We start from the raw sequence: 49,528 nt of genomic DNA on the forward strand, positions 1-49,528 counted from the left end.
TAGCATCTGTTTCCAGGTGTTATCCCAGTCTCTTGGGCAGGTTACCCACGTGTTACTCACCCGTCCGCCGCTCGCTTGTTTCTGGTTTCATTTGGTGCAAGCACCAAAATCATCCAGGCAAGCTCGCTCGACTTGCATGTATTAGGCACGCCGCCAGCGTTCGTCCTGAGCCAGGATCAAACTCTCATTTCCCATAAGAAATGAGCTTGAAATAGCTCATGATATTTTTTAATTTGTTATCACAAATTTATTGCTTGCGAATTGACTTCGCTTATTGATTGGGGTTAAAAACCCCGCACACTTTTCAGCGAAACTTTGTTCAGTTTTCAAGGTACTACCAGCTGACTAAGTCAGCTCAATAATTATAACACATATATTTTCATTATGCAAGAACTTTTTTGAATTATTTTTCAAAAGAAGTTTAAAACTTGCAGTTGAATTAGTGCTTTATAATTGTAACAAAAATGTAATACTTTTGTCAAGAACTTTTTTCATTTCTTTTTTTAAAACATTTTTGTTTGCTTCTTAAAAATGAAGCTTAATAAATATATCATCATTTTTAATGTTTGGCAAGAACTTTTTTGAATTATTTTTAGTTCAAATTGCTTACCTCTTGTTGAAGCATTTAATACTTTACATGCATCTGGAATAAATGTCAACATTTTTTTAGCATTTTTTTGCTTAGAGTGCTAAAAATATGATCAAAACCTTACTACAGCTAGATTTTAAGCATTAAAAAAAGAGAGATTTAATCTCTCTTAATTTTTATTTTGCAATTTAGAATGTCTAATTCCATAAATTAAATAAATTAATAAGCCTAATAACATCCAAATACTTACCATTATTTTTGTTGTTTTGGGAAGCATTACTACAAAATAGACACTTAATAATCCCGCAATAATTGGCAATACTGGATAACCCGGCATTTTAAACCCTGAATTTTTAATATCTTCTCTTCTTCTTAAAGGAATAATTCCAAAAGAAATGAAGGCAAAAGCGATTAATGTTCCGGCATTGATTAATGAGGCTAATTGAACTAAAGGAACTAGGCCTGCAAAAATCGCCCCAATTATAGTAGAAATAATAATTGCGTTATTGGGAATCATTTTTTGGTTATGGACTTTTCCCATACTTTTAGGTAATAATCCATCCCTACCTAGAGCATAAAGTAATCTTGATCCTCCTAATAGCATTGCAATCATTGCTGTAAAGATCCCTACTAGCGCCCCGACAGTGATTAACTTGTTCCATGCGTTTAATCCTACCACCTTTAATGCATATGCCGCTGGATCATCAACATTAAGATGTTTATAATTTACCATTCCAGTTAAGACTAAGGAAAAGCTTACATATAAGATTACAGCAATCAAAACTGTTCCTAAAATTCCTTTGACAACATTTTTTTCTGGATGAACAGTTTCAGCTGAGTTAGCTGCTAAGGCATCAAATCCGATAAAAGCAAAGAAAACTGTGGCAGCAGCTGTCGATATTCCTCCAATTCCCCATGGTTCAGTTCTAAATTCTTTAGGATAAAAAGGAACATAATTTTGTGCCTTAGTATAAAAAATACCTACTACAATGAATAAGATAATAATTGCCACTTTCAAAATCACAGCGAAGTTTTCTATTTTTTTGGACATATTGCCGCCTTGATACAAGATGATGGCGATCAATAGGATAATGACTACCGCCGAAATATTTATAATTCCACCTTCCATCGGCCCTGCTTGAAGAGACTTAGGTAAATTGATACCAATTGCTTCTAAAATATTATTATTAAAATATGATGCAAAACCTGTCGCTTCTGCTGAAACTGCTAAGAAATATTCTAATAACAAGCCCCAACCGATAAGCCAACCTACAATTTCTCCATATACTACTGAGCCAAATGAATAGGCAGATCCTGCAACTGGCATAGCCGAAGAAAATTCCGCATAAGCCATCCCTACCATTCCCGAAACAATAGCTGCCAGTAAAAATGCGATCGCTACTGCCGGACCAGCATGTTGAGCTGCTTCGTGCCCAGGTAAAATAAAAATTCCCGTTCCGATTACTGCGCCAATACCTAAGGCAACTAAATCTTTTGCATTAAGTGAACGTGTTAAGCGTGCATCAGCTTTTAAAAAGGTATCGACAGATACTTTCTTAAAAATATTCTTCATTCTGCGTCTCCGTTTTAATTTATTTTTCCTTATTTTATCCTATAATTACCATTTTTTCATTATTTTTCAGCAAAAAAAAGACCTTTCCAATTGGAAAGGTCTTTCAGTGTCTTAAGTAATTCTATTAAATTACTTATCTATTATATTACTTTTCTGCTTTTTTATCAGATTTATTTTCTTTAGCTTCTTTTTCAGCTTCTTTAATGTCTTTTCTTTCTTGATCACGAGTTTCACGATCGAATAAGACATTATCAATTGGCTTGTCATTTAAGTACAAGTGCTTGTCATCAATAGTGAATTTAACTTCTTTAGTATCTGGTTGATCCACAATTAATTTAGCTGCTGGAGTTTCAAGATCTTGTTCAACAACTCTTCTTAATGGACGAGCACCAAATTCTTTGTCATAGCCCTTCTTAGCTAAGTACTTCTTAGCATCAGTAGTTACGTGAAGTTTTACATCTCTCTTAGCAAGTGAAGCTTCCATCTTCTTCAAGTAAAGATCTAAGATCTTAAGCATATCTTCACTAGTTAATGAGTTAAATGGAACAATAGCATCAAGACGGTTTAAGAATTCAGGTCTGAAGTAAACTTCAAGAGCCTTACGTAAAGCAGCTTGATCATCGCCTTCTAATAACTTGTCTGAGTAACCAGCATTTGAAGTCATGATGATAATTGTATCTTTGAATGAAATAGTTCTACCTTGAGCATCAGTCAAGCGACCATCATCCATGATTTGAAGCAAAGCGTTGAAGACTTGTGGGTTAGCTTTTTCAATTTCATCAAGCAAAATTAATGAGTATGGTTGGTGACGAATCTTTTCAGTTAATTGTCCACCTTCACCATAACCAACATAACCTGGAGCTGAACCAATTAATTTGTTAACAGCCATTTGGTCTTGATATTCAGACATATCCAAACGAACTAAAGCGTTTGAACTACCAAATAACTTAACAGCTAATTGCTTAGCCAATTCAGTCTTACCAACACCAGTAGGTCCAGTTAATAAGAATGAACCTGTTGGACGGTTAGAATCTTTGAAGACTTGCTTACGTGCAATAGCATCAGTAATGATATCAATTGCCTTATCTTGGTCAATAACAACCTTCTTCAAGTCAGCAGCCAAGTTAGCATTCTTTTGAGCTTCATTTGCATTAATTTCACTCATTGGAATACCAGTCTTAGTTTGGATTAACTTGTACAAGTCATCTGCAGTAACTTTGGCTTCACTAGCTTTACCTGCAGTCTTAAGATCCTTCTTTAAGCCTTCGATATCTTTCTTAATCTTAGCTGCTTCATCATATTTTTCATCTTTAGCAGCTTCATCTTTCTTAGCTTCTAAGGCCTTGATCTTATTCTTAATTGAAGTTTCGTCTTTTTGGTCCATATTCAAGGACTTCTTAGCACCAGCTTCATCCATTAAGTCAATAGCCTTGTCAGGTAAGTGACGGTCATTAATGTAACGATCTGAAAGTTCTGCAGCAAGTTTCAATGCATCTGGATCATATTTAACATTGTGATACTTTTCATATCTTGGAGCTAAACCTTCCAAGATCTTAATTGCATCCTCAATTGTTGGTTCAGGAACTTGAACTGGTTGGAATCTACGAGCTAATGCAGGATCCTTTTCGATTTGTTGGTATTCACTAGTAGTAGTAGCACCAATTACACGAAGATCACCATTTGCCAAAGCAGGTTTCAAAATGTTAGCTGCATCCCCAGAATTATTTTCTGAATCAGTTGAACCAGCACCAACAATATTGTGTAATTCATCGATAAAGAGAATAGTCTTACGATCACCCTTAGCTTTATCAATAATTTGCTTCAATTTTTCTTCAAAACTACCACGTAATGAAGTACCAGCAACTAATTCGTTAATGTTTAATTCAATAATGTGTGCATCCTTTAATTTTTCAGGAACATCACCATCAGCAATTCTTTGAGCTAAACCTTCAACAACTGAAGTTTTACCAACACCAGCAGGTCCAGTTAAAACAGGGTTGTTCTTCTTACGTCTACTCAAAATTTCAATAACTTGGTCAATAACTTCAGTACGGCCGATAACAGGATCATATTTTCCTTCTTTGGCTTGCTTAGTTAAATCCACACCAATAGGCTTTTCTTGTTGTTGTTGACCATTTTGACCTTGTTGAGGCATTTGACCTCTTGTAGGTTGACCTGACATTCTTCGACTACTGTCGTCAAAGAAACCACTGTTTAATTCGTTGAATAGATCATCAAAATTATAGTTTCCACTATCAAAGTATGGCATACTCCACACACTCCTCTATTAATATTTAGCACTCACTTTTTCTATGTGCTATTCATCTCACGCTTTTATTATCGTCCCCAAATTGAAGAAATGCAATAAATTTGATTTGCTTTTTTTGTTAGTCAGTCCCTTGTGAAATAACTTATTATATTTAGTTCTTTATTCAATAAGCAAAGTAAAAAGGTTTGTGAAATTAATTTCACAAACCTTTTTACTTTTTCTTTTTCTTACTATTCAATTCGAAACGTTTAATATTGTTTGCCGGTTGTTGATTTTCTCGTTCTTTTTGCGTATTTAAGAGGTATTGTTCAATTACTTGAACCACTTCTTTATTTTGCGGTAGTGATGAATGTTGTGCATCAGCACCCGTGACCGTCATTGCCGTATAGTGTTTAACCTGATTTTGAAAAATATATTTTCCGGCCTCAGCACTACTTTCTGGTACTAACCCATCAGAATCATAACTTTCTCCCCCATAAATTGAATATACAATTAAGGAAGAAGGAATTTTTTTCTTATTTTTGATGAATTCATTTAACATCAAGGTTCGATTTTTACTATTAGTTTCATCAAAATTATAAGGTGTTCCCAAAGTCATTAACTTTTTGATTGAAATTTCATCTTCATATTGATCATAATAGTGCTCTAGCCAATACGTCCAAATTAGGCCTCCATTTGAATGACCAAAAGCCTTAAAATTATTAAATTTATATTGTTCAGTCAGAGCATTAAAAGCAATATCAAACCAACGAGCTTGTTTTTTAATATTGCTATAACCATCACGGTTATTCTCAAATCCCACCACAATAAATGGCTCATTATCATTACGGTCGATTTTGCCACTATACTTTATACTTCCATCTGTTTGGACTTCAATTTTGAGCAAAGAGTGATTACGATGAGTATCTTTATTAAGTAAAGTAACTAGTTCATTAAAACGATTAGTCGTCGCACTTGAACCTGGAATCATAATAACGGGAGACATCATTGACTTACGCCGTTCTGCCATAATTTTATTGGTATTTTTCATCCAAAAGAAGGTTGGGATTGCCAAAATAACCAAAAAGGCTAGCGTCACAATAATAATAAATTTATTTTTTCTTTTACTATTCAAAGGCAACTTCTCTCCCCTCTCTTTCATTTATTCTAGTAATCTCATCCTCAACTTTAGCGGCGATTTTAACCACTGGAAGATAGAGTAAAATATCCATCACGAACAATAATAGTGAGAGTATTAACGCATTCCAGTTACCATTTGTTCCAATAAAAGCAACTAATGGCCCAGGTGTTCCTGTTAAAATTGGATAAGCAGACGTCGGCACCCAGCCCAAGGCAATTGCACTAGCTGCAATCAATATATTTAAAACAGGCAAAAATACGTATGGCACTAAATAAAGTGGATTTAAAATAATTGGAATCCCTACTAATGCACCTTGATTTGAACTAAATAAGGTCGGAATAAAGGACCAGCGTGCCACTCTAACAGTATTTTGATATTTATAAATTAGTAAAATTGCAATCAAAAGAGCTAAGGTTAACCCGCTACCACCAAAACGTCCATAAGATTGATAGATGCTATTTCCTAAAAATTTATTAGGTACATTCCAACTCGAACCATGGCGCAACGCATAATTTAAATTAGCGACCGTCGTTGCACTCGAACTATTAGAGGTCAATTGTAAGATGGGCTGCGTCATTCCCATCCAATTCAAGACCAAGGCTAAAATAAGTAATGGTACATATTCCCAAATATTAAGGTTATTCTGACCTTCATTTTGGAAAAACTGGTAAATATTGCTAGCTACTACTTCAAATTGAACTATTGTTGCTAATGCACCTACAATCAAACCCAATGTAAGAGAAAGAACTAAAGGTTTAAAAGCCGCAAAAGCTCTTTTTTCAATTCTTTTTGAATCTTCATGACTTACATGACGAAAGTCTGCTCCTAAAAACCTAAAGATCAAACCAACAATATAACCTACTACCAGGGCAAATATTAAGCTCTGCACGCCCAACGAACGCCAATTAAAATTCATTTGAAGATTTGAGCTATCTGGTTGTTTGAAACGATAAGTACACAATAATAAACTAAGCATCCCTGTTAAACCGGCCATTTGGGCATCTTTATGATAAGTTTTTGCAGTAAAATGGGCCGCAAAATATACGACAAAAAGTCCCATTGTATTAAAAATCACATTAGATAAGCCTTGGCAAGCATACCAAGCCGCATTATAAACTGAATCTGGCATCCAATTATCAAAATAACAAATATTAGAAATCAAACTATCATCTGAAAAAACACTACGCCATAAAAATTGAAAAAAACTACCAATTATTGCTAATGGCATAACCATTTTCAAAGTTTGGTCAGTTATTCTAAAGAAAATCTTTTTTCTAAACCAGAGAGTTGCTCTTAATACAATATTTTCCATCTATTACACTCAATCTTTGTAAAACTATTCTCATTCATTATAAAGGAGTCTCATTAAAATAAATAATTTTTCACAATTTCTAAATACTTTATGCTTCATGTTATAATGATGCTATATATAAAGGAGAAAATGATGGGAAAAAATAATTGGACTTTTGATGAAGAGACTGAACGATTAATTCGATATTATCTAAACCATTCCGAAGATACACGTGAAACCTTAATGCTTGCAGCCGTTAAATCTTATATCAGTGATCATTTAACTGCCAAGCAATTAAAACATGCACGTCAGCATACCGGTAAAGATGCATTTGATACTCAAGATGTTATGCGAAGTTTTAGTGATAGCTGGTTAGAAGATTAATAAAAAAGCTGTTCTAAGAGCGGCTTTTTTATTTTAAATTAAAGTATCTAATTTGTTTTCATAAGGAGACTTTTATGTCACACAAAAAACGAGTAGATCCAATTCGATTACTTTGGCTTTTTGCAGGCTCATTAATTATTAATACTGGGATTAGCTTTATTTGGCCCTTAACCACAATTTATATTCATAATTACCTTCATGAAACTCTGACAGTGGCCGGAATCGTACTTTTTATTAATTCAGCCTTTACTATGTTAGGGAACGCCATTGGTGGCTGGTTATTTGATAATTGGCATCCTTATCAAACCATTTTATTAGGAGTGACTACCGCTACAATCTCTACTTTTGCTTTAGTAATCTTTCATGGCTGGCCTGCATATCCGATTCTTTTAGTAACTTTAGGAATTGGCAATGGGATTGTCGTTACAGGACTGAATTCAACTGCCACTTTAATTAAAAGCCGTTCTACTTCATATGTCTTTAATGCTTTGTACTTTACTCAAAATCTTGGGCTCGTTTTTGGTTCTTTAATGGTAGGTTATATTTTACCTTTTGGGATTACTTATATTTTTCTACTCGCCTTCATTATGTTTTTTATTTTTAATATTGTGGTAGCAGTAGAATATCGTAATTTGAACCAAGCACCACGACAAACATTTCAAACTACCACTGGTACAAAGAAAAAGCCAAAACTTTCTCACAATTCTTTATTAACAATTAGTTCTATCTTAATTTGTGTCTTTGTTTCATGGGTAGCATATGAACAGTGGAACTCTAATATTTCATCTTATATGCTATCGCTACATATGAGTGTCAAAGATTACAGTCTCCTATGGACCTTAAATGCCATCTTAATTGTTTTTGTTCAACCTTTACTCACATATTTTGACACCTGGTTAAGTAGTCATTTACATGGTCGACTTTACTTAGGTTTTAGTTTGTTTGGTCTAGCATTTTTACTATTAGTCGGTGCTCAACATTATTTAATCTTTGCTTTATCGATGGGATTACTTACAATCGGAGAAATATTTGCCTTTCCAGCAGTTTCTACTTTTGTTAATGATCATGCCCCGGTAACTGAAAAAGGAAAGTTTCAAGGTATAGTTCAAGCTATTACTTCTGCCGGCCGCGCCTTTGGTCCTTTAATTGGGGCTTTAATTATCGACTATAGTTCTTTTCAAATTCTTTTTATCTTCTGTACAGGAATTATTTTAGTTTCTGTTTTAGGCTTTGGGATAGTAAATAAAATTACTAAAAAAGATGATTAAATCAGTTTAATTTAATCATCTTTATTTTTTTGCATAGAAAAAGCCTAATTCCACCAACATCGGAATCAGGCTCACACAGTGTTTGTACCGCCACTCTGACCACATATATAAAAGATAACACATTTTCGCTACCGGAGAAAATGACTACCTACATGACGGTACGTGAAAATATTAGCATAATAATTAAAAATTAACAATCTTTTTTGCTTTATTATATTAACTTGTTAATAAATTTTCCATCAACTGATTTATTTCATCTCGCATCTTAAAGTAACTTTTAATTGGATAATTAGCTTGAACAATAATGGCAGTTTTGCCATCATTAGAAATCCTTAAGAAGCTGATATAACCATTTCCAGCCCCATTGGCACCATGATAAGTCGCAAAATTATAGAATCCACCACCATAGTTACCACCTTGTACTTCTTCACTAGAGCCAACAAATAGGCGATCACGATCTTTTTTACTCAACAGTGTGCCATTAAGCATTGCCTTGGTCACTTTATATAAATCGGAATTTGACATAACTAAACTACCAGTACCAAATTCTCCATGTAATTCATTTATATCAAGATCTACTGGTTGTAATTCCTTAGTTTGCTTGTCTTTTTGATAACTCTTGGCAAAATTAATCCTATTTACCCTTTTACTCCAAACAAATGCTGTATGCTTAAGACCCAGTTTTTTTCCAATACGTTCGTTAAAATTCTCTTCATAAGATTTGTGAGTAACTTTTTCAATAATTCCAGCTAAAAGCACATAGTTAATTGGCTGATATGAACGTTTACCATAATTTTGGGTCACAAATTTGGTTTTTTTAAGATCATACTTAATACCTGTTTGATCAGAGCTATATTTGGGACTACCATAATCATTTTCTGCATAAGTTAATCCGGAGGTCATTTGCAACAATTGTTCCATTGTAATCTTGGATGCATTTGGAGCTTGTGGATAGAATTTAACTAATTTATCAGTTAATTTAACTTTTCCCGACTTAACAAGTTGCATAAACATAGTAGCTGTCATAGCTTTTTGAATAGAGTTAATTAAATAAGCTGAATTCGTAGTATTAGGCTGATGTTTAGCTTTATTTGCCATCCCCGTTGCATAGTTTAAATATCGCTTATTATCTTTAATCACTAAAACACTGCCGACAAAACCTTGATTTTTCAAAGTTGTCTTAATTTTCTGTTTTATTGAAATTTTCTTTTGAGATTTAGTTGCTTTTACTCGCAGAAACCTTCGTTGGACCTACATTAGTCTTATTAGCCCATGCCTTACTGAAATAGTAATTATCCATATGATAAGTAATCGGTTGATTCTTTTGCTTCATAAAAGGTTGGACATACTGATCAACTGTTAACCAACCATTCCAGCCCAAGTGAATTGTATCTTCCATGAAGTATTTCTTATTGCCATCTTTAGTCAAGTTCACAATGTTATCGAAGCCTTGACTACTTAACTGCTTAACAATCTTATTGGTTGCCTCTTGATACATCTTTTCTGACAAACCAGTGTACTTGGCCCATTTTGAGTTTACTGGTGGAATGATGAACAACACATTAGTATGTTGACTAGCAAATTGATCTAAAACTAATTCTAAATCTCCATATTCTGGGGATTTTGTATAATCAAAGTTCTTTTGTGACCCCTTTAATCTTGCTACTTCTTTCTCCCCTAAGCGATGAGTATAAAAAGAATTAGAAATATCAAAAGGATTATTTGTAGTATGCTCTGCACCTTGATCAAGTGCTATTTGACGTAAGTTATCATAGGCATAAGTACCTGGTAGCTTATGTGCTCCACTTTGAATTTGGGGTACATTATTAGGCATATTTAAAGATGAAAAAAGATCATCTTCGTTTTCCAAAATTCTTTGGCGAGTTTCTAACAATAATCGAGTTTGACCAGAAATTTGTTTTCCCGCTGCTAATGTCTGAAGTGCTGATTTGGTTGATTCATCAGCTGTACCAGCTGGCATAGTTAATAAACGCTTAGCCGCATAACGCGTAGCTTCACTATTTTTTGCACTCAAAATCCAATCAACAGCTTGTAATTGTGAAAAATACATACTAAAAGCGGCTGAATTCTGCCCTTCTTTAGTAAACCATTGAGGAGAAATAATCATAACCGCTTTTTTATCAGTCAATTCTTGACTAGTTCCCTGCATACCAAAAAAGTGTGTTAGTGATTGACTTCCCGGGCCACCTAAAAGGAATGGCTTATAGTCACGCTTATATTTGTAAGCTAACACACTTGGGTGCATGGGATCCATTCTTGAAAGTTCACTTGAACCATAAAAGGGTACATATTCTTTTGCAAAAGCAGCCTTTTTTATTTCTTGTCCTTTAAATATATTATTTGAACGAGAAACTGAAGCCTTAAACAAAGCAGAATCTGATTTACCACTAAAATGCCAAGGGACTAAAAAAAGAATTCCTAATAAAACAAAAGCACAGATAACTGGACCAAAAATTTGCCACAGTTTGCGTTTATTACTCATTTCTTAGACTTTCAACCTTTTCAATAATCTTGTTTGGAGTAGCCCATTCATCGCGATTAAATTCTGAAACTGGTGCAGTAATACCAGTTTTTTCTTGTAATTCTAATAGCATTTGTACAGTAGCCATTGAATCTAGTAAACCATTATCAAATAGATTTTCATCCATTTGTTCGCTTAAATCTTCACCAGTTAATTCATTTAAAATATCTAAAACTGCTTCTTTAGTATCCATTTTTATACCTCATAATCTTATCAATTTAATTTTTAATATCATTATACTTATTATCTCACTTAGTGGAACCATAATGTATCAAGAAATCCTGAGAAGATCAGAAAACTGAAACATACCACATTGAAAGTTAAGAAAATTGCCAATGCTTGCGTAAATTTATTATGCGGGATTTGCTTTTGATGTTTTTTCTTAAATCGCAACCAAATGTCATTAATAATAATGGCCAACGCATGATAAATACCGTAAACAATATAGAACCAAGTTAAGCCATGCCAAAAGCCCATAATTAAGAAATCAACTAAATATGCGACTTGTGAGATTCTAATTCTGTTCTTGATTAATTTTTTCTTCATTGCAAAAAATGTAAAGCGCATAAAGATAAAATCACGGAACCAGAATGAAAGGGTCATATGCCAGCGATTCCAGAAATCTTTAATATTTTTGGAAATAAAGGGCTTATTAAAGTTCATTGGAGTTTTAATCCCCATGAAGTAAGAAGTACCGACTGCAAATAGCGAATATCCTGCAAAGTCAAAGAACAAATACATACTGTAGCAATACATATAAGCTACTAAGGCCCAAGAAATTTTAAGACCCCCATTTGCATTACCTAGTACTTGAGCTGCATGAGCAACTTGTGGCAACCATATCGTACCAAAAACATAACCAATTATAAATTTGTAAAGAAAGCCCTGAAAAATATACCGTGTTCCTAATCGTAACTGATCAAGATATTCTTCTCGTTCAGGAGCTTTGTCACAATCAGCTTTAAAACGACGATAGCGATCAATTGGGCCTGAAGATAGAGTTGGATAAAAAAGTAAAAAGCGAGCATAAGTTATAGGATCAACTTTTTTAATTGTGCCATCCCTTAACTCCATAATTACTTCAACCGTCTTAAAAGTTAAATATGAGACTCCCATAAAGCCGATTAAGCTAGCAACTTGAGTCGGTACTACAGCGGCAATTTTTACTGTAGTTAAAGGCAAAATTGCTAATATTACCGCTAAACAGAAAACCCAGGTTTTATTTTTTCCGGCTTGACGATATCTTTGATAAGCAAACGTAATTATAAATTGGAAAATTACATAAGCAATTAACTGCCATCCTTGAATAGTATCTTTCCCATCAAACATTAAGAAAAGAAAAACTAAAGAAAAGATAGCTTCATAAATTTTAAATCTTTTACCAAAATAAAGGCCAATTATTAATGGCAATAAAGCTACTAAGATAATTAAAAAGTAACGCGGATTGGTATAAGGCTGTAAGTTAATCACGCATTAACCTCCTTAATAACTTGCTTGATATCCACTTTTCCATTTTGTGAAATAGGCATCTCATCTTGGAAAATAAATCGTTGTGGCAACATGTAAGGCATAATGTCCTTACTTAAATCTTCACGTAATTTTTTGACTAATTCTTCGTCAGAATATTTATCTCGGACACCATCTGCTAATTCAACCACTGCAACTAATTGTTGTACTTTATGTTGTGCATTATATTTTGGTGCAACTACCCCATATCTTACCAAAGGATTTTTTGCCAAATAAAAATTAATTTCTTCAAGTTCAATTCGATAACCATTAAATTTTACTTGGAAATCAATTCGTCCACGGTAAAACAGCATATCACCATCTAAAAAGCCTAAATCCCCAGCACGATAACTTGGATAGTCATTTTGGTCATCTTGATAAAAGGCAGCCGCTGTTTTTTCTGGATTATTCAAATATCCTTTAGAAACACTCGGACCTGAGATTACGACCTCACCTTGATCAGCTTTTTCACCCTTTGAGGTATCAATTGTAACGTGAGTATCGTCCTTAGCTACCCCAATTGGCAAACGATCATATTTATTAAGAATGTCATCGGTAATTTCAACTTGGGTAACAGCAACTGTAGTTTCAGTTGGACCATAAGTATTATAAATATGAGCATCAGGGAATTTTTTCTTAAGCATTTGTGCAGTTTTATGACTCAATTCTTCACCACAGAATAAGAAAGTTGTTAATTCTGGATGATGTGCCTGATCAAAAGTTGGATCTAAAAAGCACATTTCTGCAAATGAAGGGGTAGAAACCCACACATTAAACTGTAATTTTGGTAAGGTTTGGAATAATTTACCGATGTTTTCTGTAACTTCATGTGGTAAAACAACTAACTTACCACCTGCTGTAAGCGCAGGATAAAGACTCATAACAGAAAGATCAAAAGAATAAGGTGCTTGTGCCAAAAAACTAGGATGTTCTGGTAACTTAAAATCAGTTAATTCCCAATTTACAAAACTTAAAAGATTATCATGACTGATTTGTACACCCTTTGGCTTACCAGTAGTACCAGAAGTAAAAATGATATAGAAATTGTCATTGCCGTCAACAAATTCTTTTTCATTAATAGTGTAATTGCCGTCGACTACTTCATCAGGAGTTAAAACTTGAATCTGATCCATCTTAATTGGTAGAGGATCTATTGCAATAACCATTGGAGCTTCTGAAACCTCTTGGATCATAGTTAAGCGTTCACTATTTGAATAGGAAGCGATTGGAATATAAGCATGACCAGCTTTTACAGCACCCAAAAAACTAGCTACCATTTCAAAAGTTTGGCCACCCCAAATCATAATTGGAGCTTTTGCAGGTAAATTCATTTCTTGAATTTTAGCTGCATATGCATCAGAACGTTTTTTTAAATCACCATAAGTATTTAATTCACCTAAATAATCATAAGCTACTCTGTCAGGCTCTGCTGTGGCGATTTGATCAATCTGTTTGATTACATCTTTAATCATTAGTGACTAACTCCTCAATTAAAAATCTTTATAAATAAATTTAGCTCCACCAACACCAGTGTAAGAATATAAGTACACCAATACTACTAGGATGGCAAAATAAAATAAAGTTTTCCCTATAAATAGACCAATATTTTTAGCGCGTGAATTTTTAGTTGCCGGTGATTCTGTTTTTGATTTATCAGTCATTATGGCACCCCTACTTCTACTTTTGCTTAAATTTTACCTCATCATTATAAGTCTGATTAGGATTTTTTAAATTTTTAACTAATATTATCAAATTTAACAATCTATAATTATATCAAAAACTAACTCTTTATTTAATCATTGCCTACTGGTTTGCATTTTTTCTGCCATAATAATAGGCAATTGCCATAAAAAGTCCTTGAATCAAAGAAACAAAGATAAAAGCAAAAATACAAGTTGATAATAACTTTCGTGGATTCAGCCACATTTTTTCTTTTGCCGTGGTCAACAGATAAACAGAAAAAATTACTACAATCAGTAAAGGTACGGCAAAGATCAAACTTTTATAAGCCTGAAACAACATCAAATAAGCACTTCCTGATAAAAGTCCTGCCCAACCCGTTAGTCTTAACCAAAATTGAATTTTTCTTTCCATAATTATTATTTACTTTCTTTAACAAACTAATTACTACCAATTAATGAATTAATATTTGCGGAAATAACACGATCCATCGTCATTACATTATTTTTAGCATAGGCCTTTGCGCCCGATTCAAATAGCATTAACAGTTGCCCATCAACAGCATTAATCTGTTCTAAATACGGAGGACACTCAATTACTTTTTCAGCATTTTTTTCATCTAAATTATTAAGCGCTGATAGCGGGAAAAAGTATAGCTTAGAATTTTTACTTCCGTACGACTGGCTTAAAATAATGTAATTATTATAGAAAGTAATTCCTTGAATTTGACGATCCATACTTGCGCTACCTGCTTCATCAGACCATGATACTTTGCCAGTTACTGCTTTTATTTGATCACTGGTAATAGTGCCCTTAAAAGGTTTTTCACGTGCAATTGGATAGGCGGCAATTTTTCCGTTGCTATATTCATTAAAAAAACCTACAAATAACTGATCATCATAATAAGTAACACAAGATGCCTGTTGTATTGTTGGTAAAGCTATCACATCATCATATTTTAAGAATTTTTTATCTTGTTGATAGTTATATTTTTCAACTTGCTTCAGTGAAAATGACATTAAAGCTGCCTGATCATCAACTGTCCCAGTAACCCAAAGCTTTTTTTCTACTGGATCATAGGTGATAGCACCTAAATGAGGTTTCCCATTTATATAAAGAGTTTTAATATATTTTCCCGTCTTTTTATTTATCACATAAATTAGCGAATTATTCTGATGCGTAGAATCATAAGCTGTAATCAATAGATAGTCACCTGCAATTGTTAATCCTTGCGGTGTCATCGTGGTCACATTAGCTAAGCCGCCCTTTTTAGAATTATAGGCACGACTAACGACTTGTCCCGGAATAACAACATCCCTACCAATTTTCGTATTACTTGGCACCTCATAAGCTGCCGTGTATAATTGCGGATAATTAGCATTGAGTTTTTTCTTATAATTAGTAAAAGTAAGGTGAGCTGGACTAATACTCGTTCCATCCTTTGCTTTAACTAAAGTTGGACGCTTATTTAAGCCGGTTTGTAGATTTTGGTGATAGTAATATCCTCCTAAACCGATACCTACAATTACCATTAATAAGAGGATGAAAATAAAAAGACGTAAATGCTTATGTGATTTTGTTTTTTCCATACCTCTTGTTTCTTCCTCTTTCATTAAGTATTTTATTCATTATAGCTAAAGTATCTTTAGATAAAAAGTAGTAAAAATATAGTAATAACGCAAAATATATAAAATAATTTTATTTATCATAGATTTTATGTATTTTGTTCATATTTTATTCACATTTTACTTTTATTATATAAACCATAGCAATGGGAATTATCCCAAAGCTATTAGCATTAACATCCAACTTTTTATTTTCATTCTTACTCCTCCAAGTAGATTGAACATATTATCAGTTTTTTAACTGATCAAATTTATCCCAAAAAAGAGACTGCGTTCGTTCTTGTGCAGTCTCTTTCTTTTTACCCTCTATCCTATTCTTTAAATGAATAAGGGTATTTAGTCCCTTTTATGAAAAACATCATACTTTCTTCACAATTAGCTCTTATTATATAAACTAATAGCAAGAGGGAATTATCCCGAAGCTATTAGCATTAACATCCAACTTTTTATTTTCATTCTTACTCCTCCAAGTAGATTGAACATATTATCAGTTTTTTTAACTGATCAAATTTATCCCAAAAAAGTCCACATTAATTTGTGGGCTTTTTCTTTTTATCTATAATCTGTACTTTTTTATTATTTTATTTTTTCTATAAACAAGATTCATAGTTTCTTCACAATCACATTCTATTATTAAAACCATAGCAAGAGGGAATTATCCCGAAGCTATTAACATTAACATCCAACTTTTTATTTTCATTCTTACTCCTCCAAGTAGATTGAACATATTATCAGTTTTTTAACTGATCAAATTTATCCCAAGAAAGTCCACATTAGTTTGTGGGCTTTTTTTATAGCAGATTTACTGAAAGTACTTTCAATAGTGGTAATATATTATAGATAGAAAAATTTTGGAGGCTATTTTATGTTAAAACGACAATGGAAATTGATTACCGTTTTAGTAATTGGAATTGTTAGTCTTATTCTAGACTTTGGTTTTGGCAATCCGACCATTGGTACCTTTCCAATTTCTGAAATTTTAATCGATATATTCGGTATTTTCATGGCTCTCACCCTCTTAAAAGAAATGATTGAAACCATTGAAGGTGGAAACTGGGGTGTCGATATCTTAGCTATTATTGCAGTGGTTTCTACAATGATAGTTGGAGATTACTGGGCTGCTTGGATGATATTAGTTATGCTTACTGGTGGTGACTCACTCGAAGACTATGCTACTAGTCAAGCAGACAAGGAATTAAAATCACTTCTTAAAAATACTCCCCGTGTTGCCAACAAGCTAGTAGACGGCAAAATCACTCAAGTTAATGTTAATGACTTAAAAATTGGCGATATTGTTCTAATTAAACCAGGTAGTCAAGTTCCAGTTGATGGTGAAATCGTTAAAGGTAGTTCTAGTTTTGACCAATCATCTTTAACTGGAGAATCTGTACCTGTTGATAAAACTATTGGTGATACTTTAATGTCTGGTTCCCTCAACGGTGATAATGCTGTTGAAATGAAAGTAACCAAACTTGCTAAAGATTCTGAATACCAAACTATTGTTGCCTTAGTTAAATCTTCAGAAGCCCAACCAGCCAAATTTGTTAAAATGGCAGATCGTTATGCTGTACCCTTCACTATTATTTCTTTGGTAATCGGTATTGCAGCAATGCTGGTTTCTATTTACACCAATCCAGGTGCTGGTTGGCAAGCTCACTTTATGCGTTTTGCCCAAGTTATGGTGGTAGCTTCACCTTGTCCTTTGTTAATTGCGGCTCCTGTAGCAATGGTTTCAGGTATGAGTTCAATGTCTAAGCACCATATTATTGTTAAATCTGGTACTACACTTGAAAAATTAGCACGCGTTTTAACCTTTGCTTTTGATAAAACTGGTACTTTAACTGAAAACCAGCTAGTAATTAACGAAGTAGTACCTACTAAAGATACCAATCTAACTAAGGAAGAATTACAAAGTTTAGCAGCTAGTGTTGAACAACAATCAAGCCACATTATTGCTACTTCATTAGTTAAAGATACTAAAGACGACCTACTTAAAAAAGCTGATAACATTAAAGAAGTAACAGGTAAAGGTGTTACTGGTACAGTAGATGGTAAAGAAATTAAAGTAGGTAAACTTTCATTTGTTGCGCCTAACCAAGAATCACTTAACATTAATTCAACTGCTATTTATATTTCTGTTGACGGAAAATTTGCAGGATATATTACTTTTAAAGATCAAATCAGACCAAATACCGCTTCAACTATTGCTCGCTTACGTCGCCAAGGTGTAAAGCAGATTATGATGTTAACTGGTGACCATAAAAATGTAGCTGATAAAATTGCTAAAGAAGCTGGTATCAATGAATCTGAAGTTCATGCTGACTTATTACCAGCACAAAAAATTGAAGCCATTAAAGATGTACAACCAGATTTAAGACCGGTTGCTATGGTTGGTGATGGTGTAAATGATGCTCCAAGTTTGATGGCTGCTGACGTTGGTATTGCTATGGGTGCTAAAGGTGCTACCGCTGCTAGTGAAAGTGCTGATGCTGTCATTATGGTTAATGACCTTTCTAAAGTTAATGATGCTGTAGCTATTTCTAAGCACACTATGCGTGTAGCACATATTGATATTATTACTGCTATCTGTGTAGTTATCTTAATTGAATTAGTAGCCTTTACTGGGATCATTCCTGCAATTTGGGGAGCAATCATCCAAGAAGTTGTTGATTTAATTACTATCTTACTTGCTTTACTTGCTAAGAAAAAGCCAACTAATCCAAGTGAAACTGGATTGCCTAAAAAAGATTAATTTGCACAAAATTTAATTATTAGTTAAACTAAATTCAACTGAATATACGTATGTAATAGTGGTTGGGTTTTAAAAACTTTCAAGATTTGCTTATTTGGGTCAATAAGCAGCTTGAAAGTTTTTTATTTTTTATGATGTTTTATAAAGGAAATATATAAATGGAATTTATTGGTGAATTAATTTTAATTTTACTAGCTACGAGTCTGTTAGGACAGCTGTTTGCCCGTTTTAATATGCCAGCAGTAATCGGACAACTTTTATCTGGAATTCTCTTAGGCCCCGCAATTCTAAATTGGGTCCACCCTAATGACATCATTGCAATTTTTTCAGAATTTGGTGTAATTCTTCTAATGTTTTTAGCGGGTTTAGAAAGTGACCTAGATTTATTAAAAAAATATTTTAAATTAAGTTTTACTGTTGCTGCAGTTGGGGTTATCTTACCAGTTATTTTTATGGGCGTGGCTTCTTTAGCCTTTGGAATGAAATTTCTTGAAGCTCTTTTTATTGGGATTGTTTTTGCAGCCACTAGTGTTTCAATTTCCGTTGTTGTCCTCCAAGAAGCGGGCAAACTCCATACTCGCCCTGGTAGTGCTATTTTAGGAGCTGCCGTAGTTGATGATATTTTGGCAGTCATTGTCTTAAGTTTATTCACTACTTTTAGCCATGAAGGTGGCAAGAGTGGTTTAACTAATAACTTTTTCCTTAATTTATTAATTGAAGTTGTTTATTTTGTTGGTGTTTGGGTAATTTTCAAATTCGTAGCACCTTATTTTATGAAGGCTGCTGAAAGAATTGACGTAAATTATTCCGTTGTGATAGCTTCTCTTATTTTAGCTTTATCTATGGCCTGGGCTGCTGAATTAGTCGGCTTAAGTGATGTTGTGGGGGCATTTTTTGGCGGTCTAGCTATTAGACAGACACCACAGTTTAAAGAAGTTAACTCTTCAGTAAGTGCTATCGGTTATTCAATTTTTATTCCAGTATTCTTTGTTGATATTGGCTTATCAATGACTTTTGCTAGTCTAGTCAAAGATCTTGGCTTTATCATTGTCATGACTATCCTAGCCATCTTTTCAAAATTCTGGGCTGGAAAATATTCTAGTGAAATTTTTGGTTTTACTAAAAATGAAGGAAATATTGTTGGTGCGGGTATGATTTCTCGTGGTGAAGTAGCCTTAATTGTGGCTCAGATTGGTATTAGTAACCATCTTTTCCCTGAAGATATTTATTCAAGTTTGATTTTAGTAATTATTTTAACTACAGTGATTTCACCCTTTGTGTTAAATCATTTTATTAAATCTGAACCAAAAAATTTATCTCTAAAAGAAAATTAACTAATTTATTATTTTTACTTATAATAAATATTATATATTTCACTAAATAACGCTAATTAATTGGAGATGTTGGAATTGAATAAAAATAGAATTGAAGCATTCACAGATGCTATCGTAGCTATTGCGGCAACAATTATGGTCCTTGAATTACATGTACCAAAATATAATGATCTAGCCGGCTTAATTGAAGAATGGCCTGTCTTTCTTGCTTATATTATTAGTTTTACTTTAATTTACATTGTTTGGTATAACCACCACAATCTTTTTCAAAAGGCTAAAAATATTAGTACTTCGACTTATTTAATAAATGGAGTTTGGCTCTTTTTCCTTACCTTAATTCCCTTCTTTACACGCTGGGTGGGTAATGCCCCTGAAAGTACTTTACCCGAATTTTTTTATGCTTTAGATCTTTTATTATGGAGTTTATTATTCCAAGTTATGGACCATCAAATTATTAAAGATAACCCTGATGCCCCAGCAGATCCTACTAATACTGTTAGATATAGAACTTTTCTCTATTTAGGATTAGTTTTGGCCTTAATTGTTAGTTTTATTTGGCCACTTGGATGTTTAATTATTCTAGTAATTTCAATCATCTTATTAGGAATTGGCGTCTTCGTAATGCCTCGCGAAATAAAAAAATAAACTAAAAATGACATAGTTAGGATTATCCTAACTATGTCATTTTTGTTTGTGATTCTTTTATTATAGTAAACTCATTAAATTATTTAACATATGGGCCAAAATTGAGTAACGAATATCCTTAGTTTTGACATAAGTCCAAGCCAAAATTGATCCCATCATCCAATATAGAAAAAGAAATTTATCCATCGATGGATCATGACCAAATGCAAATACAAATCCACTAGTAATTATCCCCAACCATTTGGTATAAACGTTTTCCACAGGGAAAAAGGTGTTGAAAAACATTCCTCTAAAAATGAGTTCTTCACAGATTGGTGCCAAAATTACTAACATCAGATTAAAAATTGGATTAACACTTTTTTGTAACTCCTCAATCACTTTTTGATTGGCAGAAGTACTATTCTTACTAAAATAAATGGTAAAAATTATTTGCATGATCACAATAAGTATAAATGCAGCAATAGCAATTAAAATTCGTTTTATACCCCAGTGTGGTTTTTGGTTAAAATTCCAATTATTTTCAATTTTCAATTGACGTTGATATATTGCATATAATGCCCAAATCAACCCAATAGTTATAATAATTATTAGAGCAATTCGTAAAACAGAAATTGATTTTCCTTGACGCACAACATAAATAACTTGGGCAAACTCATAGGCAATAAAAGCTAAAATCATTATCCCTAAATTACAGATCACACGTAAAAAACGTCTCATTAGTTTCCTCTTTTCATATCATCTTTAGTAAAAAATAAGTAATAGTTAAATTATAATGAAAGAAAATAATAAAGGACAAGAAAAAATGGACAAAATAGCACAACAATTAAATCATTTTTGGAATTACTTTCTCCACCATGAACTGACTACTTTAACAATAATTATGTTTATCAGCCTTGGAATTTTTTTTCTTTCTTGGCTAATTGAACCACGTCGACTAATGAATGGAATATTATTTACACTTGCTTTTCTAATCTTTTTAAGTTGGTTTGCCGTTTTAATTTTCTCCCAAAATAATAAAGCATTAACCTATACTTTTGGTAGTATAGCTATTCTACTGTTTTTGACCATATCTTTACTAGTAGTATTTTCGTGGGCATTTTTTCTCTGGAATGCATACTTTGTTTGGAAATATGAAAGTCATAGCCTTCCTAATTTACTAACTTTATTTATTGGTCTTGCCTTAGTAGGCATTTGGTTTATTGAACGCATTGGCCTACTACGCCACTTGCCACAATGGGTAAATTTAATTTTAACGGCTGCTATCGTTATTACTATTTATCTTGGAATTGTGATGTATAACTTCTTAGTAAATCTTTTACTCTATCAGTTTACCCCACGAGGATATAAACAAGATTATCTAATTGTCTTAGGAGCAGGACTAATTAATGGTAATAAAGTTTCACGTTTGTTAGGCGCGCGAATTGATCGTGCTATCGCTTATAGCAATAAACAGTATGATAAAGGGCATAAGCGTCCTAAAATAATCATGTCAGGTGGTCAAGGAAAGGATGAAGATTTATCAGAAGCAGCAGCTATGAAGGCCTATGCTATTAAACATGGGATGCCAGAAGAATATATTTTACTTGAAGATAAATCTACTAATACTCAAGAAAATATGGTCTTTTCTAAGCAAATTGCCATTAAAGATTTTGGTAATAATAAATTTAGAGCCAAATTCTTCACTAATAATTATCATCTTTTTCGCGCAGGTCTATATGCCAAGCTTGCTCATTTACACGCAAATGGTGTGGGTGCAACAACTAGATTATATTTTTTACCAAATGCCATTATTAGAGAGTTTGCTGGTACTTTTATCATGCACAAAAAAAGACACTTTTTCATCATTGGGCTAATTGCCTTGATATTCATTATCCAAGCTATAGTAATAAGTTTTGGTTGGGCAAAGTATCGTATTCTTTAATAATTATTAAAAAATATATTTATTTTTGTTATAAATTGGCTATTTACAAATATCTGCTTTAAAATAATAGTTAGTTACCTAACTATTATTTTTTATCTTTTTAAGAAAGGATACTAATGTTACAACTTGAACACTTAATGAAAACCTATAAAGTTGGAGATACAATTACACATGCCCTAAATGATGTAACTATCAACTTTAGAAATCATGAATTTGTGGCTATTTTAGGCCCAAGTGGTTCCGGAAAAACGACACTTTTAAATGTAATCGGTGGCTTAGATCACTATGATTCCGGTGATATTATCATCAATGGTAAATCTACCAAAAATTTCACTCAAACTGATTGGGATGCTTATCGCAACAATACTGTTGGTTTTATTTTTCAAAGCTATAATTTAATTCCCCATCTTTCTATCATTGAGAATGTTGAATTAGGAATGACCCTTTCTGGTGTCGATAGTAAAGAACGTCATGAAAAAGCAATCGCTGCCCTTAAGAAAGTTGGTCTAGGTGAACATATTTATAAAAAGCCTAATCAACTTTCAGGAGGTCAGATGCAAAGAGTAGCTATTGCCCGGGCAATAGCTAATGATCCTGATATTTTACTTTGTGATGAACCGACTGGTGCCCTTGATACCAAAACTAGTAAAGATATTATGAAAATAATCAAGGAACTTAGCAAAGATAAGCTGGTTATCATGGTTACCCACAATCCAGAGTTAGCTGATGAATATGCAAGTCGCATCGTGCACTTTCAAGATGGTAAAATTCTTAGCGATTCTGATCCTTACACTCCACCTAAAGATGTCAAAGATACCTTCCATTTAAAAAAGACCAAAATGTCTTACTGGAATGCCTTAAAACTCAGTTTTACTAACATTATGACCAAAAAAGGACAAACCTTTTTAACTGCTTTTGCTTCCAGTATCGGAATTATTGGGATTGCAATTGTCTTAGCACTTTCTCATGGCTTTCAAAAGCAAATTGATGAAACTCAAACTAAAACATTGGCCCAATTCCCCATATCTATTTCTCAAACAGCAACAGATCTGAGTGCTAATTCAAACAGAGAAAAAAGTAATAACAAGAATGTGAAATATCGCGGGTATTTAACTGCTGCGATACCTGATAACGAGAAAAATACTCATCAAAATCATATTACTCAAGCTTATCTCAACTATATCAAGAAAATAAATCCTGCTTATGCTAATAACATCTCATTTATTCGCGGAACGCAATTAAATTTACTCTCTAATAATGATGGCAAAATAAGCAAGGTTGAATTCTCAAATACTAATAATTCTCAAAATTCATTAGCTAGTGCTCAATTACAAAGTATGAACACGATGGGAATCAATACCAATGTTTTTCCTACAACTTTAGATTCTAAGAAGAATTCATTTTTAAAAACTAACTATCAATTGCTTGAGGGTAAGTGGCCTAAAGCAAGTACTGATGTAGTTTTAGTCCTAAATAATAAAGATGAGGCCAATTTAAACGCTTTGACTAATTTAGGTTTAAAAGTTAAAGATGGTCAAAAAATTGATCTTTCAAAATTAATTGGCAAAAAATTTAAACTAGTCACTAATAATGATTATTACCAAAAATTATCCACTGGAACTTACGTCCCAAAAACACCTGATCAAGCAATGTACAATTCAGCTTCAACTACTATTACCCTTGCAGGTGTTATTCGCAGTAAAAATAATAGTCAAATGGCTTTACTTGATAATGGGATTGCCTATAGTGACAATTTAACTAAAAAAATTATTAATCAAAACAAAAATTCAGAAATTGTCCAAGCACAAAAGAATTCCAATCTTAATGTGCTAACTAACCAACCTTTAGCAAATAGTCAAAAAGAACAACTACTTGCTAGTTTAGGTGGGTCTTCTCTTCCAAGTAGTATTTTAATTTATCCTACTTCTTTTGATTCAAAAGATAAAATTCTAAGCTACCTTGATAAGTGGAACAAAGGCAAGAAATCAAGCGCTAAAATTATCTATACTGATATGTCTGGCACCGTAACCCAATTAACCGGTGGTGTCTTAAGCGGTATTACTACCGTCCTAGTTGCTTTTGCTGGCATTTCTTTAATTACTTCAATGATTATGATTGGAATTTTAACTTATACTTCAGTCCTTGAACGTACTAAAGAAATTGGTATTCTTAAGGCCCTAGGAGCTAGAAAACGTGACATCACTCGCGTTTTTGATGCCGAAACATTTATTTTAGGAGCTTTTTCAGGTGTTTTAGGGATCTTTATTGCTTACCTGTTAACTTTTCCAATCAGTGCAATTATTTACAACATGACTGATATGCCTAATGTGGCCCAATTAGATTGGTTACAAGCTATTATCTTAGTCGTGATTGCAACAATTTTAACCATGATTGGTGGTCACCTTCCTGCTAAAATGGCAGCTAAAAGAGATGCCGCTGAGGCACTTCGCAGTGAATAATTTTTCAAATAACAAAACTATTTTATTTTTAATATATTAATTAGTAAAAGCAGAAGTAACGGCGTGTCACTTCTGCTTTTTTTATATAACAAAAACTCCTAAGTTTAATTCTTTTAAAGTTTTTTTGGACCTTTTTCTTCAGATTAATTGTTGATATGATTGAAAACGTTTAAATATAAGCTTATTATGGAGTTGCAAATAATTTATTTGGATATTTATAGGAAAAGGTGAAATTATGCTTTTGGGTGTAGATATGTTAGACCTTGCCCGTTTTCAATTTGCAATGACAACGGTCTTTCACTTCTTCTTCGTACCTTTCTCTATTGGTATGGGTTTAGTAGTTTCTATTATGGAAACACTTTACGTAGCCAAAAAGGACGAAGTTTATAAACAAATGGCTCAATTCTGGGGTAAGATCTACCTTTTGAGTTTTGCTGTTGGTGTTGTTACTGGACTAATTCAAGAATTCCAATTCGGAATGAACTGGTCCAATTATTCAAGATTCATGGGAGATATTTTTGGTGCTCCTTTAGCTATTGAAGCTTTGCTAGCATTCTTCCTTGAATCAACGTTTATTGGTCTTTGGGCATTTACTTGGAATAGATTTAAGCCAGGTCTTCACTGTGTAACTGTTTGGCTATCATTCTTAGGTTCTCTACTCAGTGCCGTTTGGATTTTGACTGCCAACTCATTTATGCAAAACCCAGTTGGTTATGCTATTAAAGATGGTAAGGCTCAAATGACCAGTTTCTGGGCACTACTTAAGAATCCTGCTTTATCAGCAGAATTCCCTCACGTAATTATTGGTGCTTTTGTTACTGCTTCTGTTGTAGTAGCTGGTATGTCAGCATTTGGTTTATTAGGCAAACATAAACATGATCGTCATTTCTTTAAGAAGTCACTTCGTGTTAGTCTTTGGATTGTTTTGATTACTTCAGCACTTGAAATTTATGTTGGTGACTACCAAACTCAAGTTGAAATTCATGAACAACCAATGAAGTTTGCTGCTACTGAAGGTGTTTACAACACCACTTCAAAACATGCTCCTTGGGATATTGTTGCTGATCTTGACACTAAGACCCATGAAAATAAGGGTGCAGTTTCAGTTCCTGATGTACTAACTATCCTTACTTACCACAAGACAACTGGTAGTATCAAGGGTATGAATCAAATTAACAAAGAATTACATGCCAAATATGATAAAAAGTTTGGTAAGGATATGAGTTACTATGTTCCTGTTAAAACATTATTCTACTCATTCCGTATCATGGCAGGATTTGCCGCTTGGTTCTTCTTAGTTGCAATTCTAGGTTTAATCTGGAGTCGTTCAAAGAAGGATACAATTGAGAACAAGCGTTGGTTCTTATGGATTTTAGGTATTACTACTTACGCTCCATTTATCGCTAATACTTGTGGTTGGTTTATTACTGAATTAGGTCGTTTCCCATGGACTGTTTATGGTCTATTTACGATTGCCGATTCTGTTTCACCAAGTACAACCTTCGGTGAGTTACTCTTCACTAATATCATGTACTTCTTAATCTTTGCTACATTAGGCGGAGTCATGATCTACTACAGTAAACGTCAACTCGATATGGGAGTTGAAAGAGCATTACAAGGAGGTCAGTACTAATGATTGATGGAATTCAACCTTTACAATTATTGTGGTTCCTTCTAATTGCCCTTTTATTCATTATCTTCTTCTTCACAGAAGGTTTTGATTACGGTGTTGGAATGGCAACTCGTTTAATAGCCAGAAATGATCGTGAACGTCGCTTGATGGTTCGAACTATTGGACCAATTTGGGATGCCAACGAAGTATGGTTAATTACTGCTGGTGGTGCCATGTTTGCATCATTTTCTGCTTGGTATGCAAGTTTATTTAGTGGATACTATATCCTCTTATTCTTAACCTTGTTCTCTTTGATTATTCGTGGGGTTTCCTTTGAATTTTCAAGTCACGCAGAAAGCAGAAAGGGATTTAATTTCTGGAATTGGGCTTTATTCTTTGGTAGTTTATTAGCACCATTCTTCTTATGTATGATGTTTGGTAGCTTAATCCAAGGAGTTCCAATGGATGCTCAAGGTAATATGAGTCTTGGCTTCTGGAATATTGTTAACTGGCTTTCAATTGTAACTGCTGTTGCAGGCGTCTTACTTTGCTTAATCCATGGTCTTAACTTCTTAAGACTTAGAATTGATGATCCTGAATTAAGTAGACATGCTCAAAGCTTAAACAATAAGCTTTACATCATTGCTTACATTGGTGAAGTTGTCTTTGCTTTATTAGTAATTTTCCAAACTGATTTCTTTGAAAAACGTCCAATTTCATCAATTTGTATTACCATTGCTATTGTAGTATTTACTATCCTTTCTCAAATCTTTAACCACTCTGATCACCAAGCTTGGGCTTTCATCTTTAGTGGTTTAACTTTAGCCGGTGTAGTAACTTTACTCTTCAATGGTCTATTTCCAAATGTACTTATTGCACAAAACCCAGCCCACACAATCTCAATTGCTAAGGCTGCAAATGGTGCTTTAACACTACAAGTAATGACAATTGTGGCATGTATTCTTTTGCCAATTGCTCTTGCTTACATCATTTGGACTTATTACATTTTTAGACATAGAGTTAAGCTTGATGACATTTCAGATAGCTTTATGTAATTAAAAGGATAAAAATTAATGATCGATAAACGACTTTTTAAATTACCAAAAGCCAAGATCATGCTAACAATGCTTGCAGGACTTATTCTTCTGCAAGCATTTGCTATTTTAGGACAAGGAATTTATCTTGCCAAAGCAATTGTTGGTTCTTGGCACCGCAAACCTTTTTCTAGTATTGCACTTGATGTGCTAATCTTTTTCCTTATGTATCTTTTACGCCAAGGAATAACTTGGTTCCAAAACTGGTATATGAAACGCTATGCTCGACAAACTACTGGGTTATTACGCGAACAAATCTTGGATAAAGTATATCAAGGGGGACTAAGTGTTAGTGCAAAAGTAGGTACTGGTAACTTAGTTGCGATGCTATTAGATGGAATGGATGAAGTATCAGAATACTTGTCCCTAATCTTTCCTAAAATTATCGGCTTGGCAATCATCCCCTGGATTATTTTAATTTATATTTTTACTCAAAATACTGTTTCTGGTTGGATCCTCTTATTAGTTTTTCCACTTTTAATTCTTTTTATGATCATTCTTGGAAAAGCTGCTCAAGACCAAGCAAGTAAACAATATGGTGGTTATATTCGCTTACAAAATCACTTTGTTGATGCTTTACGCGGAATCGGAACTTTAAAAGTTCTAGGTTTGGCCAAAAGATATGGTAAAGAAGTTTACAAAAATAGTGAGGCTTATCGTAAACAAACTATGCGTGTATTACGTGTGGCAATTCTTTCTACTTTTACACTCGACTTCTTTACTACCCTTTCAATCGCAATTGTGGCGGTTTTCTTAGGCTTAGGCTTGATCGATGGCCGCTTAGTTTTATTGCCATCATTGATAGTTTTAGTACTTTCTCCTGAATATTTTTTACCAATCAGAGATTTTGGAAATGATTTCCATGCTACTTTAAATGGTAAAAATGCCCTCAGTCAAATGTTTGATATTCTTGAATTTAAAACTGTTGAGCAAAGAGACCAATTACCACGTTTCACATGGAACCAAGATAGCACTTTAACTGTTAATCACCTTACCTTTACTTATGGTAATGACGACCAAGATAAATTTATCGTGGATCCTAATGCCAAAATGACTGGTATGGTAGAACAAGATGACCAAAAACAAGCAGTTATCAACGAATTAACTGATATTAACTTATCGATCAAGGGTTATGAAAAAATTGGAATTATTGGACCCACTGGAGCTGGTAAAACAACTTTGATGAATGTTTTAGCTGGATATCTTACACCTAAAATAAATTCTACTAACTTCAAAGTTAACAACACTGAACTAGCAACTTTAACTCAAGAAAATTGGCAAAATCAATTAACTTACATCCCTCAAGAACCCTATATGTTTGCTACTACCATTCGTTACAACATTACTTTCTATCGTCCAGATGCAAGTGAAGCCGAAATCAAGCAAGCAATTCAAGCAGCTGGTCTAACGGACTTTATTAGTAGTTTAAAAAATGGATTAGAAACAAAAATTGGTGAACATGGACGCGGAATTTCTGGTGGTCAAAAGCAACGTATTGCTTTAGCAAGAGCATTCTTAGCAGATGAGCGGCATATTTTATTCTTTGATGAACCAACTGCTCACCTTGATATTGAAACTGAATATGAATTGAAAAAGACTATGGCCCCATTAATGGAGAATCACTTAGTTTTCTTCGCTACTCACCGTTTGCACTGGTTAAAAGATATGGATTGGTGCTTAGTAATCGAGAACGGAAAAATCGTTGAGCAAGGAACTCCTAGTGAGCTAGCTAAAAACGGCACGGCTTATCGTAAACTAACTGAACCTTTGAAGGAGGCGGAACTATGAAAAAAGATAACTTTTCCTGGAAAACTGAAACCTGGATTAAACCTTATCTTCTAAAATATAAATGGATGTTTGTTCTAGCTCTCTTTTTAGGGACCTTAATGTTCCTCTGTGCAGGAGCATTGATGTTTTATGCCGGTTATACAATTGATAAGGCCGCTACTCATCCTGCTAATATTTTGATGATCTATACTTCAATTGTGCTTTTAAGAGCAACTGGTATTGGTCGTCCTCTTTTTCGTTATCTAGAGCGTCTTGTTTCTCATAACTGGGTATTACGGGTTACTAGTGACTTACGTTTACGTCTTTATAACATTGTTGAAAAAAATTCTTCAACTGTGGGTGGCGAGTATAAAACTGGTACCTTACTTTCTTTATTGACAGAAGATTTAGGACACCTGCAAAATCTTTATTTACGTACTATTTTTCCTGCTATTTTAAGTTATATTGTTGGCTTTATTGCCGTTTGTCTACTTGGTTGGTTTAGCTGGCCCTTAGCTGGAATTGTTGCCATTTTACTCTTATTTGAGTTATTAGTTGTTCCTTTAGTTTCACTTTTAACTCAGGCAGGTATTAGAGCAAAAGAAAAAGCTGAAAAATCAGCGCTTTATACCGAATATACTGATCAAGTATTAGGCGCTGGTGACTGGCAAGTTTCTGGTCGTCAACAAGATTTTCATAATCAATCTAAAGTAACTTTAAAGAGCCTAGTTAAACACAATAAAAAATCTGGTGAATTTGATTGGGCACGCGATTTTGTCTTAGAGGTAATTTTTGGTTTAATTGCAGTTGCTTTACTCTTCTTTACCAATAAAGATTTAACTTATAATCAAGACGCTGCTAATTACGTTGGTGCTGTTGTTCTAGCGCTTTTCCCACTTTCTGATGCCTTTATCCCTGTTGCTCAAGGAGTTGAAGAGTGGCATACCTATAGTGATTCCGTTAAACGCCTTAACAACCTAAAGTCTGAAGAAGATCACTTACCTACTCAAGAAAAATTAGCACCTAATGCGGCCAAGCTTCTGCAATTAAAACATGTAAGTTTTACTTATCCAGGAGAAAAAGAAGCTATTATCAAAGACTTTTCTTTAACCTTAACTAAAGGACAAAAGGCAGCTTTAATTGGTCCTTCAGGAGCTGGTAAAAGTACCATTTTACAATTAGTACTTGGTGATTTAAAACCTGATGCTGGGAGCATTGAATTGAATGGCATCAATGTCAGAGCTCTACAAGATGAGCGGGCCCAATTATATTCAGTCCTCAATCAAGAGCCATTTCTTTTTAACACCACAATTTATGAAAATTTACAAATGGCTAATCCAAAAGCCACAACTGATGAAATGATGTCAGTATTAGATAAAGTTCAATTAGGGGACTATATTCGTTCACTTCCTGACGGATTAAATACTGCTGTTCAAGAAGCCGGTGCTCGCTTTTCTGGTGGTCAGAAACAGCGTTTAGCTCTTGCACGGGTACTTTTACAAGATACTCCAATTGTCCTCTTAGATGAGCCAACAGTCGGCTTAGATCCACTAACAGAACAAAAGTTGCTTAACTTAGTTTTCGCTGTACTCAAAGACAAGACCGTTATTTGGATCACCCACCACTTACAAGGAATGAAATTTATTGATCAGGTTCTTTTCTTTAAAGATGGGGTTGTCGAAATGGAAGGAAATCCTCATACTTTATTTAAAGAAAACAAACAATTCCATCAACTTTATTTAATGGATCAAGGTTTACTTTAAGAAAGGAAGGAGACTTATCATGTCACCTGACTATAAAAAAGGCTACTATGAATTAATAGAACCTCGTACCCTATTTAATTCCGTTATTCCTCTTGTTTTAGGAATTTTTTATACTTGGTATAACTATCATCTTTTACGCCTTTGGCCTACTATTGAAATGGTAATTGCGATGATCGTATTGCAAGTCTTCATGAACGTCAATGATGGTTACTGGGACTACAAACGTGAAAAAGCTGCTAAAACTGGTGATCATAAAAAGAATCCAATTGGGATGTATCATTTAGATCCAAACCAAGTAAAATGGTTTTCACTAATTTTATTTATCATTTCAGCTGCTTGTGGAATTTTAATCGGATTTCAAACCAATAATTGGATTATTTGGCTTTTAGGCTTACTTTGTTATGGGATAGCAATTTTCTATTCTACTGGTTCTCACACGATTTCTTCTGGACCTTTTGGTGAAATTGCGGCAGCTTTTGCAATGGGACTAGGAATTATTCTGGTTATGGTTTATATCAATATCTATCCAGATTATAGATTTACTTGGTCCTTCTTAGGCAAAATAATTTTAGCGGCCGGAATTCCTGAAATTTGTAATTATACTTTATTACTTGGAAATAATGTCTGTGATTACCAAGAAGATATCAATAATGGACGTCACACCCTAGTTTCCTACCTTGGTATTAAGGGTGGGTTATACTTATTTGTTATTAATTATGTCCTAGGCTATTTATTAACAATTTGGGCAGTAATGATTAATATTTTGCCTTGGTCAGTTTTATTAATCGTAATCTGCATCCCACTTTTAGTTAAAAATATGCAAGCTCTCTGGCGTATTCAAAATAAACGTATTACTTTTCCAAAAGTCGTTCAAAATACACAGGTACTTTTCATTACTGAAACAATTGGCTTTTTAATTGGAATTATTTTTAACTTTAAATAAAATCACTGTAGAAAGGGGGCTTAGCTTACTGGCTAAGTCCTTTTAGTGTGAAATTGACAAATTAAAGGGGACTTGTTAATTTAAAAGCGTTAAACCATTAACTGCTATTAAAGGAAAATTATGAATCAAAAAATTAAGCAGACAAAATTAATTTTTAGTCTTATAAGTCTTTTATTACTCACACTCGTAGTTACAGCTTGTAGTAATCAAAAGCATCATTCACACTCAAATAATAAAACTAGTAATCAAACCGTTGCCCTTATTACCGATAATAATACAATTAATGACCACTCTTATAACGCTTCGGCTTGGCAAGGTCTAAAGCAATATGGCATTAATAATCACCTTGAACAAGGAGATAATGGCTACCAATATTTTGTTTCTACTTCAACTCCTACTGCTGCAATTCAATCAGCACTAAATAAAAATTTTAAAACTATTTTTGGAGTCGGACCTAATCTTAAAACTGATATTAGCAAAGCGGCCAAAAATAATCCCAAACATAATTTTGTAATTGTTGATGAAACTATTTCTCATCAAAAAAACGTTACTTCCATCAATTTTAATAATGAACAGGCTGCATATTTGGCCGGAATTGTTGCTGCTTATACCACTAAAAGTAACATTATTGGTTTTATTGGTGGCGAACAAAATACGGCAACCATCCGTTATCAAGCTGGTTTTGAGGCTGGGATTAAAGCTGGTGCAAAAAAACTTCATAAAAATATTAAGTTGTTAAATGGTTACACTAATAGCTTTTCAAAATCTTCTAAGGCTAAAGACTTAGCATTGAATTTAATTAACAAAAAGGCTGATATTATTTTTCAAGCCGCTGGAAAAAGTGGTACTGGAGTTTTTCAAGCTGTTAAATCTTTTAATGAAACGCAAGCCGTTAACAAAAAGGTTTATGTTATTGGCGTAGATTCAGACCAACAAAGCTTAGGTAATTACTATGCTAAAGGTCAACAAGAGTCTAATTTCACTTTGACCTCAGTTATTAAGGCTGTTAATTTAGCAGTTGAAAATATTGCTCAAACTACTTATGATGGAAAATTTCCGGGTGGTAAAAATATTACTTATAATCTTCAAAATAATGGTGTTTATATTCTTAACTCCCCTAATATTTCCAATCAGGCCTGGGATCAAGCCCAAAAGGCTCGTCTTAAAATAATTAAGGGACAGATTAAAGTCCCTACACAAATAAAGGCAGTTCCTTAAAGGAACTGCCTTTTTATTATTAGATTGTAGCCAATGGTTGTTTAGCTGTTGGTGGTGGAAAATCGGCATTAATTAATTTTAGATCTTCACTTGTTAGTTTAATATCTTGGGCTGCAATATTTTCTTTCATATGGCTGATTTTACCAGCCTTGGGAATCGATAACACATTTCCCTGACGAATTGCCCAAGCAAGCATTATCTGATGAGGACTAGCTTGATGATTGCGTGCTACACGTTTTAAATTCTTGGTAACCCGCATCGTATTTCCATCACCAGAATTAAAAGGCGAATAACCAATAAAATTGATGCCCTTTTCATTCTGCCAAGGAAGCAAATCAAACTCTATTCCTCTTTGTTCTAAATTATAGAGATCTTCATTAACAAAACATTCATCCCCACCAGGAAGGGCCAAGAGCTCTTTCATATCATCAGTATCAAAATTTGAAACACCCCAATGCCGAATTAATCCTTCTTTTTGTAATTTTTGCAGGCCTAAAACTGTTTCAGATAAACGTGTTGGACCACGCCAATGTAACAAATAAAGATCAAGATAATCCGTCCCCAGCCTTTGTAAAGTTTTTTCTAAGCTGGCCCTTTCTAATGCGGGAGTAGCATGATAAGGATAAAATTTGGAAATTAAATATAATTTTGAGCGATCATAACCCTTAATTGCAGCACCTATTAAGCTTTCACTTTTTCCAGACCCATACATTTCTGCAGTATCGATTACATTAATTCCATTATCAATTCCAAAACGCAGAGCCGCAATTTCATCATTTCTTTGGCTTGGATTTCCACCAATATTCCAAGTACCCATCCCTATTTTAGGTAAATTTAAATCCTTAAATTGTTCGGTCATGATTCTCACCTCAAATAAAGTGTACCAAAAATCCCGACTTTATCACAATGTAACCGCTTGTGTTGACCAAAATATACTTTTATTTTATAATGGACTAGACCAATAAATCAAGGAGGACTAAATCATGAAAATTATTATTACTAAAGATAATATTGAAGGCGGCACTAAGGCTTTCGAAATAATTAAAACTGGTATGAAAAATGGTGCTAAAGTATTGGGGCTAGCTACTGGTTCATCCCCTATCCCTCTATACTCAGATATGGTAGACAGTGATCTTGATTTTTCTGACATGACTAGTATCAACTTGGATGAATACTATGGTTTAGCTCCTGATAATGACCAAAGTTATCACTACTTTATGCAACATCATCTTTTTGACCAAAAACCTTTTAAGCATTCTTATATTCCTAATGGCTTAGCTAAAAATATTCATGAAGAAGTTGACCACTACAACAAAATTATTGAAGAAAATCCGATTGATATTCAAATTTTAGGTATTGGTGGTAATGGTCATATTGCTTTTAACGAACCTGGTACTCCATTTGGTAGCTTAACCCATGAAGTAAAATTAACAGAAAATACTATTAAGGCAAATTCAAGATTTTTTGATAATATTGATGACGTTCCACGCCAAGCAATTTGCATGGGAATTAGATCAATTATGAATAGTAAAAAGATTGTTCTACTAGCATTTGGCGAGTCTAAACAAGATGCAATCAAAGCAATGATTGAAGGTCCAGTAACAGAAGAAGTACCTGCTTCAATTTTACAAGATCACCCAGATGTAACAATAATTTGTGATGAAGTTGCAGCTGCTAAATTAAGCGATAAATATCGTAAATAAAAGTTTAAAATTTGTTTTTTCACAAAATAACAAAAAAATATTTTAAAAAAAGTCAAGCTAGCACTTGACTTTTTTGCGTGGAACAAAATTAAAAATCTTCTTGTTTACCCCCTAGATATTGGACTAAACTAGTAAGGCAGCCAACATATTGTATAGAAAGAACGTGATGACAGTTATAGTATTGAGCGGGCCTATTGGAGCCGGTAAATCCAGTTTAACAAGTATTTTAGCTGAACATTTGGGGAGCCAAGGGTTTTATGAAGGCGTAGATACTAATCCTATCTTACCTTTATATTATAAAGACATGTCCCATTATACTTTTTTACTAAATGTATATCTTTTAAATCATCGTTTAGCTCAGATTAATCAAGCAATTCAAGAAAAGAATGCTGTTTCTGATCGTTCAATTTACGAAGATGCTTTATTCTTTAAAATGAATGTTGATAGTAAAATCGCTGATGCCACTGAGTTTAAAATCTATGATAGCCTTTTACATAACATGATGGCAGAAACACCTGGCAATCCAAGTAAAAAACCAGATCTTTTAATTTATATTCATGTGTCATTAGATACAATGCTTAAGCGTATTCAAAAACGTGGTCGTTCATATGAACAACTCTCAAGTGACCCTAGTTTAAAGGCTTACTACGAACGCTTGCTCAAATATTATGAACCATGGTTTGAAAACTATGATGAATCACCAAAAATGATGATCGATGGCGATAAATACGACTTTGTTATTGATGAAGATGCTAAAAAAGAAGTAATTCAATTAGTTGATGCCAAGTTGACAGAGCTTGGTAATCTCTAATTATTGAGAAAAATATAAAGAAGGATCGTGATGACAGTTATTGTATTAAGCGGGCCTATTGGAGCCGGTAAATCCAGTCTTACAGGAGTTTTAGCAAAATATTTAAATACCCAACCTTTCTATGAAAGTGTTGATGATAATCCTGTATTGCCACTATTTTATGAAAACCCTGAAAAGTACGCATTTTTATTGCAAGTTTATTTCTTAAACACTCGTTTTCAAAGTATTAAACGTGCTTTAGAGGATGATAATAACGTTCTTGACCGTTCAATCTATGAAGATGCTCTTTTCTTCCAAATGAATGCAGATATTGGTCGTGCCACCAAAGAAGAAGTAGATACTTACTATGAATTGCTCAACAATATGATGGCCGAATTAGAACGCATGCCCAAAAAACATCCTGATCTTTTGGTACATATCGATGTTTCTTATGACACCATGATTAAGCGTATCCAAAAACGTGGTCGTAATTATGAGCAATTAAGTTATGATCCGACTTTAGAAGATTATTACAAGCGTTTATTACGCTACTACAAGCCTTGGTATGAAAAGTATGAGTACTCTCCAAAGATGACCATTAATGGCGACAAATATGATTTTATGAGTAGTGAAGCTGACCGAGAAGCAGTCATTAATCAAATTGTTCTTAAGCTTAAAGAAATTGGTAAATTACCGACTGACTGGGATAAAGGTTTAGACGAAATTATGATTGAAGAAGCCTAAATTTACAATTTAATCTATCAAAAAAACAGAGCTGAAATTCAGCTCTGTTTTTTATATTCTTTATTGATAAATACTTACTTATTCATGTTCTGAAGCACCAGATTCAGCATCAGTACTATCAGCATCTTTTTCTAATTGGTTTTCCTTAGTTACAGGGTAAGGCTTTCTTACACTTGGACTTGTTGATGAAACGCCCCAATCAGCACTGTAAGAAATGTGGTCAATCTTAGCATGCTTTACATCTTCAATAGTCTTGCAACCAGTTAATTGCATATCAATTAACAATTCTTTGTTTAATTGTTCAATTACTGATTCAACACCAAGGGCACCACCTAAAGCTAAGCCGTATAAGTATGGACGACCAATACCTACTAGGTCAGCACCTAAAGCTAAAGCCTTGAAGACATGTGAACCACGACGAACACCAGAGTCCAAAATAATTGGAATACGGTGGTCACTGTGGTGAACTTCTTTGGCAATTTCTGGTAAGACATCAATCGTTGCTGGAGCACCATCTAATTGACGACCACCGTGGTTAGAAACAACGATACCATCAGCGCCTGCACCAATTGCTAAGAAAGCATCTTCGGCACATTCAACACCCTTTACAAAGACTGGAACATCTTTACCGGCAATTTCCTTAATCTTCTTAATATCTTCAGGCCCAATCTTTTGAGCTGAAGAAGCATACATTTGAGCTACACTTTGGCCTTCACCTTTACCACCAGACCATTTGTTGAAGAATGCTAGTGGAACTGGATAAGTGAAGTGGGTACGTAAGTTAGCTTCACGATAACCACTAACAGTAGCATCAACAGTTAAGAAGAAGCCACTAAAACCAGCCTTAAGTGCATCAGTAATTACCATACGGTTAAAGTCCCAATCTTTACTTAAATATAATTGGAAAAATCTTGGTGATTCACCAACGGCCTTTTGGACGTCTTCAACACTCTTGTTAGCATAAGTACTCATACTGTATAAAGCACCTGCAGCTTTAGCACCTTTAGCTACATCAACTTCGGCTTCAGCATGAGAAATACCGTTACATGCAATTGGACTTATCATTACTGGTGTCTTTAAATCCATTCCCATAAAAGTAGTATCAGTGCTTGGATTGGATCTATCAGTTAAAGCTCTTGGTACAATTTGGAAGTGGTTAAATGCTTGGGTATTGTTACGCCAAGTCCATTCATTTTCTGAACCACTGGCAATGTAGTAGTATGCAGCTTCTGGCATCACATACTTAACTTCATCTTCCAATTGATTTAAATTTACAAGATTTAATTTCTTTTCCCTAGTACTTTGGGGGAAACCTTTATAATATACTGTCATTTTAAACCCTCTTCTCTATAGCTTTCATCTTTGTTATATCACCATTATTAAAATAATTTTAATAATAATACTTGTAAAAATATTCACATTATTTAACAGTTATTCCTATAATTCGTATTTACATCATTTTATAGGAATGATAAACTAAATAAGTCCTTAAATAATATTAAAACACGAACATTAAGTTCGATTTGGAGGATTAAAATGAACTTTTTAAACAATTATTTCAAACTATCTAGTCTTGGGACTAATATTCGTACTGAATTTTTAGCTGGTCTCACTACCTTTATTAGTATGTCCTATATCCTATTTGTTAATCCTAGCGTTTTGGGTGCAAGTGGGATGCCAACTGGTGCAGTGTTTACAGCTACTGCCTTGGCAGCAGCACTAGGTACTGCAATTATGGGAATTGTCGCTAATTATCCAATTGGTGAAGCCCCAGCCCTAGGAATCAATGCATTCTTTGCTTACACTGTATGTATTGGAATGCATGTTAAATGGCAAACTGCCCTAGCTTCAGTTTTTGTAGCTTCAATTATTTTTATTCTAATCACTTTATTTAAATTACGTGAATTAATTATTGATGCAATTCCTGCTGATTTAAAATATGCTATTTCGGCAGGTATTGGTTTGTTTATTGCCTTCTTAGGCTTACAAGATGGTGGTTTAATTGTTAAAAATGATTCCACTTTAGTTGGTCTTGGTTCATTAGATAATCCCCTTGTTTGGATCACTATTTTTGGTTTACTGGTAACTATTGTTTTAATGATTCTAGGGGTGCCTGGAGCAATTTTTATTGGAATGGTCACTGGCTCAATTTTTGGAATTGCTACTGGTCAAATTGCTCTACCCCATAAATTTATTTCTTTCGCTCCAAGTCTGGCACCTACTTTTGGCCAAGCAATTTTTCATGTTAAAGATATCAATACCTTACAAATGTGGATTGTTGTTCTTACATTCTTATTAGTTACTTTCTTTGATACTGCGGGAACTTTAATTGGTTTAGCTCAACAAGCTGGCTTAATGAAAAACAATAAGATGCCTAGAGTTGGTAAAGCCTTAGCATCTGACTCTACTGCAATGCTCTTTGGTTCAATTTTTGGTACTTCACCAGTTGGAGCCTTTGTTGAATCAAGCGCTGGAATTGCAGTTGGTGGTCGTTCAGGTCTAACTGCTGTGTTCGTAGCAATGTTCTTCTTGATTTCTATGATTTTTAGTCCTTTACTAGGAATTTTCACTACCCAAGTTACTGCGCCTGCTTTAATTATTGTTGGTGTTTTAATGGCTCAAAATACTGCTCAAATTCACTGGGAAAAATTGGAAATTGCAGTACCTGCTTTTCTAATTTTAATTGGTATGCCGCTTACTTATTCAATTTCTGATGGTTTAGCCTGGGGAATGATTACTTACCCAATTGCGATGGTTTCAGCTCGTCGTGGTAAAGAAATATCCCCAGTAATGTGGGCCTTATTTGTAATCTTTATCATCTTTATGTGGGTACTAAATATTAAATAAGTCGTAATTGACAATTATTTCTAATTAATTTAATATATTGAATTAGATTGATAAAGGAGCGATGTAATCCATATTACTTCACATTATTTTTAGCTAAATTTATTACTAAGTCTTGTTATGACACAACATAATTTTCCCTTTAATTTTAATAGTTAACTAATAAGGTTTTTTAATTAAAAGGAGAATTTATTGATGACTACTCAAGAAATAGAAAATATTAAAAATGCAATTGAATGGATGAAAAATGGTGGTTTAGTTATCGTAGCTGATGATGAGGATCGTGAAGCCGAAGGTGACATGATTGGTTTGGGAAGCAAAGTTACTGCCGACAATGTCAATTTCATTATTAAAAATGCTCGTGGTCTTCTTTGTGCACCTATTGGCAGTTCAATTGCTAAACGCTTAAATTTAAATCCAATGGTTGGTAATAACACCGATCCATATGGAACGGCCTTTACTGTAAGTGTTGATTATAAAGACACCACTACAGGAATTTCAGCTGCTGATCGTGCTCTAACGATCAAGCATTTGGCAGATCCGAATTCCCAACCTACCGATTTCTTTAGACCGGGACATATTTTTCCTTTAATTGCCAAAGATGGTGGTGTCTTAGAACGCAACGGTCATACTGAAGCTTCTATTACCTTAACTCGTTTGGCGGGAGAACCAGAAGTTGCTTATATTTGTGAAATGATTAAACCAGATGGTACAATGGCTCGTCGTCCTTATTTAAAGGAATTTGCAGCTGAGCATAACTTGCCATATTTCACTATTGCGCAGCTTCAGGAATATGTCCGTCTTAATAATAAAGATTAATTTTAAAGTCTGACTTTTGTCAGACTTTTTTATTTTTTACGAAAAAGATCTGTCATAATCCATTTTATGTGCTACACTTTAGAACAAAGTTCTTTATAAATTCTTAATAAATTCGGAGGAAATTTGAAATGTTAGAAAAATTCTTTCATTTATCGGATGCTCATACCACTGTCAAACGTGAGTTAATTGCTGCATTAACTACTTTTGTCAGTCTCTCCTACATCCTATTTGTTAACCCAAATATTTTGCATGCAGCTGGAATTAATAAAGGAGCAGCTTTTACTGTTACAGCTATAGCTACTGCAGTTGGTTGTTTTTTGATGGGATTAATTGCTAATTATCCTATTGCGCTAGCTCCTACGCTTGGTAGTGCCGCCTTTTTCGCCTACAACGTTTGTGTCGGAATGGGTATTTCCTGGGAAACAGCTTTAGCGTCAGTTTTAGTTGCATCAATTTTATTTATTTTGATTACAGTTCTTAAACTACGTGAAAAAGTTGTGGATGCTATTCCACAAGATTTAAAATATGCTATTTCTGCTGGTATCGGTTTATTTATTGCCTTTATTGGCTTACAAAATGGTCAAATTATCGTTGATAATAAGTCTTCCTTAGTTGGCTTAGGTAGTTTTAATAATCCTGCTATTTGGATCACTTTATTCGGACTAATTTTAACTGTCATCTTAATGGCCGCTAAAGTCCCTGGTTCTATTTTTATTGGAATGATTGTTACTGCTGGTTTTGGGATTGCTATTGGTCAGATTTCAATGCCTCATGGTTTTATTTCTACTCCACCTTCTATTGCGCCAACTTTTGGTCAAGCTATTTTCCATTTAAAGGATATTAATACTGCTCAATTATGGATGGTAGTTGTTACGTTCTTACTAGTAACCTTCTTTGATACTGCAGGTACTTTAATCGGAATGACCCAACAAGCTGGTATGGTCAACAAAGATGGAAAAATCCCTCATATTGGTAAGGCTTTTCTTTCTGATTCACTTGCCATGGTTGAAGGCTCAATTTTGGGTACAGCACCGCTTGGAACTTCAGTAGAATCCAGTGCTGGAATTGCCATGGGTGGACGAACTGGATTAACAGCTATCTTTGTTGGAATCTTTTTCTTAATTGCAATGATCTTTAGTCCTTTATTAGCCGTGATTCCTACGACTGTTACTGCACCGGCTTTGATTATCGTTGGTGTCTTAATGGCTGGTAACTTAAAATATATCAACTGGGATAAATTTGAAATTGCCTTTCCATCCTTCTTAGTAGTTGTTGGAATGCCCCTTACTTATTCCATTTCAGATGGTTTAGCTTTGGGAATGATTGCCTACCCAATTACTATGATTGCTGCTAAGCGCTATAAAGAAGTTTCACCAATGATGTATATCTTATTTGTTCTCTTTATTATCTTTTTCTTAATTACTAATATGGGATAAAAATGGCTCAACAAAATATTATTCATAATCAATTAACTCTTAGTTTGAAATCAGCCCCTGCTACTTCAGCAGACTTAACTATTGCTCAAGATTTAAGAGATACTTTATTAGCAAATAAAGATAAAGCTGCTGGATTGGCTGCTAATATGATTGGCCAAAACAAACGGATTATTGCCTTGTTTATTGGTCCTATTCCCATTGTGATGCTTAATCCTGTTATTACTAGTTCATCAGGGGAATATTTGACTCAAGAAGGCTGTCTTTCCTTAACTGGACAAAGATCTACTAAGCGTTTTAAAAATATTACTGTTCAGTATCAAAACGAAAATTTGGAAACCCATAAACAAGAATTTTCGGATTTTACCGCTGAGGTTATTCAACATGAAATTGACCACTGCAATGGGATTTTAATTTAAATTTTCACCATCTAGCTTAAGTTAGATGGTTTTTTTATTGCTTTTTAGTTGACAAATGTAGTCGTTAATTTTAAGATTACAATTGTAAACGAAAGGAACAAATTATGGAAACTAAGAAATTATCAAGTACTGATATTTCAGATGCAGAATGGGAAATTATGCGTATCATTTGGACTTTGAATCAAGCCCATACTAAAGAAATTATCAATGAAATTCAAAAGAAGAAGTCTTGGTCTGATTCGACTATTAAAACCTTAATTCGCAGATTAACAAAAAAAGGGCTTTTAAAGACCGAACAAGATGGTCGAGGATTCTTATATTGTCCAGTTGTTTCTCAAACTGACATGATGTTTGATGCCACTCAGGCGCTGTTGAATCGGATGTGCAATATGCATAAAGGCGAAGTTATCTTTAATTTAGTTAAAGATTCCCCTATTTCCAAATCTGATCTAGAAAAAATTAAAGTTGAAATTGATAAAAAAATGAAAACTGCTCCTGAAATGGTAGCTTGTAATTGTTTAAAGAAAGAAAATTAGTTTTATTAGGAGGAATTTTTATGAGTATTGGACAAATTATTTCTATTATTATTGGCCTCATCTTAATTGGATTTATTCTTTGGTGGTTTTTTGCACCTCACAAAGAAAATACTGGAGAAGCAACCGTAGTCGATGATGAACAAACAGCAACTATTGTGGTAAATGGTGGTTATTCTCCTTCAACAGTTGTTTTAAAAAAAGGCGTACCTGCTCAAGTAAATTTTGATTTAAAAGATTCAACTGCCTGCTTATCACATGTAGTTTTTGAACAGCTTGGAGTCAATGAAGATTTAACCAAACAACCTATTACAAGTGTGAATATTCCAACAGATAAAGCTGGTACTTATAACTTTGCTTGCGGTATGGATATGTTTCATGGGAAAGTTATTGTGAAATAAGAAAGGACCTAATCAAATGAGTATTTTTTCTAAAAACCAAGTAAAAAAAGTAATTGTTTCTGCAGATAATCATGGTTATAAACCTAATACTATTGAGTTTAAAGAAGGAAAGCCCGCTCAAATAAAATTTATCCCTAAAGGAAATTTAGGTTGTTTAGATCAATTAAACTTTAAGAGTTTAGATATTCATGATGATCTCAATGGCAAAAAAGAAGTTACTGTCAATATTCCAACCGATAAGCCAGGAACTTATGACTTTGCTTGTGGCATGGATATGTTCCATGGAAAGGTAGTTGTAAAATAATGAAACTTACAAATATTCAACGTTTTTGGATCTCCTTGATCCTTTCAATTCCAATGTTAATCCAAATGCTTGCCATGCCATTTCATTGGATGATGCCCTACTATAATTGGATTGCCTTAGTTACCACTACAATTATTATGGCAATTTCAGCAGTACCATATTGGAAAAGTGCCTGGGCTGCTTTTAAAAAGCATAGTGCTAATATGAATACTTTAGTGGCTACTGGTACAGCAGTTGCATATTTCTACAGTATTTTTGCAATGTGTACTAATCGTCCAGTTTACTTTGAAAGTGCTGCCTTTGTAACTGTCTTTGTTTTACTTGGCGATGCCATGGAAGAAAAGATGCACGATAATGCTTCTGATGCCTTAGGAAAATTAATGGGATTACAAGCAAAAGATGCTGAAGTTCTAAGAGATGGCAAATTTGTAAAAATTCCACTGGATCAAGTTCAAGTAGGTGACTTAATTAGGGTTAAGCCTGGTGAAAAAGTACCAGTTGATGGCATTATTACCCAGGGAATATCTAGTTTAGATGAATCAATGGTGACTGGAGAAAGTATGCCGGTTGAAAAACATGTTGGTGATACCGTCGTTGGCTCTACCATGAATACCAATAGCGTTATCACTTTCAAAGCAACTAAAGTAGGTTCGGATACCATGTTGGCTCAAATAGTTGATTTGGTTAAAAAGGCCCAAACTAGTCATGCTCCAATTCAAAATTTGACTGATAAGATTTCTAATATCTTTGTACCTGTTGTCATGATCATTGCGATCTTAACTTTTGTAATTTGGTTTGCCTTCTTAGGTGCAACTGCGGTTGAGGCCATGCTCTTTGCTGTAGCTGTAGTCGTTATTGCTTGTCCATGTGCTCTAGGTCTAGCTACCCCTACTGCTTTAATGGTGGGAACTGCTCGTAGTGCCAAAATGGGAGTTTTAATCAAAAATGGTGAAGTACTACAAGAAGTAAGCAAATTAGATACTGTAGTTTTTGATAAAACTGGGACGATTACTGTTGGTAAGCCAGAAGTTACCGATGTAATTGGTGATAAAGAATTAGTCCTTAAAGTAGCGGCCAGTCTAGAAGAATCTTCTGAACATCCTCTTGCTAGTGCAATTTTAAAGAAGGCAGTATCAGAAAAAATAGTTCCTCAAACAGTCAAAGAATTCGCTGCTCTTGAAGGTAAAGGTGTTAAAGCAACATTTGAGAATCAAGATGCCTTTGTAGGTAGTTCTCGTTTATTAGCCGATGTTCCTATTTCTGCTGAACTTTCACAAAAGGCAAATCAATTACAAAATGAGGCCAAAACTGTAGTTTATGTTGGACTCAATGATAAAATTATTGGCCTCATTGCTATCCAGGATATGCCAAAACCTAGCTCTAAGAAGGCTATTGCTGAATTAAAAGCTCGTGGTTTAAAGACAATCATGCTTACTGGTGATAACGAAGCAGTAGCACAAGCGATTGCTAACGAAGTTGGGATTGATCAAGTTATTGCTGGGGTCCTTCCTAATGAAAAGGCAGCTCATATCCAAGAATTACAAAAAAATGATGCTACAGTTGCATTTGTAGGTGACGGTATAAATGATGCTCCTGCACTTTCAACAGCCGATGTTGGGATTGCTATGGGTTCAGGAACAGATATTGCAATCGACGCCGGTGGTATCGTTCTAGTTCAAAACGATCTTTTGGGTGTTGTCCGTGCCTTAGATCTTTCTAAAAAAACCTTTAATCGGATTAAATTGAACTTATTCTGGGCTTTAATCTATAATACTATTGGTATTCCAATTGCTGCAGGAATCTTTGTTGGCATTGGTTTCACCTTAAGTCCCGAATTTGCAGCACTCGCAATGGCCTTTTCTTCAGTTTCAGTAGTAATGAGCTCACTTTTACTTAACAAGACTAAAATTGCTGGTGCCTAGCTTTAACAGTTATTAAGGAGTTAATTATGTCAGTTAGTATCTTGAATAATGACACCACTAATCAAGAATTTTTAGATTTTATTGTTGATGAAATCCATAATGCGGTTGTTTCCAGTGTAAATTCTGTTGGAAATCCTGCTGCTCAAGTATGTGATATGTTAATGGTCAAAGATATGAAGTTATATATGACCACTTCAGTTAAGAATCCTTTCTTTAAGTGCTTAATAAATAATCCTAATATTGAAGTAAATGGCTATAAAGGTAATGGCACAATGGATTCGTGTGGCTTTTCATTAACTGCTACCATCAAAAATATCGACCATCAATATTTAGATGAAGTCTTTGAAAAAAATCCCTATCTTAATGAAATCTATAAAGATAATTTAGAACAAGCTAAGCAAGAACTAAGAATTCTAGAAATCACGCCTCAAGCGGGAGCATATCTTGATCATCGCGTAGATCCAATTTATCACCGAACTTTTAAATTTTAATCTCAAAAAAGAGCGTTTAATTAAACGCTCTTTTCTTTTAGCTCAATTTTTCTCCCCTTTACTTTTAATCTCCCTTCTTTTTCTAGCACCTTTAATTGTCGAGAAAAAGTTTCCGCTGAAATACCTAAATAAGCAGCCAAATCCTTTTTCTTTAAAGTTAATATTATTTCCTTTTGCCCTTGTGCAATACTTTGATCTTTTAAATATTCCCAAATTCTTTCTTTAGCACTAAAAGCAGATTTTAAGACTTCGTGTCGCTGAATTTGCACTATTTTTTCACCAAAATTATTTAATAATTTTATGGCTACTCCAGGATTATCCTGTAAAAAATTCTGAAATTTATCTCGATCAATACTGCACACGGCTGTCTCTTCTAGTGCTTCAATCCAAGTATTAGTTTTACTTTCACCAAATAGTTCTCCTTCGCCTTCAATTTCTCCCATTTTCAAAATATTTAATACTACTTCATTACCATCTTCATCTAAACTAAAAACCTTGGCCTTTCCCTGATCTATTACAATCAAGCCACTATCTTCGTCGGCTCTTTTAATTAGACTTCCAGCATGATAATGTTGCTGATGCTTAGATGTTGAGACTAATTTTTCTTTAATTTCATGAGGTAAGGTTTTAAAAATTTCTACCTTACTCAAACATTGTTCTGGATTATGCATTATTTTTCTCTTTTCTTGACTTAAATCAATTTTATTTTTGATAAATCAATTATACTAAAAACATAAATTAAAAATAAACGGAGGAAAATTATATGACTAAATATTTTGCAGAAATCAAGCCATTAAATGAACAAAAAATCGCTTGTGTTCCACATGGAACAGCTGAATTTATCGAAAATGGTGATAATTTACATATTCATGTTGAAATGTTTGATACCCCTAAAAATATTGAACACTGGGAACATTTCCATGGCTTTCCTGATGGCAAAGATGCCGAAGTTCCTACGGCGGCAGCAGACACTAATCATGATGGCTATATTGATCTCCCAGAAACAGAACCATTTTCTGGTACAACCATGGTTCCTTTAGATAATGCACCTCATAAAATGAATATTCCCCATGATGGTTATCCTGTTGCTGATGATTCTGGTCATTATGAATATGAAATTGATGTGCCACTCAAAGAATTGCAAGCTTCCTTTAAAAGGGCCTTTAATACACCAGATCTTCAATTAGACAAGCGCGTAGTTTATGTTCATGGTATTCCTGAATCAATGAAACTTCCTGCAAGTGTTCAAGGTACTGTAATGTCTTATGATCCACATACTACTTTACCAATTGCTGCCGGAAAAATTAGAAAGGTTGAAGATTAGTGCTTAAAAAAATATTCTTTGTCCTATTATATGCAATAACTGCATTTTTTACTTTTAGTAATAAAATGATACCGGCAATGTATCTAATGGCAGCCGGGATGTTTCTAGAAGCTTCTTTTTCCTTATTCAATCATGTCCTAAAAACTATTAAGCATTAATCGAACGGTCTGGTAATTATCAGACCGTTTTTTGTATCCTATCCATTTTTTTGTTAGGGTAGTTATATTAGCTTTTTAAAATTTAGGAGGGATTATTACATAAATAAGAAAAATTTCTTATTTATTTTTATGAGTGATTCAACAATTCAAGAACCAATCAAAAAGAAAAGTTATAAAAAAGCACCATTAATGCCAATTCATATTCGCATTTTTGTTGCCATAGTTTTGGGACAAATGGCATGTGGCTTTGCACTTGGTATTAGTGGGACAGCACTGTCTAATGCGGCTCAATATATCCAAATTAGTGATTTTTGGACTGGGTTAATTGGTGCTGGTGCTTTAATTGGTTTGGCTGGAAGTTTAATCGTTGGCCGAATTTCTGATAAAATCGGACGCCGACGCATGTTAATGCTTAATATGTATGTATTAGCTTTATTTTCTGCTCTAAGTCTTTTTACCAGTAACTTATTTTTAACCTTTTTACTAAGAGTAGGCGCTGGTTTAATGCTTGCCGTTGATTATACGGTAGGGAATGCCTTACTTACTGAATGGCTTCCTCAAGGAGAAGATAGCAAAAAACAAACTCAGCTTTTAATCTATTGGACACTGGGCTTTATTGCATCATATTTAACCGGAATCTATATTACAGGTTTTGGTGCTTATACTTGGCAAGTAATCTTTGCAACAGGGGCAATACCTGCTTTAATAGCAGCTATTTTTAGAAGTATTTTTCCTTTACCAGGTTCTCCTAGTTGGCTGGCCAGCAAAGGAAAAGTTAAAAAAGCCAATCATTTAATTAGAAAACACCTAGGTAAAAAGTGGGCCGTACCTAAACGAGTTAAGAAAACTAAACCAGCAAAACAATCAACCTGGAAACTTTTATTGACAAAACCATATCGCCGAAAAGTTTTTGTTGGCGGAATGTTCTACGCTTGTCAGGCCTTTGCTTTCTTTGGAATTAGTATTTTCTTACCTATTTTGCTTCAAGGGATGAATATTACTGACGAAAAAATATCAGGAATAATTTATAACGGTGCTATGTTTATTGGGATTCTATTTGGAATCTTTATTTTTAATAGAATTAGTCGCCGGGCCTTTTTAATTGCTAATTTCTTGATTTCTAGTATTTTAATTGGGCTTTTAGCCTTTGGGACTCACTTTAATTCAATAGCTAAATTGACTATTTTTTCAATTTTTGCCATTATTTTATCTTCTGGTTTAGTACTAGATTATTCTTATCCAACTGAACTATTTGATATCAAAGTACGTGGTACAGGTGTGGGGACTTGTATTACTATTAGTCGTATTGGTGCAGCTGCCGGAACATTTTTACTACCAATTTTAACTAATATTGGTGGCAGTAGTTTAGCAATGTGGGTTTGTGCAATTGTTCTCTTCATGAGTTTTATTATTTGTTTAATCTGGGCACCCGAAACTTCACCCAAATTCTTGAATAAAAATAATTAATAAATAAAGATTAAGTAATTACATGCAAAAAAGCCTCGAAATTCGAATTGAATTTCGAGGCTTTTTATTATGGTTGCAAAGCTATAAAACTAATTATCAGTTCGTTTTATTTATTAGTCATTCTTTTTACGCTTCTTACCTGCTGCTAATCCGAAGAATCCAGCAATAGAAGCTAAAGCTAAACCAAAGATTCCAGCTTCATTATTCTTTGCACCAGTTTGTGGTAATTGACCAGCCTTACCAACTTTAACCTTACCGATTACATTACCATTTGCGTCAACATAGATAATCATTCCTTGACCATCTGCAGCTGGGTAGTAATCAATAATTTGTCCGTGAGGTCCAACAGTAACTACGTAACCTTCTTCAGCTAATGCTTCTGCTTGTTCACTTAATGGACGTTGAGCATCTAATAAGGAATCAGTATCACTAGCATTGTTACCAGCAAAGTTAGTAGGGTTATTGGTAATTACAGGAGCGGATTGGTTAGTACCAGCACCCTTGTTATTATCTCCCTTACCAGCAGGGTTGTTGCCAGTAGTTCCTTTATTGGTATTATCTTTGCCTTGGTTACCCTTGTCAGTATTCTTACCAGTGTTGTCTTTATTATCGGAATTATTGTTATCTGACTTACCATTATTGTTGTTATCAGTAGGTTGTTGAGGATTATCAGTGTTGTCACCGGTATTGTTATTATCAGCTTGAGCTGCCTTTTCAGCATCATCAGCAGCACTCTTAGCTACTTCTGCTGCAGAACTTGCTACTGAAGCAGCACTGCTTGCTACTGATTCATCACTCTTAGCATCACTTGCGTAGCTTTG

43 protein-coding genes, 1 rRNA gene, 1 pseudogene and 1 other annotated feature are annotated in these 49,528 nt (G+C 34.0%); of the genes and pseudogenes, 27 read left to right on the plus strand and 18 right to left on the minus strand.

The features are described from left to right. The 5 genes from LrDSM24759_RS03940 to LrDSM24759_RS03960 all read right to left on the minus strand — a co-directional run. Positions 1 to 192: ribosomal RNA gene (locus LrDSM24759_RS03940) — 16S ribosomal RNA — on the minus strand; the annotation flags it as partial. Positions 193 to 758: 566 nt separating this feature from the next. Further along, entirely contained in the window at positions 759 to 2,162 is a 1,404-nt protein-coding gene (locus LrDSM24759_RS03945; protein ID WP_117118197.1) for an APC family permease, read from the minus strand. A 145-nt stretch (positions 2,163 to 2,307) separates the two neighbouring features. Beyond that, positions 2,308 to 4,431 (minus strand): ATP-dependent Clp protease ATP-binding subunit, encoded by a 2,124-nt coding sequence (locus LrDSM24759_RS03950; RefSeq protein WP_117118198.1) that lies wholly within the window; start codon positions 4,429 to 4,431, stop codon positions 2,308 to 2,310. A 211-nt stretch (positions 4,432 to 4,642) separates the two neighbouring features. Next, positions 4,643 to 5,572 (minus strand): alpha/beta hydrolase, encoded by a 930-nt coding sequence (locus LrDSM24759_RS03955; protein ID WP_117118199.1) that lies wholly within the window; start codon positions 5,570 to 5,572, stop codon positions 4,643 to 4,645. Next, positions 5,538 to 6,863: a PTS transporter subunit EIIC gene (locus LrDSM24759_RS03960; protein ID WP_117118200.1), complete on the minus strand. Its 1,326-nt coding sequence runs from the start codon at positions 6,861 to 6,863 to the stop codon at positions 5,538 to 5,540. Before LrDSM24759_RS03960 ends, LrDSM24759_RS03955 begins: the two co-directional genes overlap by 35 nt. Positions 6,864 to 6,995: 132 nt before the next feature. Between LrDSM24759_RS03960 and LrDSM24759_RS03965 the strand changes: the two genes are divergently transcribed. Beyond that, entirely contained in the window at positions 6,996 to 7,226 is a 231-nt protein-coding gene (locus tag LrDSM24759_RS03965) for a hypothetical protein (protein ID WP_117118201.1), read from the plus strand. A gap of 74 nt (positions 7,227 to 7,300) precedes the next feature. Next, positions 7,301 to 8,494, plus strand: coding sequence for an MFS transporter (locus LrDSM24759_RS03970; protein WP_117118202.1), 1,194 nt, complete (start codon positions 7,301 to 7,303; stop codon positions 8,492 to 8,494). 216 nt (positions 8,495 to 8,710) lie between these two features. On the opposite strand, the gene LrDSM24759_RS03975 is transcribed toward LrDSM24759_RS03970, so the two are convergent. From LrDSM24759_RS03975 to LrDSM24759_RS04010, 8 genes are all read right to left on the minus strand, one after another. Then, positions 8,711 to 9,667 (minus strand): serine hydrolase domain-containing protein, encoded by a 957-nt coding sequence (locus LrDSM24759_RS03975; protein WP_215618676.1) that lies wholly within the window; start codon positions 9,665 to 9,667, stop codon positions 8,711 to 8,713. A gap of 43 nt (positions 9,668 to 9,710) precedes the next feature. Next, on the minus strand, positions 9,711 to 10,997 hold the full coding sequence (gene dltD, locus LrDSM24759_RS03980; protein ID WP_117118204.1) for a D-alanyl-lipoteichoic acid biosynthesis protein DltD: 1,287 nt from the start codon (positions 10,995 to 10,997) through the stop codon (positions 9,711 to 9,713). Beyond that, the gene (dltC, locus tag LrDSM24759_RS03985; protein WP_117118205.1) at positions 10,990 to 11,229 is read right to left on the minus strand and encodes a D-alanine--poly(phosphoribitol) ligase subunit DltC; all 240 of its coding nucleotides are present in this window, start codon (positions 11,227 to 11,229) and stop codon (positions 10,990 to 10,992) included. The genes dltD and dltC overlap by 8 nt, the downstream gene beginning before the upstream one ends. A 59-nt stretch (positions 11,230 to 11,288) precedes the next feature. Further along, complete coding sequence (gene dltB / locus LrDSM24759_RS03990; RefSeq protein WP_117118206.1) at positions 11,289 to 12,506, minus strand: D-alanyl-lipoteichoic acid biosynthesis protein DltB; 1,218 nt, start codon at positions 12,504 to 12,506, stop codon at positions 11,289 to 11,291. Continuing rightward, complete coding sequence (dltA, locus tag LrDSM24759_RS03995; protein WP_117118207.1) at positions 12,503 to 14,014, minus strand: D-alanine--poly(phosphoribitol) ligase subunit DltA; 1,512 nt, start codon at positions 14,012 to 14,014, stop codon at positions 12,503 to 12,505. Before dltA ends, dltB begins: the two co-directional genes overlap by 4 nt. An 18-nt stretch (positions 14,015 to 14,032) precedes the next feature. Further along, entirely contained in the window at positions 14,033 to 14,203 is a 171-nt protein-coding gene (locus LrDSM24759_RS04000) for a teichoic acid D-Ala incorporation-associated protein DltX (protein WP_117118208.1), read from the minus strand. 142 nt (positions 14,204 to 14,345) lie between these two features. Further along, positions 14,346 to 14,636 carry a hypothetical protein gene (locus tag LrDSM24759_RS04005; RefSeq protein ID WP_117118209.1) on the minus strand — a complete coding sequence of 97 codons (291 nt, stop codon included), beginning with the start codon at positions 14,634 to 14,636 and terminating at the stop codon, positions 14,346 to 14,348. A gap of 26 nt (positions 14,637 to 14,662) precedes the next feature. Then, the gene (locus LrDSM24759_RS04010; protein WP_117118210.1) at positions 14,663 to 15,811 is read right to left on the minus strand and encodes a YncE family protein; all 1,149 of its coding nucleotides are present in this window, start codon (positions 15,809 to 15,811) and stop codon (positions 14,663 to 14,665) included. A 901-nt stretch (positions 15,812 to 16,712) separates the two neighbouring features. Here LrDSM24759_RS04010 and LrDSM24759_RS04015 point away from each other — a divergent pair. From LrDSM24759_RS04015 to LrDSM24759_RS04030, 3 genes are all read left to right on the plus strand, one after another. Continuing rightward, positions 16,713 to 18,599: a heavy metal translocating P-type ATPase gene (locus LrDSM24759_RS04015; RefSeq protein ID WP_117118211.1), complete on the plus strand. Its 1,887-nt coding sequence runs from the start codon at positions 16,713 to 16,715 to the stop codon at positions 18,597 to 18,599. Positions 18,600 to 18,659: 60 nt separating this feature from the next. Then, positions 18,660 to 18,707: a sequence feature (sodium ion sensor (DUF1646 type); this cis-regulatory element may regulate processes involved in with the transportation of sodium ions), on the plus strand. Between the two features lie 50 nt (positions 18,708 to 18,757). Further along, complete coding sequence (locus tag LrDSM24759_RS04025) at positions 18,758 to 19,933, plus strand: cation:proton antiporter (RefSeq protein WP_117118212.1); 1,176 nt, start codon at positions 18,758 to 18,760, stop codon at positions 19,931 to 19,933. Between the two features lie 66 nt (positions 19,934 to 19,999). Continuing rightward, the gene (locus LrDSM24759_RS04030) at positions 20,000 to 20,578 is read left to right on the plus strand and encodes a TMEM175 family protein (protein ID WP_245953336.1); all 579 of its coding nucleotides are present in this window, start codon (positions 20,000 to 20,002) and stop codon (positions 20,576 to 20,578) included. Between the two features lie 60 nt (positions 20,579 to 20,638). Here LrDSM24759_RS04030 and LrDSM24759_RS04035 read toward each other — a convergent pair whose 3' ends face one another. Then, positions 20,639 to 21,295: a CPBP family intramembrane glutamic endopeptidase gene (locus LrDSM24759_RS04035; protein WP_117118214.1), complete on the minus strand. Its 657-nt coding sequence runs from the start codon at positions 21,293 to 21,295 to the stop codon at positions 20,639 to 20,641. Positions 21,296 to 21,380: 85 nt separating this feature from the next. Here LrDSM24759_RS04035 and LrDSM24759_RS04040 point away from each other — a divergent pair, with 85 nt between their 5' ends. From LrDSM24759_RS04040 to LrDSM24759_RS04075, 8 genes are all read left to right on the plus strand, one after another. Further along, positions 21,381 to 22,499, plus strand: a complete 1,119-nt coding sequence (locus tag LrDSM24759_RS04040; RefSeq protein WP_117118305.1) for a YdcF family protein — start codon at positions 21,381 to 21,383, stop codon at positions 22,497 to 22,499. Positions 22,500 to 22,615: 116 nt separating this feature from the next. Continuing rightward, on the plus strand, positions 22,616 to 24,958 hold the full coding sequence (locus tag LrDSM24759_RS04045) for an ABC transporter ATP-binding protein/permease (RefSeq protein WP_117118215.1): 2,343 nt from the start codon (positions 22,616 to 22,618) through the stop codon (positions 24,956 to 24,958). A 235-nt stretch (positions 24,959 to 25,193) separates the two neighbouring features. Next, entirely contained in the window at positions 25,194 to 26,591 is a 1,398-nt protein-coding gene (locus LrDSM24759_RS04050; protein WP_117118216.1) for a cytochrome ubiquinol oxidase subunit I, read from the plus strand. Further along, the gene (gene cydB / locus LrDSM24759_RS04055) at positions 26,591 to 27,625 is read left to right on the plus strand and encodes a cytochrome d ubiquinol oxidase subunit II (RefSeq protein WP_117118217.1); all 1,035 of its coding nucleotides are present in this window, start codon (positions 26,591 to 26,593) and stop codon (positions 27,623 to 27,625) included. The genes LrDSM24759_RS04050 and cydB overlap by 1 nt, the downstream gene beginning before the upstream one ends. An 18-nt stretch (positions 27,626 to 27,643) precedes the next feature. After that, entirely contained in the window at positions 27,644 to 29,452 is a 1,809-nt protein-coding gene (gene cydD / locus LrDSM24759_RS04060; RefSeq protein WP_117118218.1) for a thiol reductant ABC exporter subunit CydD, read from the plus strand. After that, the gene (gene cydC / locus LrDSM24759_RS04065) at positions 29,449 to 31,194 is read left to right on the plus strand and encodes a thiol reductant ABC exporter subunit CydC (protein WP_117118219.1); all 1,746 of its coding nucleotides are present in this window, start codon (positions 29,449 to 29,451) and stop codon (positions 31,192 to 31,194) included. The genes cydD and cydC overlap by 4 nt, the downstream gene beginning before the upstream one ends. A gap of 19 nt (positions 31,195 to 31,213) precedes the next feature. After that, positions 31,214 to 32,137 (plus strand): prenyltransferase, encoded by a 924-nt coding sequence (locus LrDSM24759_RS04070; protein ID WP_117118220.1) that lies wholly within the window; start codon positions 31,214 to 31,216, stop codon positions 32,135 to 32,137. A gap of 120 nt (positions 32,138 to 32,257) precedes the next feature. Beyond that, positions 32,258 to 33,355, plus strand: a complete 1,098-nt coding sequence (locus tag LrDSM24759_RS04075; protein WP_117118221.1) for a BMP family lipoprotein — start codon at positions 32,258 to 32,260, stop codon at positions 33,353 to 33,355. A 19-nt stretch (positions 33,356 to 33,374) separates the two neighbouring features. Here LrDSM24759_RS04075 and LrDSM24759_RS04080 read toward each other — a convergent pair whose 3' ends face one another. Beyond that, positions 33,375 to 34,214 carry an aldo/keto reductase gene (locus LrDSM24759_RS04080; RefSeq protein ID WP_117118222.1) on the minus strand — a complete coding sequence of 280 codons (840 nt, stop codon included), beginning with the start codon at positions 34,212 to 34,214 and terminating at the stop codon, positions 33,375 to 33,377. Between the two features lie 124 nt (positions 34,215 to 34,338). Between LrDSM24759_RS04080 and LrDSM24759_RS04085 the strand changes: the two genes are divergently transcribed. The 3 genes from LrDSM24759_RS04085 to LrDSM24759_RS04095 all read left to right on the plus strand — a co-directional run bounded on the left by LrDSM24759_RS04085 (position 34,339) and on the right by LrDSM24759_RS04095 (position 36,592). Beyond that, positions 34,339 to 35,058: a glucosamine-6-phosphate deaminase gene (locus LrDSM24759_RS04085; RefSeq protein ID WP_117118223.1), complete on the plus strand. Its 720-nt coding sequence runs from the start codon at positions 34,339 to 34,341 to the stop codon at positions 35,056 to 35,058. Between the two features lie 166 nt (positions 35,059 to 35,224). Then, entirely contained in the window at positions 35,225 to 35,869 is a 645-nt protein-coding gene (locus tag LrDSM24759_RS04090; RefSeq protein ID WP_306808402.1) for a deoxynucleoside kinase, read from the plus strand. Between the two features lie 30 nt (positions 35,870 to 35,899). Then, positions 35,900 to 36,592: a deoxynucleoside kinase gene (locus tag LrDSM24759_RS04095; protein ID WP_117118225.1), complete on the plus strand. Its 693-nt coding sequence runs from the start codon at positions 35,900 to 35,902 to the stop codon at positions 36,590 to 36,592. 78 nt (positions 36,593 to 36,670) lie between these two features. On the opposite strand, the gene LrDSM24759_RS04100 is transcribed toward LrDSM24759_RS04095, so the two are convergent. Continuing rightward, positions 36,671 to 37,924, minus strand: coding sequence for a (S)-2-hydroxy-acid oxidase (locus LrDSM24759_RS04100; RefSeq protein WP_117118226.1), 1,254 nt, complete (start codon positions 37,922 to 37,924; stop codon positions 36,671 to 36,673). A 204-nt stretch (positions 37,925 to 38,128) separates the two neighbouring features. On the opposite strand from LrDSM24759_RS04100, the gene LrDSM24759_RS04105 reads away from it, so the two are divergent. From LrDSM24759_RS04105 to LrDSM24759_RS04145, 9 genes and pseudogenes are all read left to right on the plus strand, one after another. Next, on the plus strand, positions 38,129 to 39,439 hold the full coding sequence (locus tag LrDSM24759_RS04105) for an NCS2 family permease (protein ID WP_117118227.1): 1,311 nt from the start codon (positions 38,129 to 38,131) through the stop codon (positions 39,437 to 39,439). Positions 39,440 to 39,631: 192 nt separating this feature from the next. Next, positions 39,632 to 40,237 (plus strand): annotated as a pseudogene (ribB, locus tag LrDSM24759_RS04110) (3,4-dihydroxy-2-butanone-4-phosphate synthase); the annotation flags it as partial. A gap of 146 nt (positions 40,238 to 40,383) precedes the next feature. Continuing rightward, positions 40,384 to 41,691: an NCS2 family permease gene (locus LrDSM24759_RS04115; protein WP_117118229.1), complete on the plus strand. Its 1,308-nt coding sequence runs from the start codon at positions 40,384 to 40,386 to the stop codon at positions 41,689 to 41,691. A gap of 2 nt (positions 41,692 to 41,693) precedes the next feature. Beyond that, positions 41,694 to 42,107 carry a peptide deformylase gene (locus tag LrDSM24759_RS04120; protein WP_117118230.1) on the plus strand — a complete coding sequence of 138 codons (414 nt, stop codon included), beginning with the start codon at positions 41,694 to 41,696 and terminating at the stop codon, positions 42,105 to 42,107. A 104-nt stretch (positions 42,108 to 42,211) separates the two neighbouring features. After that, entirely contained in the window at positions 42,212 to 42,643 is a 432-nt protein-coding gene (locus tag LrDSM24759_RS04125; RefSeq protein WP_117118231.1) for a CopY/TcrY family copper transport repressor, read from the plus strand. 20 nt (positions 42,644 to 42,663) lie between these two features. Next, the gene (locus LrDSM24759_RS04130) at positions 42,664 to 43,041 is read left to right on the plus strand and encodes a cupredoxin domain-containing protein (RefSeq protein WP_117118232.1); all 378 of its coding nucleotides are present in this window, start codon (positions 42,664 to 42,666) and stop codon (positions 43,039 to 43,041) included. Between the two features lie 16 nt (positions 43,042 to 43,057). Next, positions 43,058 to 43,345, plus strand: coding sequence for a cupredoxin domain-containing protein (locus tag LrDSM24759_RS04135; protein WP_117118233.1), 288 nt, complete (start codon positions 43,058 to 43,060; stop codon positions 43,343 to 43,345). Further along, positions 43,345 to 45,267, plus strand: coding sequence for a copper-translocating P-type ATPase (locus tag LrDSM24759_RS04140; protein ID WP_117118234.1), 1,923 nt, complete (start codon positions 43,345 to 43,347; stop codon positions 45,265 to 45,267). The genes LrDSM24759_RS04135 and LrDSM24759_RS04140 overlap by 1 nt, the downstream gene beginning before the upstream one ends. A gap of 26 nt (positions 45,268 to 45,293) precedes the next feature. Next, positions 45,294 to 45,758 carry a hypothetical protein gene (locus tag LrDSM24759_RS04145; protein ID WP_117118235.1) on the plus strand — a complete coding sequence of 155 codons (465 nt, stop codon included), beginning with the start codon at positions 45,294 to 45,296 and terminating at the stop codon, positions 45,756 to 45,758. 20 nt (positions 45,759 to 45,778) lie between these two features. On the opposite strand, the gene LrDSM24759_RS04150 is transcribed toward LrDSM24759_RS04145, so the two are convergent. Next, on the minus strand, positions 45,779 to 46,429 hold the full coding sequence (locus LrDSM24759_RS04150; RefSeq protein WP_117118236.1) for a Crp/Fnr family transcriptional regulator: 651 nt from the start codon (positions 46,427 to 46,429) through the stop codon (positions 45,779 to 45,781). 92 nt (positions 46,430 to 46,521) lie between these two features. Here LrDSM24759_RS04150 and LrDSM24759_RS04155 point away from each other — a divergent pair, with 92 nt between their 5' ends. Together LrDSM24759_RS04155 and LrDSM24759_RS04160 are read left to right on the plus strand one after the other, a co-directional pair. Further along, positions 46,522 to 47,082 (plus strand): hypothetical protein, encoded by a 561-nt coding sequence (locus LrDSM24759_RS04155; RefSeq protein ID WP_117118237.1) that lies wholly within the window; start codon positions 46,522 to 46,524, stop codon positions 47,080 to 47,082. A 287-nt stretch (positions 47,083 to 47,369) separates the two neighbouring features. Beyond that, entirely contained in the window at positions 47,370 to 48,707 is a 1,338-nt protein-coding gene (locus tag LrDSM24759_RS04160) for an MFS transporter (protein ID WP_245953338.1), read from the plus strand. Between the two features lie 113 nt (positions 48,708 to 48,820). Here the strand turns inward: LrDSM24759_RS04160 and LrDSM24759_RS07765 are convergent. Continuing rightward, on the minus strand, positions 48,821 to 49,528 hold a 708-nt coding region (locus tag LrDSM24759_RS07765), incomplete at its 5' end, for an LPXTG cell wall anchor domain-containing protein (RefSeq protein ID WP_170133359.1).

The organism is Lactobacillus rodentium, assembly GCF_003423665.1.
In the GTDB taxonomy this organism is placed as follows: Bacteria; Bacillota; Bacilli; order Lactobacillales; family Lactobacillaceae; genus Lactobacillus; species Lactobacillus rodentium.

Bases quoted from the DNA above. Each gene is read 5' to 3' on its own strand.
- LrDSM24759_RS03945 (WP_117118197.1), bottom strand. From the start codon at position 2,162: ATGAAGAATATTTTTAAGAAAGTATCTGTCGATACCTTTTTAAAAGCT.
- LrDSM24759_RS03950 (WP_117118198.1), bottom strand. From the start codon at position 4,431: ATGCCATACTTTGATAGTGGAAACTATAATTTTGATGATCTATTCAAC.
- LrDSM24759_RS03955 (WP_117118199.1), bottom strand. From the start codon at position 5,572: ATGAAAGAGAGGGGAGAGAAGTTGCCTTTGAATAGTAAAAGAAAAAAT.
- LrDSM24759_RS03960 (WP_117118200.1), bottom strand. From the start codon at position 6,863: ATGGAAAATATTGTATTAAGAGCAACTCTCTGGTTTAGAAAAAAGATT.
- LrDSM24759_RS03965 (WP_117118201.1), top strand. From the start codon at position 6,996: ATGGGAAAAAATAATTGGACTTTTGATGAAGAGACTGAACGATTAATT.
- LrDSM24759_RS03970 (WP_117118202.1), top strand. From the start codon at position 7,301: ATGTCACACAAAAAACGAGTAGATCCAATTCGATTACTTTGGCTTTTT.
- dltD (WP_117118204.1), bottom strand. From the start codon at position 10,997: ATGAGTAATAAACGCAAACTGTGGCAAATTTTTGGTCCAGTTATCTGT.
- dltC (WP_117118205.1), bottom strand. From the start codon at position 11,229: ATGGATACTAAAGAAGCAGTTTTAGATATTTTAAATGAATTAACTGGT.
- dltA (WP_117118207.1), bottom strand. From the start codon at position 14,014: ATGATTAAAGATGTAATCAAACAGATTGATCAAATCGCCACAGCAGAG.
- LrDSM24759_RS04000 (WP_117118208.1), bottom strand. From the start codon at position 14,203: ATGACTGATAAATCAAAAACAGAATCACCGGCAACTAAAAATTCACGC.
- LrDSM24759_RS04005 (WP_117118209.1), bottom strand. From the start codon at position 14,636: ATGGAAAGAAAAATTCAATTTTGGTTAAGACTAACGGGTTGGGCAGGA.
- LrDSM24759_RS04010 (WP_117118210.1), bottom strand. From the start codon at position 15,811: ATGGAAAAAACAAAATCACATAAGCATTTACGTCTTTTTATTTTCATC.
- LrDSM24759_RS04015 (WP_117118211.1), top strand. From the start codon at position 16,713: ATGTTAAAACGACAATGGAAATTGATTACCGTTTTAGTAATTGGAATT.
- LrDSM24759_RS04025 (WP_117118212.1), top strand. From the start codon at position 18,758: ATGGAATTTATTGGTGAATTAATTTTAATTTTACTAGCTACGAGTCTG.
- LrDSM24759_RS04030 (WP_245953336.1), top strand. From the start codon at position 20,000: ATGTTGGAATTGAATAAAAATAGAATTGAAGCATTCACAGATGCTATC.
- LrDSM24759_RS04035 (WP_117118214.1), bottom strand. From the start codon at position 21,295: ATGAGACGTTTTTTACGTGTGATCTGTAATTTAGGGATAATGATTTTA.
- LrDSM24759_RS04040 (WP_117118305.1), top strand. From the start codon at position 21,381: ATGGACAAAATAGCACAACAATTAAATCATTTTTGGAATTACTTTCTC.
- LrDSM24759_RS04045 (WP_117118215.1), top strand. From the start codon at position 22,616: ATGTTACAACTTGAACACTTAATGAAAACCTATAAAGTTGGAGATACA.
- LrDSM24759_RS04050 (WP_117118216.1), top strand. From the start codon at position 25,194: ATGCTTTTGGGTGTAGATATGTTAGACCTTGCCCGTTTTCAATTTGCA.
- cydB (WP_117118217.1), top strand. From the start codon at position 26,591: ATGATTGATGGAATTCAACCTTTACAATTATTGTGGTTCCTTCTAATT.
- cydD (WP_117118218.1), top strand. From the start codon at position 27,644: ATGATCGATAAACGACTTTTTAAATTACCAAAAGCCAAGATCATGCTA.
- cydC (WP_117118219.1), top strand. From the start codon at position 29,449: ATGAAAAAAGATAACTTTTCCTGGAAAACTGAAACCTGGATTAAACCT.
- LrDSM24759_RS04070 (WP_117118220.1), top strand. From the start codon at position 31,214: ATGTCACCTGACTATAAAAAAGGCTACTATGAATTAATAGAACCTCGT.
- LrDSM24759_RS04075 (WP_117118221.1), top strand. From the start codon at position 32,258: ATGAATCAAAAAATTAAGCAGACAAAATTAATTTTTAGTCTTATAAGT.
- LrDSM24759_RS04080 (WP_117118222.1), bottom strand. From the start codon at position 34,214: ATGACCGAACAATTTAAGGATTTAAATTTACCTAAAATAGGGATGGGT.
- LrDSM24759_RS04085 (WP_117118223.1), top strand. From the start codon at position 34,339: ATGAAAATTATTATTACTAAAGATAATATTGAAGGCGGCACTAAGGCT.
- LrDSM24759_RS04090 (WP_306808402.1), top strand. From the start codon at position 35,225: ATGACAGTTATAGTATTGAGCGGGCCTATTGGAGCCGGTAAATCCAGT.
- LrDSM24759_RS04095 (WP_117118225.1), top strand. From the start codon at position 35,900: ATGACAGTTATTGTATTAAGCGGGCCTATTGGAGCCGGTAAATCCAGT.
- LrDSM24759_RS04100 (WP_117118226.1), bottom strand. From the start codon at position 37,924: ATGACAGTATATTATAAAGGTTTCCCCCAAAGTACTAGGGAAAAGAAA.
- LrDSM24759_RS04105 (WP_117118227.1), top strand. From the start codon at position 38,129: ATGAACTTTTTAAACAATTATTTCAAACTATCTAGTCTTGGGACTAAT.
- LrDSM24759_RS04115 (WP_117118229.1), top strand. From the start codon at position 40,384: ATGTTAGAAAAATTCTTTCATTTATCGGATGCTCATACCACTGTCAAA.
- LrDSM24759_RS04120 (WP_117118230.1), top strand. From the start codon at position 41,694: ATGGCTCAACAAAATATTATTCATAATCAATTAACTCTTAGTTTGAAA.
- LrDSM24759_RS04125 (WP_117118231.1), top strand. From the start codon at position 42,212: ATGGAAACTAAGAAATTATCAAGTACTGATATTTCAGATGCAGAATGG.
- LrDSM24759_RS04130 (WP_117118232.1), top strand. From the start codon at position 42,664: ATGAGTATTGGACAAATTATTTCTATTATTATTGGCCTCATCTTAATT.
- LrDSM24759_RS04135 (WP_117118233.1), top strand. From the start codon at position 43,058: ATGAGTATTTTTTCTAAAAACCAAGTAAAAAAAGTAATTGTTTCTGCA.
- LrDSM24759_RS04140 (WP_117118234.1), top strand. From the start codon at position 43,345: ATGAAACTTACAAATATTCAACGTTTTTGGATCTCCTTGATCCTTTCA.
- LrDSM24759_RS04145 (WP_117118235.1), top strand. From the start codon at position 45,294: ATGTCAGTTAGTATCTTGAATAATGACACCACTAATCAAGAATTTTTA.
- LrDSM24759_RS04150 (WP_117118236.1), bottom strand. From the start codon at position 46,429: ATGCATAATCCAGAACAATGTTTGAGTAAGGTAGAAATTTTTAAAACC.
- LrDSM24759_RS04155 (WP_117118237.1), top strand. From the start codon at position 46,522: ATGACTAAATATTTTGCAGAAATCAAGCCATTAAATGAACAAAAAATC.
- LrDSM24759_RS04160 (WP_245953338.1), top strand. From the start codon at position 47,370: ATGAGTGATTCAACAATTCAAGAACCAATCAAAAAGAAAAGTTATAAA.